General features: G+C 74.3%; 50 protein-coding genes and 1 tRNA gene (1 of these 51 cut by a window edge). 24 read left to right on the top strand and 27 right to left on the bottom strand.

Translation table 11 applies throughout. The features are described from left to right. The 3 genes in view from folP to ftsH are tightly spaced (at most 26 nt apart) and all read right to left on the bottom strand, a layout consistent with a single transcriptional unit that may run on beyond the window. On the bottom strand, nt 1–725 hold the 5' portion of the coding sequence (gene folP / locus ACZ1IK_RS02890) for a dihydropteroate synthase (protein ID WP_041104655.1). It extends 190 nt beyond the left edge of the window; the window shows 725 of its 915 coding nt (coding positions 1–725); the start codon lies at nt 723–725; its stop codon lies off the left edge, out of view. A gap of 26 nt (nt 726–751) precedes the next feature. After that, nucleotides 752–1,372, bottom strand: coding sequence for a GTP cyclohydrolase I FolE (folE, locus tag ACZ1IK_RS02885; protein ID WP_010079671.1), 621 nt, complete (start codon nt 1,370–1,372; stop codon nt 752–754). A gap of 17 nt (nt 1,373–1,389) precedes the next feature. After that, on the bottom strand, nt 1,390–3,480 hold the full coding sequence (ftsH, locus tag ACZ1IK_RS02880; RefSeq protein ID WP_041104656.1) for an ATP-dependent zinc metalloprotease FtsH: 2,091 nt from the start codon (nt 3,478–3,480) through the stop codon (nt 1,390–1,392). 395 nt (nt 3,481–3,875) lie between these two features. On the opposite strand from ftsH, the gene ACZ1IK_RS02875 reads away from it, so the two are divergent. Next, nucleotides 3,876–4,940 carry a type IV toxin-antitoxin system AbiEi family antitoxin domain-containing protein gene (locus tag ACZ1IK_RS02875; RefSeq protein ID WP_020625289.1) on the top strand — a complete coding sequence of 355 codons (1,065 nt, stop codon included), beginning with the start codon at nt 3,876–3,878 and terminating at the stop codon, nt 4,938–4,940. 45 nt (nt 4,941–4,985) lie between these two features. Here the strand turns inward: ACZ1IK_RS02875 and hpt are convergent, their stop codons facing one another. From hpt to ACZ1IK_RS02855, 4 genes are read right to left on the bottom strand one after another with little or no spacing between them, the layout of a single operon-like run. Further along, on the bottom strand, nt 4,986–5,537 hold the full coding sequence (hpt, locus tag ACZ1IK_RS02870; protein WP_020625288.1) for a hypoxanthine phosphoribosyltransferase: 552 nt from the start codon (nt 5,535–5,537) through the stop codon (nt 4,986–4,988). 49 nt (nt 5,538–5,586) lie between these two features. After that, a complete protein-coding gene (tilS, locus tag ACZ1IK_RS02865) occupies nt 5,587–6,786 on the bottom strand; it encodes a tRNA lysidine(34) synthetase TilS (protein ID WP_041104657.1) in 1,200 nt (399 codons plus the stop codon). Beyond that, on the bottom strand, nt 6,773–8,005 hold the full coding sequence (locus ACZ1IK_RS02860) for a zinc-dependent metalloprotease (RefSeq protein WP_465098312.1): 1,233 nt from the start codon (nt 8,003–8,005) through the stop codon (nt 6,773–6,775). Before ACZ1IK_RS02860 ends, tilS begins: the two co-directional genes overlap by 14 nt. Nucleotides 8,006–8,039: 34 nt before the next feature. Beyond that, on the bottom strand, nt 8,040–9,350 hold the full coding sequence (locus ACZ1IK_RS02855; RefSeq protein WP_230297375.1) for a D-alanyl-D-alanine carboxypeptidase/D-alanyl-D-alanine-endopeptidase: 1,311 nt from the start codon (nt 9,348–9,350) through the stop codon (nt 8,040–8,042). 220 nt (nt 9,351–9,570) lie between these two features. Between ACZ1IK_RS02855 and ACZ1IK_RS02850 the strand changes: the two genes are divergently transcribed. Then, nucleotides 9,571–10,158, top strand: a complete 588-nt coding sequence (locus ACZ1IK_RS02850) for an inorganic diphosphatase (protein ID WP_041104660.1) — start codon at nt 9,571–9,573, stop codon at nt 10,156–10,158. An 87-nt stretch (nt 10,159–10,245) separates the two neighbouring features. After that, the gene (locus tag ACZ1IK_RS02845; RefSeq protein ID WP_041104661.1) at nt 10,246–10,875 is read left to right on the top strand and encodes a hypothetical protein; all 630 of its coding nucleotides are present in this window, start codon (nt 10,246–10,248) and stop codon (nt 10,873–10,875) included. A 27-nt stretch (nt 10,876–10,902) separates the two neighbouring features. On the opposite strand, the gene ACZ1IK_RS02840 is transcribed toward ACZ1IK_RS02845, so the two are convergent. After that, nucleotides 10,903–11,712 carry an HAD family hydrolase gene (locus ACZ1IK_RS02840; protein ID WP_041104662.1) on the bottom strand — a complete coding sequence of 270 codons (810 nt, stop codon included), beginning with the start codon at nt 11,710–11,712 and terminating at the stop codon, nt 10,903–10,905. Nucleotides 11,713–11,838: 126 nt separating this feature from the next. Continuing rightward, complete coding sequence (serS, locus tag ACZ1IK_RS02835) at nt 11,839–13,122, bottom strand: serine--tRNA ligase (RefSeq protein ID WP_002858254.1); 1,284 nt, start codon at nt 13,120–13,122, stop codon at nt 11,839–11,841. A 43-nt stretch (nt 13,123–13,165) separates the two neighbouring features. On the opposite strand from serS, the gene ACZ1IK_RS02830 reads away from it, so the two are divergent. Beyond that, nucleotides 13,166–14,344 carry a diacylglycerol/lipid kinase family protein gene (locus ACZ1IK_RS02830; protein WP_041103508.1) on the top strand — a complete coding sequence of 393 codons (1,179 nt, stop codon included), beginning with the start codon at nt 13,166–13,168 and terminating at the stop codon, nt 14,342–14,344. Between the two features lie 313 nt (nt 14,345–14,657). Here the strand turns inward: ACZ1IK_RS02830 and pheA are convergent, their stop codons facing one another. Both pheA and ACZ1IK_RS02820 read right to left on the bottom strand, forming a co-directional pair. Beyond that, nucleotides 14,658–15,608 (bottom strand): prephenate dehydratase, encoded by a 951-nt coding sequence (gene pheA / locus ACZ1IK_RS02825; protein WP_465098311.1) that lies wholly within the window; start codon nt 15,606–15,608, stop codon nt 14,658–14,660. Further along, nucleotides 15,605–15,931 carry a rhodanese-like domain-containing protein gene (locus tag ACZ1IK_RS02820; RefSeq protein ID WP_036337169.1) on the bottom strand — a complete coding sequence of 109 codons (327 nt, stop codon included), beginning with the start codon at nt 15,929–15,931 and terminating at the stop codon, nt 15,605–15,607. The genes pheA and ACZ1IK_RS02820 overlap by 4 nt, the downstream gene beginning before the upstream one ends. Nucleotides 15,932–16,014: 83 nt before the next feature. Between ACZ1IK_RS02820 and ACZ1IK_RS02815 the strand changes: the two genes are divergently transcribed. Beyond that, nucleotides 16,015–17,523: an amidase gene (locus tag ACZ1IK_RS02815; RefSeq protein ID WP_041103507.1), complete on the top strand. Its 1,509-nt coding sequence runs from the start codon at nt 16,015–16,017 to the stop codon at nt 17,521–17,523. Nucleotides 17,524–17,532: 9 nt separating this feature from the next. Here ACZ1IK_RS02815 and ACZ1IK_RS02810 read toward each other — a convergent pair whose 3' ends face one another. From ACZ1IK_RS02810 to ACZ1IK_RS02800, 3 genes are all read right to left on the bottom strand, one after another. Further along, the gene (locus ACZ1IK_RS02810; RefSeq protein ID WP_041103506.1) at nt 17,533–18,102 is read right to left on the bottom strand and encodes a DUF4190 domain-containing protein; all 570 of its coding nucleotides are present in this window, start codon (nt 18,100–18,102) and stop codon (nt 17,533–17,535) included. Between the two features lie 98 nt (nt 18,103–18,200). Further along, nucleotides 18,201–20,324: a PIG-L family deacetylase gene (locus ACZ1IK_RS02805; RefSeq protein ID WP_041103514.1), complete on the bottom strand. Its 2,124-nt coding sequence runs from the start codon at nt 20,322–20,324 to the stop codon at nt 18,201–18,203. Then, a complete protein-coding gene (locus tag ACZ1IK_RS02800; RefSeq protein ID WP_041103505.1) occupies nt 20,321–21,439 on the bottom strand; it encodes an acyl-CoA dehydrogenase family protein in 1,119 nt (372 codons plus the stop codon). The genes ACZ1IK_RS02805 and ACZ1IK_RS02800 overlap by 4 nt, the downstream gene beginning before the upstream one ends. A gap of 161 nt (nt 21,440–21,600) precedes the next feature. On the opposite strand from ACZ1IK_RS02800, the gene ACZ1IK_RS02795 reads away from it, so the two are divergent. From ACZ1IK_RS02795 to ACZ1IK_RS02785, 3 genes are all read left to right on the top strand, one after another. After that, nucleotides 21,601–22,029, top strand: a complete 429-nt coding sequence (locus ACZ1IK_RS02795; protein ID WP_041103504.1) for a Fur family transcriptional regulator — start codon at nt 21,601–21,603, stop codon at nt 22,027–22,029. A 67-nt stretch (nt 22,030–22,096) separates the two neighbouring features. Further along, complete coding sequence (pgm, locus tag ACZ1IK_RS02790) at nt 22,097–23,815, top strand: phosphoglucomutase (alpha-D-glucose-1,6-bisphosphate-dependent) (RefSeq protein WP_041103503.1); 1,719 nt, start codon at nt 22,097–22,099, stop codon at nt 23,813–23,815. A gap of 207 nt (nt 23,816–24,022) precedes the next feature. Beyond that, nucleotides 24,023–25,528 carry an aldehyde dehydrogenase family protein gene (locus ACZ1IK_RS02785; protein WP_061867219.1) on the top strand — a complete coding sequence of 502 codons (1,506 nt, stop codon included), beginning with the start codon at nt 24,023–24,025 and terminating at the stop codon, nt 25,526–25,528. Nucleotides 25,529–25,539: 11 nt separating this feature from the next. On the opposite strand, the gene ACZ1IK_RS02780 is transcribed toward ACZ1IK_RS02785, so the two are convergent. Continuing rightward, nucleotides 25,540–26,379: a glycerophosphodiester phosphodiesterase gene (locus ACZ1IK_RS02780; protein ID WP_465098310.1), complete on the bottom strand. Its 840-nt coding sequence runs from the start codon at nt 26,377–26,379 to the stop codon at nt 25,540–25,542. Nucleotides 26,380–26,509: 130 nt separating this feature from the next. Then, nucleotides 26,510–26,968, bottom strand: coding sequence for an Lrp/AsnC family transcriptional regulator (locus ACZ1IK_RS02775; RefSeq protein WP_036316550.1), 459 nt, complete (start codon nt 26,966–26,968; stop codon nt 26,510–26,512). A gap of 123 nt (nt 26,969–27,091) precedes the next feature. On the opposite strand from ACZ1IK_RS02775, the gene ACZ1IK_RS02770 reads away from it, so the two are divergent. The 6 genes from ACZ1IK_RS02770 (at nt 27,092) to ACZ1IK_RS02745 (ending at nt 33,577) form a co-directional block, all read left to right on the top strand. After that, nucleotides 27,092–28,522, top strand: a complete 1,431-nt coding sequence (locus ACZ1IK_RS02770) for a DUF6421 family protein (RefSeq protein ID WP_041103501.1) — start codon at nt 27,092–27,094, stop codon at nt 28,520–28,522. Nucleotides 28,523–28,525: 3 nt separating this feature from the next. Continuing rightward, complete coding sequence (locus ACZ1IK_RS02765; RefSeq protein WP_036316546.1) at nt 28,526–29,203, top strand: SDR family NAD(P)-dependent oxidoreductase; 678 nt, start codon at nt 28,526–28,528, stop codon at nt 29,201–29,203. A gap of 1 nt (nt 29,204) precedes the next feature. Next, nucleotides 29,205–30,278 carry a threonine aldolase family protein gene (locus ACZ1IK_RS02760; RefSeq protein ID WP_041103500.1) on the top strand — a complete coding sequence of 358 codons (1,074 nt, stop codon included), beginning with the start codon at nt 29,205–29,207 and terminating at the stop codon, nt 30,276–30,278. A 100-nt stretch (nt 30,279–30,378) separates the two neighbouring features. Beyond that, nucleotides 30,379–31,881 (top strand): amino acid permease, encoded by a 1,503-nt coding sequence (locus ACZ1IK_RS02755; RefSeq protein ID WP_061867210.1) that lies wholly within the window; start codon nt 30,379–30,381, stop codon nt 31,879–31,881. A 22-nt stretch (nt 31,882–31,903) separates the two neighbouring features. Then, nucleotides 31,904–32,995, top strand: coding sequence for an acetyltransferase domain-containing protein (locus ACZ1IK_RS02750; RefSeq protein WP_061867209.1), 1,092 nt, complete (start codon nt 31,904–31,906; stop codon nt 32,993–32,995). Nucleotides 32,996–33,028: 33 nt separating this feature from the next. Further along, a complete protein-coding gene (locus tag ACZ1IK_RS02745) occupies nt 33,029–33,577 on the top strand; it encodes an NYN domain-containing protein (protein WP_002858225.1) in 549 nt (182 codons plus the stop codon). 22 nt (nt 33,578–33,599) lie between these two features. Here ACZ1IK_RS02745 and ACZ1IK_RS02740 read toward each other — a convergent pair whose 3' ends face one another. Next, entirely contained in the window at nt 33,600–34,448 is an 849-nt protein-coding gene (locus ACZ1IK_RS02740; protein WP_036316534.1) for an HAD family hydrolase, read from the bottom strand. 73 nt (nt 34,449–34,521) lie between these two features. Between ACZ1IK_RS02740 and ACZ1IK_RS02735 the strand changes: the two genes are divergently transcribed. Next, nucleotides 34,522–35,598 carry a malate dehydrogenase gene (locus ACZ1IK_RS02735; protein ID WP_049146380.1) on the top strand — a complete coding sequence of 359 codons (1,077 nt, stop codon included), beginning with the start codon at nt 34,522–34,524 and terminating at the stop codon, nt 35,596–35,598. A gap of 103 nt (nt 35,599–35,701) precedes the next feature. Here ACZ1IK_RS02735 and ACZ1IK_RS02730 read toward each other — a convergent pair whose 3' ends face one another. Further along, the gene (locus ACZ1IK_RS02730) at nt 35,702–36,622 is read right to left on the bottom strand and encodes a carbohydrate kinase family protein (protein ID WP_010079702.1); all 921 of its coding nucleotides are present in this window, start codon (nt 36,620–36,622) and stop codon (nt 35,702–35,704) included. A gap of 126 nt (nt 36,623–36,748) precedes the next feature. Between ACZ1IK_RS02730 and ACZ1IK_RS02725 the strand changes: the two genes are divergently transcribed. Next, complete coding sequence (locus ACZ1IK_RS02725) at nt 36,749–38,086, top strand: uracil-xanthine permease family protein (protein WP_041103496.1); 1,338 nt, start codon at nt 36,749–36,751, stop codon at nt 38,084–38,086. Between the two features lie 167 nt (nt 38,087–38,253). Here the strand turns inward: ACZ1IK_RS02725 and ACZ1IK_RS02720 are convergent, their stop codons facing one another. From ACZ1IK_RS02720 to ACZ1IK_RS02700, 5 genes are all read right to left on the bottom strand, one after another. After that, on the bottom strand, nt 38,254–39,645 hold the full coding sequence (locus ACZ1IK_RS02720; RefSeq protein WP_036316513.1) for an aspartate aminotransferase family protein: 1,392 nt from the start codon (nt 39,643–39,645) through the stop codon (nt 38,254–38,256). Nucleotides 39,646–39,697: 52 nt separating this feature from the next. Continuing rightward, on the bottom strand, nt 39,698–40,603 hold the full coding sequence (locus tag ACZ1IK_RS02715; RefSeq protein WP_041103495.1) for a hypothetical protein: 906 nt from the start codon (nt 40,601–40,603) through the stop codon (nt 39,698–39,700). 83 nt (nt 40,604–40,686) lie between these two features. Then, nucleotides 40,687–41,412: a dienelactone hydrolase family protein gene (locus tag ACZ1IK_RS02710; RefSeq protein WP_002858216.1), complete on the bottom strand. Its 726-nt coding sequence runs from the start codon at nt 41,410–41,412 to the stop codon at nt 40,687–40,689. A gap of 72 nt (nt 41,413–41,484) precedes the next feature. Further along, a complete protein-coding gene (locus ACZ1IK_RS02705; RefSeq protein ID WP_041103494.1) occupies nt 41,485–42,036 on the bottom strand; it encodes a YceI family protein in 552 nt (183 codons plus the stop codon). Between the two features lie 296 nt (nt 42,037–42,332). Next, the gene (locus tag ACZ1IK_RS02700; protein WP_041103493.1) at nt 42,333–43,613 is read right to left on the bottom strand and encodes a Glu/Leu/Phe/Val family dehydrogenase; all 1,281 of its coding nucleotides are present in this window, start codon (nt 43,611–43,613) and stop codon (nt 42,333–42,335) included. A gap of 344 nt (nt 43,614–43,957) precedes the next feature. On the opposite strand from ACZ1IK_RS02700, the gene ACZ1IK_RS02695 reads away from it, so the two are divergent. Next, the gene (locus tag ACZ1IK_RS02695) at nt 43,958–44,923 is read left to right on the top strand and encodes an HpcH/HpaI aldolase/citrate lyase family protein (RefSeq protein WP_052520044.1); all 966 of its coding nucleotides are present in this window, start codon (nt 43,958–43,960) and stop codon (nt 44,921–44,923) included. A 111-nt stretch (nt 44,924–45,034) separates the two neighbouring features. Here ACZ1IK_RS02695 and tctA read toward each other — a convergent pair whose 3' ends face one another. From tctA to ACZ1IK_RS02680, 3 genes are read right to left on the bottom strand one after another with little or no spacing between them, the layout of a single operon-like run. Then, entirely contained in the window at nt 45,035–46,540 is a 1,506-nt protein-coding gene (gene tctA, locus ACZ1IK_RS02690) for a tripartite tricarboxylate transporter permease TctA (RefSeq protein ID WP_041103492.1), read from the bottom strand. A gap of 1 nt (nt 46,541) precedes the next feature. Further along, nucleotides 46,542–47,102: a tripartite tricarboxylate transporter TctB family protein gene (locus ACZ1IK_RS02685; protein WP_041103491.1), complete on the bottom strand. Its 561-nt coding sequence runs from the start codon at nt 47,100–47,102 to the stop codon at nt 46,542–46,544. Next, a complete protein-coding gene (locus ACZ1IK_RS02680; protein WP_041103490.1) occupies nt 47,099–48,106 on the bottom strand; it encodes a tripartite tricarboxylate transporter substrate binding protein in 1,008 nt (335 codons plus the stop codon). The genes ACZ1IK_RS02685 and ACZ1IK_RS02680 overlap by 4 nt, the downstream gene beginning before the upstream one ends. 176 nt (nt 48,107–48,282) lie before the next feature. On the opposite strand from ACZ1IK_RS02680, the gene ACZ1IK_RS02675 reads away from it, so the two are divergent. Beyond that, complete coding sequence (locus tag ACZ1IK_RS02675; RefSeq protein ID WP_041103511.1) at nt 48,283–48,633, top strand: universal stress protein; 351 nt, start codon at nt 48,283–48,285, stop codon at nt 48,631–48,633. 174 nt (nt 48,634–48,807) lie between these two features. Here ACZ1IK_RS02675 and ACZ1IK_RS02670 read toward each other — a convergent pair. Beyond that, nucleotides 48,808–48,891: transfer RNA gene (locus tag ACZ1IK_RS02670), tRNA-Leu, on the bottom strand. Between the two features lie 250 nt (nt 48,892–49,141). On the opposite strand from ACZ1IK_RS02670, the gene ACZ1IK_RS02665 reads away from it, so the two are divergent. The 6 genes from ACZ1IK_RS02665 to ACZ1IK_RS02640 form a co-directional block, all read left to right on the top strand. After that, nucleotides 49,142–50,059: an FhaA domain-containing protein gene (locus tag ACZ1IK_RS02665; RefSeq protein WP_115260220.1), complete on the top strand. Its 918-nt coding sequence runs from the start codon at nt 49,142–49,144 to the stop codon at nt 50,057–50,059. Next, nucleotides 50,056–50,616: an FHA domain-containing protein FhaB/FipA gene (locus tag ACZ1IK_RS02660; RefSeq protein WP_010079714.1), complete on the top strand. Its 561-nt coding sequence runs from the start codon at nt 50,056–50,058 to the stop codon at nt 50,614–50,616. Before ACZ1IK_RS02665 ends, ACZ1IK_RS02660 begins: the two co-directional genes overlap by 4 nt. A 3-nt stretch (nt 50,617–50,619) precedes the next feature. Continuing rightward, complete coding sequence (locus ACZ1IK_RS02655; RefSeq protein WP_465098309.1) at nt 50,620–52,335, top strand: PP2C family protein-serine/threonine phosphatase; 1,716 nt, start codon at nt 50,620–50,622, stop codon at nt 52,333–52,335. Beyond that, nucleotides 52,332–53,756, top strand: coding sequence for an FtsW/RodA/SpoVE family cell cycle protein (locus ACZ1IK_RS02650; RefSeq protein WP_185194604.1), 1,425 nt, complete (start codon nt 52,332–52,334; stop codon nt 53,754–53,756). The genes ACZ1IK_RS02655 and ACZ1IK_RS02650 overlap by 4 nt, the downstream gene beginning before the upstream one ends. Continuing rightward, nucleotides 53,753–55,198, top strand: coding sequence for a peptidoglycan D,D-transpeptidase FtsI family protein (locus tag ACZ1IK_RS02645; protein ID WP_144918966.1), 1,446 nt, complete (start codon nt 53,753–53,755; stop codon nt 55,196–55,198). The genes ACZ1IK_RS02650 and ACZ1IK_RS02645 overlap by 4 nt, the downstream gene beginning before the upstream one ends. Next, a partial coding sequence (locus tag ACZ1IK_RS02640) for a serine/threonine-protein kinase (protein ID WP_465098308.1) occupies nt 55,195–56,218 on the top strand: 1,024 nt, incomplete at its 3' end. The genes ACZ1IK_RS02645 and ACZ1IK_RS02640, both read left to right, overlap by 4 nt.

The following is a 56,218-nucleotide window of genomic DNA, read 5'->3' as shown; positions in this document are numbered from 1 at the left end:
TCGTCGTCCGCCAGCAGCGTGCCCAGGAACCGCTTGCGCGAGGCGGCGACGAGCACCGGGTGGCCCATGGCGCGGAGCCACTCGAGGCCGCGCAGCAGCTCCCAGTTCTGCTCGCCGGCCTTCGCGAAGCCCAGGCCCGGGTCGACGATCAGCTGCGCGGGCTCGACGCCCGCGGCGAGGAAGCGGCCGGCCACGTCCCGCAGCTCGCACACGACGTCCGGGACGGTGTCCTCGTAGACGGCCAGCCCGTCCATGGTCTGCGGGTTCCCGCGGTTGTGCATGAGGATGTACGGCGCGCCCGACGCGGCGATCAGCGCCGGCATATCCGGCTCGTGGGCGAGGCCGGAGACGTCGTTGACGATCACCGGCCCCAGCGCCAGGGCAGCCCGGGCGGTGGCGGTGTGGCGCGTGTCCACGGAGAGGACGACGTCCTCGGCCAGCAGCGCCTCGATCACGGGCAGGATGCGCTCCTGCTCCTCGGCCGGCGGCACGGCGCGGGCCCCGGGGCGGGTGGACTCCCCGCCCACGTCCACGATGTCCGCGCCGTCCGCGACCATGCGCCGGGCGTGCTCGACGGCCGCGCGGACGGTGGCGTGCTCCCCGCCGTCCGAGAAGGAGTCAGGGGTGACGTTGAGGATGCCCATGACCAGGGTCCGGTCCGCGGGCAGCCGCCCCAGCAGGGCGCGGTTCGCCTCCCGCGCCGCCGCGTCGATGCTCTCGTCCACGTGTCCTCCTCCGCCGTCGGTGGTCCTCAGCCGTGCATGATGAGGCTCATCGCCTCCGAGCGCGTGGACGGATCCCGCAGCTGGCCGCGCACCGCCGAGGTGACGGTCTTCGCGCCCGGCTTGCGCACGCCGCGCATGGACATGCACATGTGCTCGGCCTCCACCACCACGATCGCCCCGCGCGGGGCCAGGTGCTCCATGAGCGCCTCCACCACCTGCGTGGTCAGCCGCTCCTGCACCTGCGGACGCCGCGCGTACAGCTCCACGAGACGGGCCAGCTTGGACAGCCCCGTCACGCGGCCCTCGGCGGAGGGGATGTAGCCGATGTGCGCGGCGCCGTGGAACGGCACCAGGTGGTGCTCGCACGTCGAGTAGAACGGGATGTCCTTCACGAGCACGAGCTCCTCGTGCGCGATGTCGAACGTGGTGCCGAGCACCTGGTCCGGGCTCTGGTGCAGGCCCGCGAAGAACTCCGCGTACGCCTTGGCCACCCGCGCCGGGGTGTCCGCCAGGCCCTCGCGGTCCGGGTCCTCGCCGATCGCCAGCAGGATCTCCCGCACCGCCGCCTCGATGCGGGGCCGGTCGACCGCGGTCGAGTCCGGGTCGAACGTGCCGGGGACGGCGTCGTCGGGGGTGTGGGCTGTCATGCGGGCCTCCTGCGCGGTCAAAAGGTCGGTCCCTCGCCGGGGCCCGGCGTGTTGCTCGGACCGCCGTGCGGCGGCAGGCCGGGGCCGGCCGCGTCCCCGCCCAGCGACGACGGCGGCGCACCCTCCGGACGCACCGGCACCGTGGTGCCCTCGACGCCGACGGGGGTCTGCTCCCCGCCGTCGTGGCGCGAGCGGCGCTCGGAGGGGGAGAGGACGGGCGGGATGTCCTGCGGGAGCCGGTCGTCCGAGGCCAGCCACACGCCGCGCTCGGGCCGCTTGCGGACGTCCGCGAAGATGGCGGCGATGGCCTCCTGGGTGAGCGTCTCCTTCTCGAGCAGCTCGTAGGCCAGCCGGTCCAGGACGTCCCGGTTCTCCGTGAGCACCCAGTGGGCCTCGGCGTGGGCCTGGTCCAGCAGGGTGCGGACCTCGGCGTCCACCAGGTACGCGAGCTCCTCGGAGTACTCGCGGGAGGAGCCGCCGGGGGCACCGCCCACGAAGGGCTCGGAGCTGCCGCCGCCGAGCTTGACGGCGCCCACCTTGGCGGACATGCCGTACTCGGTGACCATCTTGCGGGCCGTGTCCGTGGCCTTCTGGATGTCGTTCGCGGCGCCCGTGGACGGGTCCTTGAACACGATCTCCTCCGCCACGCGCCCGCCCATCGCGTACGCGAGCTGGTCCAGGAGCTCGTTGCGGGTGACGGAGTACTTGTCGTCCTCCGGGACCACCATCGTGTAGCCCAGGGCGCGGCCGCGGGGCAGGATCGTGATCTTGGTGACCGGGGCGGAGTTGCGCAGCCCGGCCGCGACGAGCGCGTGGCCGCCCTCGTGGTAGGCGGTGACCTTGCGCTCGTGCTCGTTCATCAGGCGGGTGCGCTTCTGCGGGCCGGCCATCACGCGGTCCACGGCCTCGTCCAGGGCGTGGTTGTCGATCACGTTGTTGTTCGAGCGCGCCGTGAGCAGCGCGGCCTCGTTGATCACGTTGGCCAGGTCCGCGCCCGTGTAGCCGGGGGTGCGCTTGGCCAGGGAGCGCAGGTCCACGTCCAGGGCGATCGGCTTGCCCTGCGCGTGCACCTCGAGGATCCTGGCGCGGCCCTCGAGGTCCGGGGCGTCCACGGGGATCTGGCGGTCGAAGCGGCCCGGGCGCAGCAGCGCCGGGTCCAGGACGTCCGGGCGGTTGGTCGCGGCGATCATGATGACGTTCGTGGAGGCGTCGAAGCCGTCCATCTCCACGAGCATCTGGTTCAGGGTCTGCTCGCGCTCGTCGTTGCCGCCGCCGATGCCTGCGCCGCGGTGCCGGCCGACGGCGTCGATCTCGTCCACGAAGATGATGGCGGGGGCGTTGGACTTGGCCTGCTCGAAGAGGTCGCGCACGCGCGAGGCGCCGACACCCACGAACATCTCCACGAAGTCCGAGCCGGAGATCGAGTAGAACGGCACGCCGGCCTCACCGGCCACGGCCTTGGCCAGGAGGGTCTTGCCCGTGCCGGGCGGGCCGTAGAGCAGCACGCCCTTGGGGATCTTGGCGCCCACCGCGCGGAAGCGGTCCGGCACGGTGAGGAACTCCTTGATCTCCTGGAGCTCCTCCACCGCCTCGTCCGCGCCCGCGACGTCCTTGAACAGCACGTCCGGGTTGTCCTTGTTGATCAGCTTGGCGCGGGACTTGCCGAACTGCATGACCTTGCCGCCGCCGCCCTGCATGCGGGACATCAGGAACCAGAACAGCAGTGCGATGAGCAGGAACGGGACCATGAAGCCGAGCAGCGAGAGGAACCAGTTGCTCCGCACCGGCTCGTCCGTGTAGCCGTCCAGGGCCGAGTCGTCCACCGCGGTGACCACGTCCGTGGCGCGCGCGCTGGCGAAGTAGAAGTAGACCTCCTTGCCGAGGTCCCGGTCGTCCTGCTTGTAGGGCTCACGCAGGGTGAGGTCCACGCGCTGGTCCCCGTCCACCACGCGGGCCTGCGCGGCCTTGTCGTCCTTCAGCAGGGCCATGCCCACGTTGGTGTCCACCATGGTGCGGCCGCTCTGTGACGTGGTCAGCGGGATCGCGACGGCGAGGACCAGCAGGCCCAGCAGGATCCAGACGTAGGGCTTGTTGAACAGCTTCTTCACGGTCCGAGTGTCTCCTGGTCTGCCGCGGGGGCCGGGCTGCCCGGGGCGGCCGCCGTGCGGCCGGGGCCGGCGAAGGGCCGACGTCGCGCCCGGGTCAAGCCCCCACGGTACCGGCCCGGCCCGGGTGGCCGCTGACTGTTCGCGTCAGGTGGACAGGGCGCGGGCGGTCGGCCGGGGTCGGCGTCGGCCAGCGCCGTCCTGACGCCCACCGGGAATGCGGGGGGTCGGAATGGCGCGTGGATCGCACCTCAGAGCGACCGCTCGCGTGACAGGAACGCTGGCGCTGCGACCGCGCCCCTGCGTCCCCGCCTGCACAGACCCCCGTGCACCCGCATCCCTCCCCAGGCCGGCGGCGGCTCAGGACGCCGCCCGCTTTACCGCGCCAGGCTGGCACCATGCGTCACCCCGCCCCGCTTCCCGCGGCCTTGCTTCACGGCCCCTTCACCGCCGCGCAGGCGAGGGCCGCCGGCATCGACCTCAACCGGCTGCGTCGCTCCGACGTCGAACGCCTCGCCCGGGGCCTCTACCGCCGGCGTGAGGTCACCCCGGCCGCCGTCGAGCGCCCCGCGGCCGGCTCCTCCCCCTACCGGTGGAGCACCCCGCTCTCGGCCACCCAACACGAGCTCCTGCTGCGACTCGCCCGGCACCGCGCCACCACGGTGGTGTCGCACCAGACCGCGGCCCGCGCCCGGGAGATCTGGCTGCCGGAGCGACTGGACGCGGGGGACGACGTCCACGTGAGCCGCCCGCGAGACCGTGGCCAGCTCTCCCTCCCCGGCGTCACCTCCCACCGAACAGCGCTCCCGCCCGCGGACGTGGAGCGCGTGCGGATCGGCGGCCTGGCCTGGTACGTCACCGCCCCGCCCCGTCTCTGGGTCGACCTCTCGGCCCTGCTCGACGACGACGAGCTCGTCATCCTCGGCGACCATCTCGTCCGCCGGGCGCAGCTGTCCGGCGGCCCGGACGCCGCCGAGCGGACCCGGGCGGCCCTGGCCCAGGCGGCCGAAGCGAGCCCGTCCGCGCACAACCGACGACGACGGCTCCGCACCGCCGCCACACTGGTCCGGGTGGGGGCGCACTCGCCGAAGGAGACGCGGCTGCGGCTCGCGCTGAGGGCCGCCGGGCTCCCCGAGCCCGCACTGCAGCTCGAGGTCTGGGACCCGGAGTTCTCCCTGCACCACCCCGCGACGGCGGACCTGGGCTATCGGCAGGCGAGAGTGGCCCTGCACTACGACGGCGGCCACCACGGCGCGGATCGCCAGATCGACCGTGACGTGCAGCGCAACGCGGCCTTCGAGCGACGGGGCTGCCGGAACATCACCGTGTCCTCCTCCGACGCTCGCCGCGGATTCACGCGCGTGATCGTGGAGGTGCGCCGTCACCTCGGGGACGCCGGCGACCTGTCACGCAAGGAGTCGGAATGGGGCGTGAATGGCACCTCAGAGCGACCGCTCACGTGACAGGTCGGTCACACCTGGCCTGGCCACTCCGGGCCGGGCCCCCGGTCAGCTGTAGACGTGCGGGGCGAGCGTGCCCACGAAGTCCAGGTTGCGGTACTTCTCCGCGTAGTCCAGGCCGTAGCCCACCACGAACTCGTTGGGGATGTCCCGCCCGACGTACTTCACGTCGATGTCCACCTTCATGGCCTCCGGCTTGCGCAGCAGGGTGCAGATCTCGACCGAGGCCGGGCCGCGGGACTCCAGGTTGGCCTTGAGCCAGGACAGCGTCAGGCCGGAGTCGATGATGTCCTCGACGATCAGGACGTGCCGGCCCGTGAGGTCCGCGTCGAGGTCCTTGAGGATGCGCACCACGCCGGAGGACTTGGTGCCGGAGCCGTAGGAGGAGACCGCCATGAAGTCCAGCTCCACGTGGGAGTGCAGGGCGCGGGTGAGGTCGGCGACCACCATCACGGCGCCCTTGAGCACGGCGACGATGAGCAGGTCCTTGTCCGCGTAGTCGCGGTCGATCTGGCGGGCCAGGTCCGTGATCGTGTCCTGCACGTCCTCGCGGGACATGAGGACGTGGCTGAGGTCGTTCTGGACATCCTGTGCGTCCATGCGCCGCTCCTGGTGAGTGCTCGTGCGGGAATGCCGGGCCGGGCCGCAGTCAGGGACCGGGCAGGCAGGGGATGAGGTCCAGTCTGGCACACGCCCGATGCGCGGCCACCCCGCCGGGCAGCTCCACCGGACCGGCCGACGTGCCCCCCGCGCGGGCGCCCGTCACGAGGGCGTCCGCCGCGAGGATCCGTTCGCGGGGCGGGGCCTGCCCTCCCGCGGCGCGGGCGGCGCGCGCGATCACGCGGTGGCGCACGGCGGCGGGCAGCGCGGCCAGGGCGTCCAGGTCCAGGGAGACGACGCGCGGGTCCCGGGCGGGCGGGTCGACACGCAGCCGGGCGACCTCGTCGCCGGCCCAGGCGTCGAGGGCCGCGGCGTCCTCGGCCGCGATGGCCGCGGTGCGCACCAGCCCGGCCCGCACACCGGGGCCGAGGCCGACGTCGGGGTCCTCGAGCGCGGGCAGCACGCGGGTGCGCACCCGCGAGCGCAGCAGCGCGGGATCGCGGTTGTGCGGGTCCTCGAACCAGGTCAGCCCGGCCCAGCGGCAGATCGTCTCGGTGTCCGCGCGGGTCAGGCCCAGCAGCGGGCGGACGACGGCGGCCCCGCCCGGCAGCGTCCCGCGCGCCGGGATCCCCGCGAGGGACCGCGTGCCGGACCCGCGTGCGAGCCCGAGGAGGACCTGCTCCGCCTGGTCGTCGGCGGTGTGGGCGGTGAGGACGACGGCGGCGCCCGCCCCCGGGACGGCGTCCCCCTGCCCCGCCTCCCGGGCGGCGGCGGCGAGGGCCTTCCGGCGGGCACGCCGGGCGTCGGCCTCGGGGCCGTCGCCGGTGCGGGCCACCTCGACCCGCGTGACGGTGACCGGGGCCAGACCGAGGATGCGGGCGACGTCGGCGGCGGCCGCCGCCACCGCGTCGCTGCCCGACTGCAGCCCGTGGTCCACCACGGCCGCGCCGATCGGGCCGAACCGCCGGCCCTCCCGGGTGCCCACGAGGACGGCGCAGGCCACGGCGAGCGCGAGGGAGTCGGCGCCGCCGGAGAGGGCGACGAGGCCGCGGGGACGACTCCCCGCCCGGCCCGGCACGACATCCGCGCGACGGGGCCCGTCGCCCGCCAGGGCCTCCCGCACCGCCGCGACGGCCCGGTGCAGGGGCTCGGGCCAGCGGGTGCGCGGCGGCCATGCGCCGACCGCGGGCAGGCCGCCGACCCCGCCCGCCGGCGTCGGCCCCGGGTCCCGCGCCTCAGGCCTGGGCACGGATGCGCGCCCCCCACGTCTCGGGGGCGTGGAGCTCGGCCTCGCTCGGCAGCAGCTCGGGGGCGTCCCAGACCACGTTGAACCCGGCCATGCCGAGCTCGGCCACGGCGGCGGCCACGAACCTCTGGCCGTCGCGGTACTGGGCCATCTTGGCGTCCATGCCCAGCAGACGGCGGAGCATGCGGTCCAGGGGCGAGCGGCGGTCGCCGCGCTCGTCGAAGCGGCGGCGGATGGTCTTGACGGAGGACACGACGGAGGAGTCGACACCGTCCATCACCACGTTCGCGTGCCCCTCGAGCAGGGACATCACGGCCATCAGCCGGGACAGGCGTTCCCGGTCCTCCTCGTCCTGGATCGCCCCGAGCAGGCCCGGCGCGGGGCGGGCCGCGGCCGCGTCCTGCGCGTCGTGTCCGTCCCGCGTCCCGATCCGGCCGGCGTCGGCCTCCCGACCCAGCGGGTTCGCCGCCGCGAGCGCGGTGCGCAGGCGCTCGGGCAGGGACTCGGCCTTGTCGAACAGGCCGACGGTGAGCGCCGTGATCTCGGCCCGCAGGTGCTCGCGCAGCCAGGGCGCGGCCGCGAACTGCACGCGGTGGGTCTGCTCGTGCAGGCACACCCAGAGGCGGAAGTCCGCCGGTTCCACGTTGATCTCCGCGCGCACCTGCGCGACGTTCGGGGCCACGAGCAGCAGGCGTCCGCCGGCGGGGCCGGCCGCCGTCCCCCCGGGGCCGGGCAGCGCGATGAACGGGTCGTACTGGCCGAGGATCCTCCCGGACATCCAGGCGAGGATCCCGCCCATCTCCAGGGCGGTGGCGTGCCGGGTGACGCGGGTGGTGGCGGCGGCGTGCTCGCGGGGCCGGGTGTCCCGCAGGTGCGCGAACGTGGGGTCCAGCAGCGTGGCGAAGGACTGGGTGGCGGCGCGCGACCAGGTGGGGCGGTCCACCACGAGCACCTGCGAGTCGCGCAGGTCCCGTGCCGCCTCGAGCCCGGTCAGGCGGTGGACGTGCGGCACGGCGGCCTCCGCGGCGGCGCGCAGGCCCTCCGCCTCGCGCGTCGCCTCCCGCGGCGTGAACCGGGGGCCGGCGGCGGCGAGGGACCGTGCGGTCCGTGCTGCGAAGGCCCAGTCCACCGGGTGGGCGACGGCGGGGCCCGGCTCGGCGGGGGCGCCCGGCTCGGCGTCCGCGGCGGTGCGGGGGCGGTCGGTCGCGTGGTCGTCGCTCATGGGCTCCATCAGACCACAGGGCCCGGGCCTCGGATCAGAGCCCGGCGACGGCGCTGACGGCCTCGTCGACCGCCGCGCGCGCGGGCTCCAGCTTCCACTGCAGATCCGAGCAGATGATGCTGAACGCGAGGACCCGCCCGGACGTCGCGGTGACGGTGCCGGTGAGGGAGACCGTCTGGTCGAGCGTGCCGGTCTTCGCGGCCACGGCCTGCCGCGCGGGGGCATCCGGGAACCGGTCGCCCAGGGTGGAGTCTTCGCCGGGCCGCGGCAGGCCCTCCAGCACGGTGGCCAGGGCGGGCGTGCGGGCCACCCCGGCCACGACGCCGGCCAGCTGGCCCGCACTGACGCGGTTGTCCGGGGACAGGCCCGAGGAGTCCACGAGCGCCATCCCGGCGGTGTCCACGCCGAGGTCCTCGGCGGTGGCCGTCAGCAGCCGCGTGGCGCCCTCGTGGGTGGCCGGCAGGTCCGTGGCGGGCGCGGCCGTGTGGGCCAGGGCCTCGACCACCTGGTTCTCCGAGTGGGCCAGCAGGTACGCGACCTGCTCCCCCACGGACGCGGACTCCACCGCCGCGACGGGGGCGGCGGCGAGGACCGTGGCGCGCGGCACCTCGGTGGCCGGGAGCGTGTCCCGCAGGCCCACCTCGAGGTCGGCGCCGGAGGCGGCCACCGCGTCGTCGAGCGCGGCCTGGAAGGTGAGCGCGGCGAACTGCGCCGGGGCCTCGATGCGGTCCTCCCCGGTGCCGGGGGCCTCACGGCCGCCGTAGGTGGCCAACGGCTGCACCGGCGCGATGTTGCCGCTCTCCGGGATGTCCGACGTCCAGCGCGGGTTCAGGGCCGTCCGGTCCGTGAAGAGCCGCAGGTCCGTGCTGACCACCACCTGCCCGGTGACGCCGTCCTCGACCAGCCCGGCCACGGTCCGCTCCGCGAGGGTGCGCAGGCCCGCGCGGCCGGAGACGTGCGTCGAGTCCGAGGCGCCCGTGCCCAGCAGCACGTCGCCGCCGCCCACGAGCACCAGCTCGGTGGCCGCGCCGTCCGCGGTGGGCTGGGCCACCACGGTGGTCTGCAGGGTCGTCTCAGGACCCAGGGCGGAGACGATGGCCGCGGCGGCGAGCACCTTGAGCGAGGACGCGGGGGCCACGGGCTCGTCCGCGTCCCGCGCGTAGAGCACCTCGCCGGTGGCGAGGTCGCGGAACTCGGCGGAGACCGTGCCCGGGGACGTCGCCAGCCCCGGCTCGACGGCGGCCGCCACCTCGGCCGCGGTGGGGCCGGCGGACGGGGACGTCGACGTCGGCGCGGCGGTCGTCGACGCGGCGGGCGCGCTCGACGGGGCCGGCGGTGCGGTCACGGGCCCGCAGGCGACCAGGACGGCCGCGAGCGCGGCCAGGAGGACGGCGGGGAGCGAGCGGCTCCGGCGGTGTTCCGTGCGTCGATCCCGACGCCCAGCGCGCCCCGTGTCCACCTGTCCCATGCGTCCATCATGACGGACGCCCCCGGTAGGCTGACGGCAGCACCGCCGGGCGGCGCCGCGCCGCCCGGACACCCCACCCTCTGTGCGAAGGAGAGTCATGGCGCACGACGTCACCATCGAGATCCCCGCGGGCTCCCGCGTGAAGTACGAGTTCGACCACGAGACCGGCCGCCTGCGCCTGGACCGCGTGCTCTTCACCTCCATGCAGTACCCCACGCACTACGGCTACTTCGAGAACACCCTCGGCGAGGACGGCGACCCGCTGGACGCCCTCGTGTACCTGCCGGGCTTCGACCTGGTGCCGGGCTGCGTCGTCGAGGCCCGCCCGATCGGCGTGTTCAACATGACCGACGACGGCGGCGGCGACGCCAAGCTGCTGTGCGTCCCGGCGGACAAGCGCTACGACCACATCACCGAGCTCGAGCACGTGGAGGAGTCCCTCAAGCAGGAGATCGAGCACTTCTTCACCCGCTACAAGGACCTGGAGCCGGGCAAGTGGGTCAAGGCCGAGGGCTGGGAGGGCCGCGCGGCGGCCGAGGCCGAGCTCGAGGCCTCCATCCAGCGCTTCAACGCCGAGGGCGAGGAGTCCCCGACCGACGAGCCCCAGGGCCGCGAGGTGGACACCGAGGAGGCGCAGCCGGCCACCGAGGAGGGCGAGGAGACCGACGAGCCCCAGGGCCGCTGACCCCCGCACCGCCCACGCGCGACGCCGGCCGCTCACCCCTCGGGGTGGGCGGCCGGCGTCGTCTGCGGGCTGGCAGAATCGACGACCATGTTCGTGCTCACCATCAACCAGCGGGACACCCTCGACGCCGGCGACCGCGTGGACACGTTCCTGCGCGCCCTCCAGGACGTGCCGGGGCTCGGCGACGCCGTCGTGCTCCCGTTCCAGCGCGCCGTGGGCGACGAGCTGATCGGCGCCGTCGAGGACCCGCGCGTCGCCGTGGACGTGGCGCTGCGCGCCCTGCGGCAGCGCCGCTGGAACGTGGGGGTCGGCGTCGGGACGGTGACGCACGCGGACGGTGCGGCGGGCGCGCCCGCCTCCGGGGACCTGCACGACGCCGGCGGGCCCGGTCTCGCGGCGGCGCGGCGGGCCGTGGAGGCGGCGGCCGTGTCCACCGCGCGGATCCCGTTGGCCGTGCGCGGCCGGGACGAGGAGGCGGCCGCCGAGGCCGAGGCCGTGCTGCGACTCGTCGGGCAGCTCGTGTGGTCCCGGACCGACGCCGAGTGGGCGGTGCTGGACCTGCTGGTGCCCGGGGTGCGCGGCCAGCAGAAGCCGGCGGCCGCCGCGCTCGGGATCACGGCGCAGGCGGTCTCACAGGCGGTGCAGCGCTCCTACTGGAACGAGGAGCACGCCTGCCGCCCCGCCGCCGCGCGCCTGCTCACGCTGGCGGGGGGCTGACCCGGCGGCCCGGGCCGGTCGCGCCGCTCAGACCGCGGCCGGCTCCTCGAGGAGCGAGCGCAGCACCGTGGCGAGCCCGTGCTCGTCCACGTGCCCGGTGACCTCGTCCGCGGCGGCCACGACCTCCTCCACGGCCTGGCCCATGGCCACGCCGCGGCCGGCCCAGCGCAGCATCTCGATGTCGTTGCGGCCGTCGCCCACGGCCACGGTGTCCTCGGGGGCCACCTTCAGCACGGTGCGCAGCGCCTCGAGCCCGGACGCCTTGGTCACGCCCGCCGCGGCGACATCGAGCCACGCCGTCCAGCCCACGGAGTAGGTCACGCCGGACAGACCGATGCCCTCCACCGCACGGCCGAACTCCTCGGCGGAGGAGTCCGTGGAGAACACCACGAGGCGCACGGCCGTGGTGTCCATGAGCTCCTCGAACGTGACGCCCTCCGCGGCCACGCCGAAGGACATGTCCTGGAACCGCTCGGTGGAGCGGAAGGTGCCGTCCGGCAGCTCGAGCGCGTACTTGGCGCTGGGCAGGCGGTGGCGCAGCTGGGTCAGGACCGAGCGCGGGTCGAAGGTGCGCAGGTCCGTGACCTCGTAGCCCTCCTCCAGCTCGGGGTCCAGGCGCAGCGTGACACCGCCGTTGGAGCACACCATGAAGCCGGCGCCGATCCCCAGGGAGCGGGCCACGGGCAGGGTGGCCGCGCGGGAGCGGCCCGTCGCGATGACCACGTGGTGCCCGGCGTCCAGCACGGCCCGCACGGCCGCGCGCACGGGCTCATGCAGATGGCCGTCATGGTCCACGATCGTTCCGTCCACGTCCAGGCACACGAGCTTCTTCGTCATGACCCCCACCCAACCACACGGCCCGGACACGACGGCGACGCGCGGGTGAACGGCGGGGGCGCCGCAGGGGCGCCGCGGGGCAGGCGGGCGAGGCGGCCGACGCCGCCGGGGGACGACGTCGTCCGCTCAGACCAGCTCGAAGCGCTCCATCCCGCCGAGGTAGGGGCGCAGCGCGGCGGGCACGGTGACCGAGCCGTCCGCGTTCTGGTGGTTCTCCAGGATCGCCACGATCCAGCGGGTGGTGGCCAGGGTGCCGTTGAGCGTGGCCACCATGCGGGTGCCGCCCTTGGAGCCGTCCTCCGTGCGGACCCGCTCGCGGATGTTGAGGCGGCGGGCCTGGAACGTGGTGCAGTTCGAGGTGGACGTCAGCTCGCGATAGGTGCCCTGCGTGGGGACCCATGCCTCGCAGTCGAACTTGCGGGCGGCGGAGAGGCCGAGGTCGCCGGCGGCGATGTCGATCACGCGGTACGGCACCTCGATGGCGCCCAGCATCCGCTCCTCCCACGCCAGCAGGCGCTCGTGCTCCGCCTCCGCGTCCTCCTGTGCGGCGTAGATGAACATCTCCAGCTTGTTGAACTGGTGCACGCGGATGATGCCGCGGGTGTCCTTGCCCGCCGAGCCCGCCTCACGCCGGTAGCACGTGGACCAGCCGGCGTACCGGACGGGGGCGCTCACGTCCATGATCTCGTCCGCGTGGTAGCCGGCCAGGGCCACCTCGGAGGTGCCCACGAGATACAGGTCGTCGCGCTCCAGGCGGTAGATCTCGTCGTCATGCTCGACGTCGAAGCCGGTGCCCTGCATGGTCTCCGGGCGCACCAGGGTGGGCGGGATGACCGGCACGAAGCCGTTCTCCAGGGCCAGGTCCAGGCCCAGCTGCATCAGGGCGAGCTCGAGACGCGCGCCCACGCCCTTGAGGAAGCTGAACCGGGCGCCGGACACCTTCGCGCCGCGCTCCATGTCGATCGCCCCGAGCAGCTCGCCGAGCTCGAGGTGGTCGCGCGGCTCGAAGCCCTCGGCGGCGAAGTCGCGCGGGGTGCCGACCTCCTTGAGGACCACGAAGTCGTCCTCGCCGCCGGCCGGGACGCCGTCGACGATCAGGTTCGGGAAGGCGCGCTGCAGCTCCGCGAGGCGGGCCTCGGCGGCGCCGGCGGCCGACTCGGCCTCCTTCACGCGCGCGGCCAGGTCCTTCACCTCGGCCAGCAGGGCCTGCTTCTCCTCGCCCTTCGCCTGGGCGACACGCTTGCCGAAGGCCTTCTGCTCCGCGCGCAGCTGCTCGAAGCCCGCGATGGACGAGCGGCGGGCCGCGTCTGCCTCGACCACGCGGTCCACGAGGGACGCGTCCTCCCCGCGGGCCTCCTGGGAGGCGCGGTACTTCTCGGGCTGCTCGATGAGGTCCTTGACGTCGATCACGTGCGCCAGCCTAGCGGGCGGGGCCGACGCCTAGACTCGGGGCATGACTCCCGAGTGGTGGATGGCGCTGGCCGCCCTGGTGCTCCTGGCCGTGCTGGCCGTCGTCGTGGTGGTGCTGGCGGTGCGCCAGGTCCGCCTCGGCGTGCAGCACCAACGGACGCGTCTCCTGGTGGACGCCCTCGACGCGCGGGTGGGCGGCGTGCAGCGCCGGCTGGAGGAGGTGCCCGGCATCGGCACGGGCCGCCACGAGGTCGCGCTGGTGCTGAACCCCATCAAGACGCACGCGGACCGGGTGCGGCGCGAGCTCGAGCGGCTCGCGGCGGCGGAGGGCCTCGGCGAGGTGCTCGTGCTCGAGACGCAGGAGGACGACCCCGGCACCGCCATGGCGCGGCAGGCCCTCGACGCCGGTGCCCGGCTCGTGATCGCCGCGGGCGGCGACGGCACGGTCCGCACCGTGGCCGAGCAGCTGGCCGGCACCGACGTCGCCCTCGGCGTGGTGCCGCTGGGCACCGGGAACCTGCTGGCCCGCAACCTGGACCTGCCGATCAACGACGTCGAGCAATGCCTGCGGATCGCCGTGGGAGGCCGGCAGCGACGCATCGACACCGTGGACGTCCGCTTCACGCACGAGGACGGGCGCGTCACCCGGCAGACCTTCACCGTGATCGGTGGCGCCGGCTACGACGCGGACATCATGGGCGACACCAAGGATGAGCTGAAGGATCTGGCCGGCTGGCTGGCCTACAGCGAGGCCGGCATACGGCACCTGCGCGGCAAGCGGCACGAGGTGACCGTGGCCCTCGACGGCGGTCAGCCCCGCCGGTTCAAGGTGCGCACCGTGATGGTGGCCAACTGCGGGATGCTCACGGGCGGCGTCGAGCTGCTGCCCCAGGCCAAGCTCGACGACGGCCTCCTCGACGTCATGGTCCTCTCGCCCCGGCACGCGCTCGACTGGGCGCGGATCGCCGTGAAGACCGTGACCCGGTCTCGCAGCTCCATCCCCGTGATGCACACGGAGCAGGCGCAGCGCGTGAAGGTGGAGTTCGCCGAGCCGATGCCCTCCCAGCTCGACGGCGACGCCACCGGGGTCATCACCGCCCTCGACGCCCGCGTGCAGCCGGACTCGCTCGTCGTGATGCTCGTGGCCGAGGACGACGCCTCCGTCCGCGACGACGGCGTCTCCGCCGCCGCCCCCGTCCCGGAACCGGCCCCGCACATCTGACCCCCCGTCCCCGCTTTCGTTCGGGAAACGGCGGCTTCCCCACCGTTTTCGTTCGGGAAACGGCGGCTTCCCCAGCACTTTCGTTCGGGAAACGGCGGCTTCCCCAGCGCTTTCGTTCGGGAAACGGGCGCCGGGGCGACGCGCGGACGGGAAGCGCGACGACGGCCCGTCGTCGTGGTGATCGTCCCGTTTCGGCCACGAAAGGGGCCTAGGAACCTCCCGTTTCGTCAACGAAAGTCCCTCGGGGGCCGCCGTTTCCCGAACGAAAGTGGCCCGGGGGCCGCCGTTTCCCGAACGAAAGTGCTGCACCGCCTCAGCGGGAGCGGAGGGACTCCACCCAGGCGCGGCCGGAGCGATACGCGGCGTCGGTGAACTCGGCCGGCACCCTCGTGGGCACGGGCTCGGCCTGGGCGTAGGAGCCCAGGAACCGCAGGTCGGGGTACTCCCGGTACAGGGCCGCGAGCGCATCCCCCACGCGGGCCTCCGCCAGGTGCCCCTCGAGGTCGAGGGAGAAGAAGTACCGCCCGATGCCCTCGCCGGTCGGCCGGGACTCGATGCGGGAGAGGTTCACCCCGCGCGTGGTGAACTCGGCCAGGATCTGTCCGAGGGCGCCGGGCCGGTCCTCCGGCAGCGGCACCACGAGCGTGGTCTTGTCCGCCCCCGTGGGCGCGGGCAGGGCCGTGGGCCGGGAGAGCAGCACGAAGCGCGTCACGGCGCCCGGCACGTCCTCGATCCGCTCGGCGAGCACCGGCAGCCCGGTCTGCTCGGCCACGAGCGGGGCACACACGGCGGCGTCGAAGTCGCCCTCGGCCACCAGAGAGGCCCCGGCCGCCGTCGACGGGGCGGGCGTGAACTCCACGCCCGGCAGCGCCGTCTCGGCCCAGCCGCGCACCTGCGCCCAGGCGTGGGGGTGCGTGGTCACGCGCCGCACGTCCTCCATCGCGACGCCGGGCCGGCCCACGAGCACGAAGCTGATGGGCACGTGCACCTCCGCGAGGATCTGCAGCGTCTCCCCGAGGGCGATCTCGTCCACGGTGGCGGAGACGCCGCCCTCCACCGAGTTCTCGATGGGCACGACGGCGCGGTCCACCTCCCCCCTGCGCAGCGCCGCCACGGCGCTCAGCACGGAGCCCGCAGACACGAACTCGGCCTCGGCCGGGTCCGCCACCTTGCGCAGGGCGGCCTCGGTGAAGGTGCCGGCCGGGCCGAGGAAGGCGTAGCGCAGGCGCGACGGCGTCGCGTCAGCGGAGTCCGTCCCCGTCACTTGACGGTGGGCTCGGCGTCGCCGTCGGCCTCCATCGGCTTGCCGGCCTCGAGCCACGCGCCGGAGCCGCCGGCCACGTTGATGGCCGAGTAGCCGCGGCCGGTCATGAACTCGGCGGCGCGGGCGGAGCGGCCGCCGGTGCGGCAGATCAGGTAGTAGTCCGTGTCCGGGTCCAGCTCCTCGAGTCGCTCCGGCAGCTGGCCCAGCGGGATGTGCTGGGCGCCGGCGGCGCGGCCCAGGGCCCACTCGTCGTCCTCGCGGACGTCCAGGATGGCCGCATCGGCGGGGATCTCGTTCACATCGACGGTCTCGAAGGCGCTCATGGCTTCAGCGTAGCCACCCGCCCGGACGTCCCAGGAAGGCCCCGCCGTCCATGACCCGGCCCACGCCCGTTAGGCTCGGCCGCATGCAGACCTCCGACGCCGCACCCGCCGCCGACGACGACCGCACCCCCTCCGCCCCCGGCCCGGCCCGGCTCCTGGACCGCTCGGCCGTGCGCCTGCGGGAGGACCTCGCCGCCGGGGCGCTGAGCGCCCGGGAGGTCACGGAGGCGGCCCTCGCCGCGGCCCAGGCCCACGCGGACCTCGGCGCGTTCGCCCTCCTCGACGCCGAGGGCGCCCGGACCCGTGCCGCCGAGCTGGACGCGGCCCACCCGCGCGTCGGGCCCCGGGCCGTGCCCGGTCCGCACACCTCCGCCGCCCCGGACGACGACGGCGCCCCCGCCTCCCTGCACGGCCTTCCGCTGGCGTACAAGGACCTGATCGATGTGCGCGGGATGCCCACGCGGTTCGGCTCCGCCCTGCTGGCCGACGCGCCGCCGGCCGCGCAGGACGACCCGCTCGCGCTCCGCCTGCGCGCGGCCGGCACCGTCACCCTCGGCAAGACGACCGTGCCCGAGTTCGGCCTGGACTCCTACTCGGAGAACCTCGTCACGGCGCCGGCCCGCAACCCCCTGGACCCCACCCGCACCGCGGGAGGCTCCTCGGGCGGGGCCGCGGCCGCCGTCGCCGCGGGGATCCTGCCGTTCGCCCCGGGCTCGGATGGGGGCGGGTCCATCCGGATCCCCGCCGCCGCGTGCGGGCTCGTGGGCCTCAAGCCCGGCCGCGGGGAGCTGCCGATGGACGAGCACGCGGACACGGTCCGCAACCTCACGGTGTCGGGCCCGCTGGCCCACACGGTCGAGGACGCCGCCCTGCTCTACGACGTGCTGCTCTCCCCCGAGGGTCTGCCCGGCCGGGTGCTGCCGGACCTGCGCCGCACCGTGGAGACCGCCCGGGCCGGGGGCGCCGTCGACGCCCGCCGGATCGGCGTCACCACGGCCTCGCCCTTCGCCTCCGACCTCGAGATCTCCCTGGCCCGGCCCGCCGTCACCGCCCTGACGAAGGCCGCCGCCGCCCTGGACGCGGGCGGCCACGCGGTCGAGGACCTCTCCCCCTACTACGGCGAGGACTACCACCGGGACTTCCGCACGGTGTGGACCGCCGGCCTGCTCCGGGCGCCGCTGCCGGAGGACGCCGAGGCCCACGTGGGCGCGGTGGCCGCGCACTTCCTGCGCACGGCCCGGGCCGCAGGGCGCGCCGAGCTCGACGACGCCGCCCACCGGCTCGAGGAGTGGGCGCGCGGGGTGCGGGCGCAGTTCGCCGCCGTCGACGTGGTGATGACCCCGGTGCTGGCCACCGCGCCCCCGCCGGTCGGCCACTTCCTGGCGATGGAGCCCGAGGACAACTACGAGGCGCAGTGCGCGTTCACGCCCTACACCTCGATGGTCAACGTGCTCGGCCTGCCCGCGGTCGCGGTGCCCGTGCTCCGGGACGAGCGGGGCCTGAACTGGTCCGTCCAGCTCATCGGCCGGCCCGGCACGTCCGCGCCCCTGCTCGCCCTGGCCGCGCACCTCGAGCTGCTGCTGGCCGGCTGAGCCGGCCGGTCAGGTCGAGGTGTAGTCGCCCAGGGAGATCCCGGCGATCACCAGGATCACGAGGAACACGACGGCGAGCAGCAGCAGGGCGAGGGACACGTAGTTCATCACGAGGCCGGCGATCGCCATGCCGCGGCCGTGGGGCTCGCGCCTGAGGCCGATGTGGCCGAGGACCACGCCCACGATCGGCGGGAGGAGGAACGTGAACCCGCCCACCACGGAGATGATGCCGAGGATCATGGACGCCACCGAGCGGCCGACGCCGTCGGTCTGGCCGGGCTGCAGCGGGGCTCCGAAGCCGTGGCCGGGCGTGCCCTGCCCGTAGCCGTAGGCGGGGACGGTGTTCGCGTCCTGGCCGTAGCCGTACGGCTGCCCGTAGGCGGGGCGGGTCTGCCCCTCCTGCTCGGCGTACGAGGGGGCCCGGTCCCAGGCGGCGCGGTCGGCGTCGCCGGCCGGGGCGTCGGGCCAGCCGGCGGCGGAGGAGCCGGTGCCGGAGGAGCCCGCACCGGCCTCGGACCCGTACCAGCTCGGCCGGGCGGCCTCACGGCGCGGGTCGTGGGAGGCGTGGGGGTCGGTCATGACGGTCCTTCCGGTTCGGGGCGTCGCGGTCCGGTGCCGAGTCTTGGCGGTGCCCCCCGGACCCGGCCCGGCCCCGTACCCCTGCTCCCCGGCCGGCCTCACCCGGGCCGGCCCACCGCCTTGAGGTACCCGGAGAACCCGCCGGGGGTCCGCCCCTCCAGGCGGGACGAGGTGAGCACGCGGGTGGTGTCGGTGGCGATCACGCGCACCCGGCGGCCGTCACCGCCGTCGCGCTCCCCCGCCAGGGCCCGCACGGCCTCGGCCAGGCCGACGTCCTCGTGCTCGGCCACCGGCGGGAACCCGCCCACGGCCTCATACAGCGACCACGGCAGCCCCAGGTTCGCCCCGTGCACGTGCGCGTGCCCCTCCTCGTGCCGGTAGCCGCGGAGCCAGGCCTGCCGCAGCGGCCCCTGGCGCACGTCCACCGTGCCCAGCACGAGCGCCTCGTCGCGGCCGGCGGCCACGGTCTGCGCCAGCAGCCAGTCGGCGGGGACGCGGCTGTCCGCGTCGGTGGAGGCGAGCCAGAGGCGCTCGGCGGGCACGTCGGGGAACAGCGCGCGGGCCCGGCGGGCGCCCTCGACGCGGGCCCGCCCGACGCCGGCCTGCCCGGCGGTCGGCTCCCCCAGTTCGAGGACGTGGATGCGCGGGTCGGCGGCGCGGGCCTCGAGGGCGGCGGCCACCGTGGCGTCGTCGCAGCGGTCCGCGGCGACCACGACCGCGGCCGTGCCCTGCGCGTGGTGCTCCTCCCAGCGGTCCAGGGCGGCGGTGAGGGCCGCGAGCGCGGCCGGCAGCCGCTCCTGCTCGTCCTTGGCGGGCACCACGACGACGGCGTGGGTCGCGGCGGCGGCCCGCACGTGGAGGCTGAGCCGGAAATCGTCCTCCACGAGCTCGGTGCGCAGCCGCCAGCGCGGGTCGGCGGCGACGCGCGCGTGCACGGCGTCCCCGTCCAGCGGCCAGCCCTCGATGGGGTGGCGCCAGTGGCACAGCAGCAGCTCGCCGCCGGGGGCGAGCGCGGCGTCGGCGTCGTCGATCAGCGCGTCGAGCTCCTCGGGCTGCAGGAAGTAGCCGATCTCGGAGGCGATCACGAGGTCCGCGCCGGCGACGTCGGCCGGCCAGTCCGCGGGCAGCACGGCTCGGCGCACCTCGGCGTGCGGCGTGCCGGCCAGCCGGGCGGCGGCGCGCTCGACGGCGGTGGAGGACGCCTCGAGGCCGACCACGCGGTCCGCGCGCGCGGCCACGTCCGCGGTGAGCACGCCGATGGACGCGCCCGCCTCCACCACGGTCCCGTAGCGGGGCCGGGGCAGGGCGGCGAGGGTGAGCGCCCGCTTGCGGGCCTCGTACGACGAGCTGAGGTAGCGCCACGGGTCCTCCTGGGCCCGGTAGAGCCGGTCGAAGACGGCGGCGGCCCGGTGGGCGTCGGCGTCGTCGGGGCCGGAGACGCGGTGGGCCTCGAACGGGCGCTCGTGGTGGGCGAGCACGGCGGGGCCGAGGATCGCCTCGTCGCCGGGCGCGGCGGAGAGGGGCCGGACCTGGGAGGCGTGCGCGTCGAGGGCGGCACGGCGGGCGGCACGGTCGTCGTCGGTGAGCGGCAGCCGCCGGTAGCGGCGGGCGGGCAGGTCGGCCGGGTCGGCCCAGTGCCAGAACCAGATGGGGAAGGCGTAGAGCGGCAGGTCGCACTCGCCCGCGACCGCGCCGACGGCCCGGCCTACGGCCTCGTGGTCCGCGTGGCCGTCGCCCGGGTCGTGGGAGGCGAGCACGGCGGGGCCGGGGTGGGCGTCGAGGGCCGCGGCGACGGCGTCGCGCACGGCGTCCTCGTGCTCGGCCACGCCGGAGTCGGGCAGGGCCAGGGACGCCCAGGTCAGCCGGTCCCGCGCCGGGGAGCCGGGGCCTGCGGAGGCGGGCAGGCCGGCGGCGAGGGCGTCGAGGGCGTGCTCCATCTCGTCCCGGCGCAGCCGGACCAGGTCCGCGGGCGTGTGCGTGGGCGAGTGCGGGTGGGAGGCCTCGCCGGCGGTGGCGACCAGCACGTGCACGCGTGCCCCGCCGCGCAGGGCGGAGCGGATCAGGCCGGTGGCGGCGAGGGTCTCGTCGTCCGGGTGCGCCACGGCCACGAGCAGCAGCGTCTGCGCGTCCCAGACGGGCAGGCGCAGCTCCGGCAGCTCGCCGACGCCGCCCTCGGCCCAGGCCGCCTCGGACGTGCCGTCGTCGGTGTGGGAGAAGCTCACCACGTCCAGCCGCCGTCGGTCTCGCCGGTCAGGAGCGCGGCGCCCAGCCGGGCGTCGTCGCGGTGTCCGTGGTGCTGGCGCAGGTAGACCTGCAGGTCGGCGACGGCGCGGGCGTGCGCGGCGCTGCCGGTGAGCGGGCCGGGGCCGGTGGCCTGCCCGACGACGTCCATCACCTCGGTGCACAGCTGCGCCACGGTGCCGCGGATCCGGTCGGCCTCGACCATGCCGCGGCCGTGGTCCAGGCGGCCGGCGTCCACGTCGTCGGCGGCACGGGCGAGCAGGGCGGCCATCGCATGGAGCAGCCGGTCGACGCGGCCGAGCGCCGCCTGGCCGATCTGGTCCGGGCCCGGTCCGCGGCCCTCGGCCTCGGCGGCCGCGCGGGCGGCGGTGGCGTTCCGCAGGGTGCGGGCGATGCCGACGGCGCCGCCGAACCACACCGCCGCCACGCCGATGCCGCCCCACGCGAAGCCGGGCCGGCGCAGGTACCACTCGGCGCCGCCGACGGCACTGCCGGGGACGGCGTCGAAGGCCAGGCCCACCGTGCGGATCGGGGCGAGGCCGAGCGCGGGCCAGGCCGAGTCGGTCTCGGCCACACCGGGGTGGGACAGGTCCACGAGCACAGCACGGCGGGTGCCGTCCGCCTCCCGGCCGGTCACGACGGCGGCCGCGCACCGGTCCGCGAGCGAGCACCACGGCTTCTCACCGTCGAGCAGCCAGGCGGTGTCGGGGCCGTCCGGGACGGGGCGCAGGGCGGGGGTGCGACCGCCGGACTCGGAGGCGTAGACGCCGAGCAGCCCGGCCGGGGCGGGGACGCCTGCCTGGGACAGGATCGAGAGCGCGTCCAGATGGGGCTCGAGCACGCGGGCGGCCGAGAGGTCCTGCGCGGCGACGGAGGCGAGCAGCTCCCACTGCTCCCGGGTGCGCCCCGCGCCGGTCAGCGGCAGGTCGAGCGGGGCGGCGTCTTCGCCGGACGCGGCACCGGACGACGCACGGAGCAGCCCGACCATCGCGTCGACGTCGCCGCCGCAGGCCGCGGCGGCCGCGAGGAGGGCCTGCTCGGCCGGGCGGTCCACGGCTCCACCCGGGACGAGACGGACGGGCTCGGGCTGGGCCATGGGTGGGGACCTCCTCGTCGACGGCGCCCGGGCCGGTGCGCCCCGGGGTCGAGGATTCACCGTAGTCAGCACGGGCACGGCGGGGAATGGCCGGTGCGCCGGGGGCGAAGCAGCCCGCTCTTTCTTGACATGTTCCAGAGAACCGGATGGGATCGACTGGCATGGAGACCACGACGCGGGACGAGGACGAGCGCACGCTGCTGCGCGGCGTCGGCCTGCGCGTGACCCGGCCCCGCCTGGCGGTGCTGACCGCCCTCGCCGACCACCCCCACGCGGACGCGTCCACCGTGCTGACCGCCGTGCGTCGGGCCCTGCCCGGCACCTCGCACCAGGCCGTCTACGACTGCCTCCACGCGCTCACCGAGGCCGGGCTCGTGCGCTCCCTGCAGCCCGCCGGCTCCCCGGCCCGCTACGAGATCTGCACGGGCGACAACCACCACCACCTCGTGTGCCGCGGCTGCGGCACGGTCGTCGACGTGCCGTGCCGCACCGGCTCCGCCCCGTGCCTCGACGCCCCCGAGGACCACGGCTTCGCGGTCGACGAGGCCGAGGTCTACTACTGGGGGCTGTGCTCCGGCTGCCGGGAGTGACCGCCGCCGTCGTCCCGCTGGGCCGCGCGTCTTCCCCCGTCCGCCCGCCCGTGCCAAGGTGTGGCACATGACCGAGAACACCGCCGCCCTGCCCGCCGCCGAGCGTCCCGGCACCCCCGCCCTGCCGCAGGACCTCATCGACGTCGACGCCCTCCTGGAGGCGTACCGCACCGGTCACCCGGACGTGACGGACCCGACGCAGAAGGTCGTGTTCGGCACCTCCGGCCACCGCGGCTCCGCGTTCACGACCTCGTTCAACGACGACCACATCGCCGCCATCACGCAGGCCGTGGTCGAGTACCGCACACACCACGGGATCACGGGGCCGGTCCTCGTCGGCAAGGACACCCACGCCCTGTCCGGGCCCGCGCAGGACACCGCCGTCGAGGTGCTGCTCGGCAACGACGTCGAGGTGCTCGTCGACTCCCGCGGCGGCTACACGCCCACCCCCGCCGTCTCCCACGCGATCCTGCACCTGAACGCCGGGCGCGAGCTGTCGCCGTCGGGCTTCGCGGTGGACGGGGACAACGCCGGCCTCGTGGACGGCCTCGTGATCACCCCCTCGCACAACCCGCCCGCGGACGGCGGCTTCAAGTACAACCCGCCCCACGGCGGCCCCGCGGACACCGAGGCGACCACGTGGATCGCCGACCGCGCCAACGAGCTGCTCGCCGCCGGGCTGGCGGGCGTGCACCGGGTGGCGAGCGCCGACGTCGCTGGCCACGCGAAGCTGGGCGGCTTCGACTTCCTGGACCGGTACGTGTCCGATCTGCCGCAGGTGATCGACGTGGAGGCGATCCGCGAGGCGGGCGTGCGCATCGGCGCCGACCCCATGGGCGGGGCCTCCGTGGCCTACTGGGACGAGATCGCCGACCGCCACGGGCTGGATCTGACCGTGGTGAACCCGGAGGTGGACCCGCGGTTCGGGTTCATGACCCTGGACTGGGACGGCAAGATCCGCATGGACTGCTCGTCGCCGAACGCGATGGCCTCGCTGATCGAGCGGATGACCCCGGACGCGGACGGGCACGCGCCCTTCGACGTCGCCACCGGCAACGACGCCGACGCGGACCGGCACGGGATCGTCACCCCCGACGGCGGGCTGATGAACCCGAACCACTACCTCGCCGTGGCCATCGACTACCTGTACCGCCACCGCGAGCAGTGGCCCCAGAGCGCGGGCGTGGGCAAGACCCTGGTGAGCTCCTCGATGATCGACCGCGTGGCCGGGGACCTGGGCCGCGAGCTCGTGGAGGTGCCGGTGGGCTTCAAGTGGTTCGTGCCGGGCCTGCTGACGGGCACCGGCGTGTTCGGCGGCGAGGAGTCCGCGGGCGCGTCCTTCGTGCAGTTCGACGGCAGCCCGTGGTCCACGGACAAGGACGGGCTGCTGCTGTGCCTGCTGGCCGCGGAGATCATCGCCGTGACGGGCCAGTCCCCGTCCGAGCGGTACCGCGACCTCGTGGCCCTGCACGGCGACCCGGCGTACGCGCGCATCGACGCCCCCGCGACCGCCGAGCAGAAGGCGAAGCTGAAGACCCTCTCCCCCGACGACGTCCCCGTGACCGAGCTGGCCGGCGAGACCATCCTCGCGACGCTGACCAACGCCCCGGGCAACGACGCCCCGATCGGCGGGCTCAAGGTGGTCACGCAGCACGCGTGGTTCGCGGCGCGGCCCTCCGGCACCGAGGACGTCTACAAGATCTACGCGGAGTCCTTCCGCGGCCCCGAGCACCTGACGCAGGTGCAGGCGGAGGCGCAGCGGTTGGTGGACGCGGTCATCGGCTGACCCCCGCCCCATCTCCCCTCCCCCCGTCCGCTTTCGTTCGGGAAACGGCGGCGTGTCGCACCGCTTTCGTTCGGGAAACAGCGGGGCGCGTGCGCCGTTTCCCGAACGAAAACGCCGTGGCGCCCGTCGGGGCGGCACCAGCGGCCGGAGGACGACGACGGCGCCCCGCCCTGCCGCCGCACAGGGCCGCTCGGTAGCGTGGCCGGCATGAGCACGCAGCCCCCCGGCCTGACCACCGACTCCCCCGACTCCCCCGCCGACGATCCGGTCCGCGAGCCGTTGCCCACCGAGGCCCTGCCGATCGCGCCGGCCGGGCCCCGACCCGAGGAGCCGCGGGCCGCCGTCGAGCGGCTGCGCGCCGCCGCCCGCTCCCGCGCCGCCCACCCGCGCGCGGTGCGGGTGCGCCAGCTCAAGGGCCTGAAGCGGATGCTGACCGAGCACGCGGACCGGTTCGTCGCGGCGCTCGGCACGGACCTGGGCAAGCCGGCCACCGAGGCGCTGATCACGGAGATCGTCTCGGTGCGCTCCGAGGTGGACCACGCGCTGCTGCACCTGACCGACTGGATGGAGCCGCGGCCCGTGAAGCTGCCGCTGGCCCTGCGGCCCGCGAGCGCGGAGGTCAGGCCGCGGCCCAAGGGTCTCGTGCTGGTCATCGGCGCGTGGAACTACCCGGTGCAGCTCGCGCTCGCCCCGGTCGTGGGTGCGCTGGCGGCCGGCAACACGGTGGTGCTCAGCCCGTCGGAGAAGGCCCCGGCCACGGCGGCGGCGCTGCGGGAGCTGGTGCCGCAGTACCTGGACTCCGCGCTGGTCTCCGTGGTGGCGGGCGGCAAGGAGTGCAACACCGCGCTGCTGGCGGAGCCGTGGGACCACATCCTCTACACCGGCGGGGAGCGCGTGGGCCGGATCGTCTACGAGGCGGCGGCGAAGACCCTCTCCCCCGTGACGCTCGAGCTGGGCGGCAAGTCGCCGGCGGTGGTGACGCCGTCGCGGAACACGGGAGCGATGGCCCGCCGCATCGCGTGGGCGAAGTTCACCAACGCGGGCCAGACGTGCGTGGCCCCGGACTACGTGCTGGCCGTCGGCGAGGCCGCGCTGCGCCAGGTGACCGCCGAGCTCCCCGCAACCCTGCGCGAGTTCTACGGCGACGACCCCCGCGCGTCGAAGGACTACGGCCGGCTCATCTCCGCCGAGCACGCGGAGCGGCTGCGGGAGATGCTCCAGACGGACCTCGACGCCGGCGCCGAGCTGCTCGTCGGCGGCGACGTGGATGTGGCAGGACGGTACATGGCGCCGACCGTGGTGACGGGCGTGCGGCCCGACGGCGCGCTCATGCAGGAGGAGCTGTTCGGCCCGATCCTGCCCGTGCTGACCGTGGACACCTTCCAGGACGCCCTGGACTTCATCGCGGAGCGCCCGCACCCGCTGGCCGCCTACCTCTTCACGGACCGGCCGAGCTACCACCGCGCGTTCGACGACCAGGTGCAGGCCGGCGGCCTCGGCTACGACGTCGGCCTGCTGCACGCCGGCATCGCGACGCTGCCGTTCGGCGGGATCGGCGCGTCCGGGATGGGCGCGTACCACGGCATCCACGGGTTCGAGACGTTCTCCCACCTGCGCCCGTCCATCACGAAGTCGGACCAGGTGGACACGCTCAAGACCGCGTACCCGCCGTACGGGCGGATGAAGCGGGCGCTGCTGCCGAAGATGCTCTGAGGGGGCGGGGATCAGCGCTGCGGCCAGAAGCCGCGTCGGGCGTAGACCTCGGCGAGGACGTCGGCGCGGTCGGTCATGATCCCGTCGACACCGAGGTCGAGCAGGCGCTCGATCTCCGCGGGCTCGTCCACGACCCACACGTGCACCGGCAGGCCCGCCGCGTGGCACCGCCGCACGAAGTCGGCGGTGGCCACGGGCACGCGGCCGTGCCGGACGGGCACCTGCACGCAGTCGACGTCGAGGGCGTACCGGCGCAGCCAGCGGGTCAGTCCCAGCGGGCCCAGCGTCACGAGCGCCGCGATGGCGGCCGCCCCGCCCGACGTCGCCACCCGCTCCGGCCCGTACGCCCGCTCGGGGTGGCCGAGGCGGGCGAGAGCGCGTCGGAAGAGGCGGCGCCGCGAGTCGTGGAACGAGGCGACGAGCACGCGGTCCCAGGCGCCGTGCTCGGCGAGGATGCGGGCCAGGGCCGGGGCCGACGCGCGGTCCTTGAGGTCCACGTTGAGGCGCGCCTCGGGGAGCGCCGTGAGCAGCTCGGTGAAGCGCAGCAGCGGCTCCCCGCCGACCGTGACGTCCGCCAGCCGCTCCCACGTGTGGTCGCGCAGCCGGCCGCGGCCCGTGCTGACGCGGTCCAGAGTCTCGTCGTGGAACACGACGAGCTCGCCGTCCGCCGTGGTGCGCACGTCCAGCTCGAGGTAGGTGAACCCGGCGGCGTGGGCGTCAATGAACGCGGCCAGGGAGTTCTCCCGGTCGACGGCGGCGCCCCGGTGGGCGAACCCCAGCGGGTGGCCGCGACGGGCGGGGACGGAGTCGGTGAGGTAGGCGGGGGCGGGACGGGGCGAGGTCGGACGCACGGGATCACCGTAGCGGGACGGGCGGTGGGGTGCCCGATGCCGCAGCCGGGAACGCGAGAGGTCGGAATGAGCGTCAGATCCGCCCTCATTCCGACCTCTCGCGTGACAGGAGGGGCCGAAGCGCCCGCCCTCAGTCCTCCGCCGGCAGCTCCAGCATGGGGCGGTGCTCGTAGAAGGTCTGCAGCACCACGGTGGTCCGGGTGGACACCGACGCCGTCTGGCGGATCTCCGTCACGAGGGCCTCGAGCTCGCGTGGCGAGCCCACGCGCACGAAGAGCATGTACGCGGCGTCGCCGGCCACGGAGTGGCACGCCTCGATCGCCGCGATGGACTCGAGGAGCTCGGGGGCGTCGTCGGGCTGGCGCGGGTCCAGCGGGCTGATCTCGATGAACGCGGAGAGCGGCCTGCCCACGGCCTCGGGGTCGAGCAGCGCACGGTAGCCCGTGATGACGCCCGTGCTCTCGAGCCGGCGCAGGCGCGCCTGCACGGCGGAGGTCGAGAGGCCGACCCGCTCGGAGAGCTGGGCGAGCGTGGCGCGCGGGTCATGGGAGACGGCGGCCGCAAGCCGCGCGTCGACAGGGTCGTCCATGCGCCGCACGCTATCAGCCGGCCCCGGCCGCCGGGTTGACAGCCCCATGCCCTCATGGAAACCTTCCGGCAAGTGATCCGCATCACCGGATATTTTCCGGCGATTCGACCTCAGGAGGGTTCCATGTCCACCACTCTGCAGCCCGCCCGGACCGACGTCGTCGTTCCGGAGACCCCGGCCGACGCGCGCACCGTCGAGACCCACCCGGCCTGGCTCCGCCTCAAGGCCGCCGCCACCGCCCTGCAGCCCCTGCAGGTCAAGGACGGCTCCATCCCGGACCCCGCGGACCACGCCGCCGCGCGCGAGCACGTGGAGACCATCGTCGCCGCCGTCGAGGAGCTCGCCCCGCTCTTCCCACACGACGCCGCCTACCTCGCCGCCCTGCCCCGCGACTTCGCCCGCTGGGCCGACGGCGGCTTCGGCGTCCCGGACTTCCTGGACTCCCTCGTCGCCTTCCAGCCGCAGGAGCACCGCGTCGACGGCGTCCGGCACCTCGTGGTCTTCCCGATGTACACGCAGAACGGCTCCCCCGACCGGCACGTGGAGGCCCTCGTCGTCGAGACCATCTGGCCCGAGTTCATCGCCGAGCTCGAGGCCGGCGACTACGGCAACCGCCTCTTCGTCTCCCTGCGCCTGATCGACTTCACCCCCGGCTACGACACGAACTCGGCCGTCCTCTTCCCCGAGACCGTGGCCATGCGCGAGATCCCCACCTTCACGTGGGGCGCCATCTTCCAGGACCGCGAGGCCGCCCGCTTCCGCCGGGTCGTCACCGCCGCCGCCGAGATCACCCAGCTCGAGCTCCCGGCCGAGCTCGCCGAACTGCTCTCCTGCCAGGAGCTCGCCGAGGGCACCTTCGTGATGTGGGACCTCATCCACGACCGCACGCACATGCGCGGCGATCTGCCCTTCGACCCGTTCATGATCAAGCAGCGCATGCCCTTCTTCCTCTACACGCTCGAGGAGATGCGCTGCGACATGACCGCCTTCCGCGAGTGCGTGGCGATCGAGCGCCGCCTCACGGCGCGCGCCGCCGCCGGTGAGCAGCTCACCGCGCTCGAGGAGCAGACCCGCCGCCACGCCGGGCTCGTGCAGCACGCCGTCCTCTTCGACCGCGTCTTCCGCTTCGCCCTCACCGGCTCCCGCGTCCGCAACTACGACGGCCTCGGCGGCCAGCTGCTCTTCGCCTGGCTGCACCGCAAGGACGTGATCCAGTGGCGCGACGTCGAGCTCAGCGTGGACTGGGACCGGCTCGCCAACGCCGTCGTCGAGCTGGGCGACGCCATCGACACGCTCTACTGGGAGTCCATCGACCGCCCCAAGACCGTGCACTGGCTCCAGGCCTACGAGCTCGTCGCCTCCGTGGTCACCCCGCACCCGGCCTCCGTGTGGGCGCAGGGCCTGCCGCGCGAGGTGCTCGCCGGCCCGCCCAAGGGCTACACCGACCTCGTGCTCGACGACGAGTTCCCGCTGTCCATGTTCTTCGAGGCCCTCGAGAAGAAGATGTGCGGCGTCATCGAGTCCACCGCCGGGATCCGCGGCACGGACGCCTGACCCGTGGCCGCCCTGACCGACCGCGCCGTCCTGATCGCGGGCGCCACGAGCGCCTCGGGCCGGGCCGCCGCCCGCACCCTCCTCGACGCCGGCGCGCACGTCGTCGCGACCGGGCGCGACGCCGCGAAGCTCGCCCCCCTCGCCGAACTCGGCGCCGAGACCGCGGCCCTGGACCTCACGGACGAGACCGCCGTCCGCGGCCTCGTCGAGGACCTGCACGCCCGCGGCACCCGGATCGACGGCCTGCTCCACCTGGTGGGCGGCTGGCGCGGCGGCGGGGGCCTCGCCGGCCAGACCGAGGAGGACTACCGCGCCCTCGAGGCCTCGTTCACGGCGCTGCGGCACGTGAGCCGGGCCCTCGACGACGACCTGCGGGCCTCGTCCGCCGGTCGCCTCGCGATCGTCTCGTCCACGGCGGTGACCCGGCCGCTCGCCGGCGGCGCGAACTACGCCGCGGTGAAGGCGGCGAGCGAGGCATGGACCCGCGCGGTCGCGCAGGGCTGGGCCAAGGCCGCCCGGGACGCGGAGGCGCCGCTGCGCTCGGCGGCCGTCGTGTTCCGCGTGAAGTCCCTCGCCGGGCTCGAGGAACGGCTGGCCGAGGAGTACGCGCGACTGTGGAAGGCTGAGGCGGGCGCGCTGAACGACGCCGTCCTCACGCTCCAGGAGAAGGGAACGGACTGACATGCAGAGGATCCACGATCCGCAGGAGCGGGGCTTCGCCTCGGACAACTACTCCGGCGTCCACCCGGAGGTGCTCGCGGCGATCGCCGAGGCCAACGGGGGCCACCAGGTCGCCTACGGCGAGGACGTGTACACGGCCCGCCTCCAGGAGGTCGTGGCCCAGCACTTCGGCAAGGACGCCACCGCGTGGCCGATGTTCAACGGGACCGGGGCGAACGTCGTCGGGCTCCAGGCCATGCTGCCCCGCTGGGGCGCGGTGATCTGCGCGGACACCGCGCACATCCACGTGGACGAGGGCGGCGCGCCCGAGAAGTCCGCCGGCATCAAGCTGCTGCCCGTGGCCACCGACGACGGCAAGCTCACCCCCGAGCTGATCGCCGCCGAGGCCTGGGGCTGGGGTGACGAGCACCGCGCCCAGCCCCTGGTCGTCTACCTCACCCAGTCCACCGAGCTCGGCACGGTCTACACCCCGGACGAGGTCAAGGCCATCACGGACTACGCCCACGAGCACGGGATGCGCGTCTACATGGACGGCGCCCGCATCGCCAATGCCGCGGCCTCCCTGGGCCTGCCGCTGCGCGCCTTCACCACCGACGTCGGCGTGGACGTGCTCTCCCTCGGCGGCACCAAGAACGGGGCGCTGCTGGCCGAGGCCGTCGTCGTGCTCGACCCGGACGCCGCGGACGGCCTCGTGTACCTGCGCAAGAACCAGATGCAGCTGGCCTCGAAGATGCGCTTCGTCTCGGCGCAGCTGCTCGCCCTGTTCGACGGCGACCTGTACCTGCGCTCCGCCCGCCACGCCAACGCCATGGCCGCCCGGCTGCGCGCCGTCATCGAGGCGGGGGTCGCCGACGGCTCGCTGGCCGGCGTCGAGTTCACGCAGGCCACGGACGCCAACGCCGTGTTCGCCGTCCTGCCCGAGGGCGTGGCCGACCGGCTGCGCGCCCGCTTCCGGTTCTACGACTGGGACGCGGCGCGCCGCGAGGTGCGCTGGGTGTGCGGCTTCGACACGACCGAGGAGGACGTGGACGCGTTCACGGCGGCGCTGCGCGCCGAACTCGTCCCCGCCGTCTGACGGACGCGCCCGGCCGGGATACCCTTCTACCACCGTGCAGCAGGGTGGGACGCCGCGGCCTTCGACGCGCGTCCGACCGCTCCTCCACCGAAAGGCCACCGTGGACACCAGCGCACCCCGGACGTCCCCGTCGACGCCGCGCGCCTCCGCCGCCCACGCCACCCATGAGGGCGGCTCCCTGCAACGCACCCTCAAGTCCCGGCACCTGACGATGATCGCGATGGGCGGCGCCATCGGCACGGGCCTGTTCGTGGCCTCGGGCAACACCATCGCGACCGCCGGCCCCGGTGGCGCCCTCGTGGCCTATGTGGCCATCGGCTTCATGGTGTTCCTGCTGATGCAGTCGCTCGGCGAGATGTCCACGTACCTGCCGGTCTCCGGCGCGTTCGAGGAGTACTCGACCCGCTTCGTGAGCCCCTCGTTCGGCTTCGCCATCGGCTGGAACTACTGGTACAACTGGGCGATCACGGTGGCCGCCGAGCTCGTCGCGGCGGCCCTGATCATGCGGTACTGGCTCCCGGACGTGCCCTCGTGGATCTGGTCCGCGATCTTCCTCGCGCTGCTCTTCGGCCTCAACGCCCTCTCCACGCGCGCCTACGGCGAGAGCGAGTTCTGGTTCTCGCTCATCAAGGTCGCCACGGTGGTGATCTTCCTGGTGCTCGGCGTCCTGATGATCGTCGGCATCCTCGGCGGCTCCTCCCCCGGCTTCCACAACTGGACGGACGGCGAGGCCCCCTTCGTGGGCGGCGGCGCCGGCATCCTGGCGATCTTCATGGTGGCCGGCTTCTCCTTCCAGGGCACCGAGCTGGTCGGCGTGGCCGCGGGCGAGGCCGAGGACCCGGAGAAGAACGTGCCCAAGGCGATCCGCACCGTGTTCGTGCGCATCCTGCTCTTCTACGTCGGCGCGATCACCGTCGTCGGCTTCCTCATCCCCTACACCAGCCCCCACCTGCTGGGCAGCGACGTCGAGGACATCTCGATCTCCCCGTTCACGCTCGTCTTCGAGAACGCGGGCGTGCTCGCCGCCGCCTCCGTGATGAACGCCGTGATCCTCACGGCCATCCTCTCCGCGGGCAACTCGGGCCTGTACGCCTCCACCCGCATGCTCTGGGCCCTGGCCGACTCCGGCAAGGCCCCGCGCTTCCTGGCGAAGGTGAACCGGCGCGGCGTGCCCATGAACGCCCTCTACGCCACCACCGCGGTGGGCGCGGCGTGCTTCCTGACCACGTTCATCGGGGACGGCGCCGCCTACGTGTGGCTCGTCTCCGCCTCGGGCCTGGCCGGGTTCATCGTGTGGATGGGCATCGCCTGGAGCCACTACCGGTTCCGGCGGGCCTACGTCGCGCAGGGCCACGACCCGAAGGACCTGCCCTACCGCGCCTTCCTGTTCCCCCTGGGCCCGATCGTCGCGCTGGTCATGTGCGCCGTCGTGATCCTCGGCCAGAACTACCAGGCGTTCATGGGCGACGTGGACCTCGTGGCCGTGGCCAGCGCGTACATCGGCCTGCCCCTGTTCCTCGCGCTGTGGCTCGGCCACAAGCTCGTCACCGGCTCGAAGCCGGTCCGCTACGAGGACGCCGACCTCACCCGCGTCCTGGACTGAGTCCCCCACCTCGGAGGTCGCCGTGCCCGCCCCCTCCTCCCACGCTCCCGCCGCCACCCACACCGCCCGGGGCCGCCTGGTCTGGGTGGACGTCGCGCGCGGCCTGGCCCTGGTCGCGATGATGGTCGCCCACACGGCGCCCGCCGGCGGCCCGGGTGGGGTGCTCCACCTCTCCGAGCACCTCACCGCGCCCCTGTTCGCGGCGCTCGTGGGCGTGGGCGCGCGCCTCGAGGCGGAGTGGCTGGGCCGTGGCCGGGCCGTGCCCCGCGCGCTTGTGCGGGCGGCCGCCCTGTGCGGGGCGGCGTGGCTGACCGGGCTCTTCGGGGCGGCCGTCGTGAACGTGCTGGCGCACCTGGCTGTGCTCACGGTGCTCATGGCACTGCTGGCCGCCCTCCCCCTCGCCGCGCACCTCGTGCTCGCCGTCCTGGCCGGCGGAGGCGGCCTCCTGCTCGCCGCCACACCGACGGCCGACGTCGTCGACCGGCTCGTCCCCGCCGCGCAGGCGCTCGGGCTGAGCCGCGCGACGCTGACCCCGTGGGTCTCCGCGTTCCTCACGGACGGCCCGTACCGCCTCCCCCTGTTCCTCGCGTGGGCGCTGCTGGGGGCGGTGCTGGTCGCCACCGTCCACGGCACGACGACGGCGGCCCCGGCCCGGAGCGCACGGCTCACGGGACTCGCCTGGGCGGCCGGGGGGATCGCGCTGGCCGGCGTCGTGCTCGCCCTGTCCCGGACACGGACCGGCGCCGCCCCCGTGCCCTACACGGCGACCCCGGCGGAGGCCCTGCTGGACACGGGCCTCGTGCTGATCGTGCTCGGCGGGTGCGCGGCCCTGGCGCCGCGGTGGGCCGGGCTGCTGGCCGTGCCCGGCGCGATGACGCTGTCCGTGTACGTGGCGCACCTGTGGTACCTCGGCTGGGTGCGGGGGCTCGGACCCGGGCCGTGGCGCAGCGCCACGGGCACGGACGACACGTGGTTCAACCTGGCCGTGCTGGTGGCCGGCGCGCTGCTGCTGCCGCTGCTGTGGCGGGCCGTCGTGCGTATCGGCCCGTTCCGCGCGGGGCCGCTGGAGGGCGTCGTCCGCCTGCTGACGGCCCCGTTCGACCGCGCGCGCTGACCGACGTCCACCCCAGCGGGTAGCCTCGAGAGCGTGAGCGAGCGAACCACCTACCTGCTGATCGACGGCGAGAACATCGACGCCACCCTCGGCACGTCCATCCTGCAGCGGCGCCCCCAGCCCGACGAGCGGCCACGCTGGAAGCGCCTGCTCGGCTACCTCGAGGACCGCTGGGACCAGCCGGTCAAGGGCCTGTTCTTCCTCGCCATCGACGGTGAGATCCCCATCCCGTTCGTCCAGGCGCTCACCGCCCTCGGCTTCCAGCCGATCATGCTGCGGGGCGAGGGCAAGGTCGTGGACATCGGCATCCAGCGCACCGCGGAGGCGCTGCTGGGCCGGGAGGACGACGTCGTCCTCGTCAGCCACGACGCCGACTTCGCCCCCCAGCTCACCGACCTCGCGGCCACGCCGGGCCGACGCACCGGGATCATGGGCTTCGAGGAGTTCCTCTCCCACGAGCTGCGCCGCATCCCCGGGGTCGAGTTCTTCGACCTGGAGCACGCGGTGGGCGCGTTCGACTCGTCCCTGCCGCGCCTGCGCGTGATCGACGTCGAGGCGTTCGACCCGTACGAGTTCCTCTGACCCGCCGGGGGTGGCCCGCGGCTCAGTCCGTGGGCAGCTCCAGCAGGCGTTCGACGGTGGCGGCCACCCCGTCGTCGTCGCACGCCCCGACCACGCCGTCCGCCGCGGCCAGCAGCGACGGATGGCCCGAGGCCACGGCCAGGCCGAGACCAGCCCACTGGAGCATCTCCAGGTCGTTGGGCATGTCCCCGAACGCGACGACGTCGACCGGCGCGACCCCCCGGCTCGCGGCGAACTCGGCGAGGGTCGCGGCCTTGTGCACGCCCGGGGCGGACATCTCCACGAGCGCGATGCCGGGCGCGGAGTGCGTGGCACTCACGAGCTCGTCCAGCTCGGCGCGGGCCGCGGCGAGGAAGGCGTCCGGGGCCAGGGTGTCCGAGCGGGCCAGCAGCTTCACCACGCCCAGCCGACCCGGCAGCGCGGCCTCGAGCGTGGCCGCCGCGTGGACCTCGGCCCGGAACTCGGCGCGCTCGGAGAACGCGTGCTCCCAGAAGAAGCCCTCGAGGGTCTCGGCGCCGAAGGACACGGTGCGGTCCAGGGCGCGCAGCCGGTCCGTGGCTGTCCACACGGCCTCGACGGGCATGGGGTGGGCGATCAGGACGTCGTCCGTGGCGGTGTCCACGAGGACGGCGCCGTTGGAGCAGATCACCGGGCCGACGGGGCCGAGCTGCGCGCTCAGCGGGCCGAGCCAGCGGAGGGGACGGCCGGTCACGAACACCACCTCGACGCCGGCGTCGTGGGCGTCCCGCAGCGCCGCGATGGTGCGCGGGCTCAGGCGCCCCGACCGCGTGTGCCGGTACCCGATGATGGTGCCGTCCAGGTCCGTCGCGATCATCCGCGGACGGCGCGAGGGCAGGGGCAGGGCGGGCATGCGCTCAGTCTAGGCCGGGGCCGTGCGGCGGGCCGGGGTGTCCTCCGCGGGCGAGCGGGGGCACGATGGGGGCGTGGACACCGCACAGCAGACCACCGCACAGGACACCGCCCCGGACCCCGCGTCGACGACGCCCCGCACGGTCACCGTCACCGGCGCCGCCGGCAACATCGGCTACGCGCTGCTCTTCCGCATCGCCGCCGGCGGGATGCTCGGCCCGGACACCCCGGTCCGGCTGCGCCTGCTCGAGATCCCGGCCGCCCTGGGCGCCGCGGAGGGCACCGCCATGGAGCTCGCCGACGCGGCCTTCCCGCTGCTGGCCGACGTGGAGGTCACGGACGACCCGGCCCGCGCCTTCGACGGGGTCCAGCACGCGCTGCTCGTCGGCGCGCGGCCGCGCACGAAGGGCATGGAGCGCGGCGACCTGCTCGAGGCGAACGGCGGGATCTTCGGGCCTCAGGGCCGGGCGATCAACGACCACGCGGCGCAGGACGTGCGGGTCGTCGTCGTCGGGAACCCGGCCAACACCAACGCGCTGATCGCCGCCGCCCACGCCCCGGACGTGCCGGCCGCGCGCTTCACGGCGCTGACCCGGCTGGACCACAACCGGGCCGTGGCGCAGTTGGCCGCGCGGGCCGGCGTCGCGGTGACGGACGTGTCCGGCGTGACGATCTGGGGCAACCACTCCGCCACCCAGTTCCCGGACCTCACCCACGCCCGCGTGCGGGTGGACGGGACGTGGCGGCCGGCGCTCGAGGTGGTGGACCCGGTGTGGGCGAGCGAGGAGTTCGTGCCGCGCGTGGCGAGGCGGGGCGCGGAGATCATCGAGGTGCGCGGGGCGAGCTCGGCGGCGTCGGCGGCGTCCGCGGCGATCGATCACATGCGCGACTGGACCCTCGGCACCGGTGTGGACGCGGACGGTGCGCCGCGCCGGACGTCGGCCGCGGTGGTCTCGGACGGCTCCTACGGGGTGCCGGAGGGGCTGATCAGCTCGTTCCCCGTGACCTCCGACGGCGGCACCGCGTGGCGGATCGTGCCGGGGCTGGAGCCGGACGAGTCCGTGCTGCCGGGTGAGGGCGGGCGGCTGGCCGCGACCGTCGCCGAGCTGGAGGCCGAGCGCGACGCCGTGCGAGGGCTGGGCCTGCTCTGAGGCGGCCGGGATCGTCTGCGTCTCTGACCCTTCTGGGGGCGTCCCCGCCCGCCGGAAGGGTCGGATGCGCAACAGATTCGTGCGGGGACGGGAGGGCGTGGGGTCAGTCCGCCAGCTCGGCCCGCGTGGGCGGGTCCGCCCCCGGGCGGGAGGCCGTGATCGCCGACGCGCGGGAGGCGTAGATCAGCACCGACTCGACGTCGGCCGGGTCCATCGCGTGCAGGCGGCCGCGGTTCGCGGCGCCGAGCAGGGAGCGGTCGTCGAGGGCGGCGAGCAGGGCGGCGGTGAACGAGTCGCCGGCGCCCACGGTGTCCGCGACGTCCACGGGCACGATCGGGCGCTCCACCACGCCGTGCGCGGTGACGGCCACGATGTCCTCGGCGCCGCGGGTCATCACCACGAACGCCGGGCCCATCTGCTGCCACGCCTGCAGCGACTCGCGCAGCGGGCGGTCCGGGTACAGCCACGCGATGTCCTCGTCCGAGGCGTGCACCACGTCCGCCAGCCGCACGGACTCCTCCGCGCGGGCGCGGGCGAACGCCCGGTCCGGCACGATCGTGGGCCGCACGTTGGGGTCGTAGCTGATGGTCGTGACCGCGGAGATCCGCTCGAGCAGGGCCATCACCTCGGCGTCGCCGGGGGCGAGCATGGTGGCGATGGAGCCGGCATGCATGTGGTGCAGCGGGCCGCCGGCGGCGTCGTCGAAGTCCCGGGCGAGCGCGGCGGCGGGCGGCAGCGTCCAGTCCAGCTCGAACTCATAGCTGGCGGCGCCCGTGGGGTCCAGGCGGGCGGTGGCCACGGAGGTGGCGGCGGCATCCGGCTCGAGCAGGCAGCGCACGCCGTTCTCCCGCAGGTGCGAGGCGATCATGTCCCCGTGCGCATCGCGGCCGAGGCGGCCGGCGAACAGGACGGGCCGCTCCAGCCGACTCAGGCCCACGGCCACGTTCAGGGGGCTGCCCCCGACGTGCACGCGGGGGGTCGCGGTGTCCGAGACCACGACGTCGACGAGCGCCTCTCCGATCACACCACAGTACTGAGCCACGCGCCCCACGGTACCCTAATCACCGGCGCGGAACCGGGGCTGTGCTCAGGCTTCCAGGCCCCCGAGAAACGCCCGACACCCCCATCCCCGACCCCTCGGCAGGCGGCCATGTCCCCCACCCCCACCCGGCCCTCGCGCGGCCCCGGCTGGCGCCTCCACGGCGACGGCCGCACCATCACCCCGGGCACCGTCGTCGCCCCGGACGAGCGGCTGAGCTGGCCCCGGACCGTGGGCATCGGCGTGCAGCACGTGATGGCCATGTTCGGCGCCACCGTGCTCGTGCCCGCCCTGACCGGCATGCCCGCGACGACGGCGCTGCTCTTCTCCGGCCTGGGCACCCTGCTCTTCCTGGTCATCACGGGCAACCGCCTGCCCTCGTACCTGGGCAGCTCGTTCGCGTTCATCGCACCCCTGACGGCCGCCGCCGCGATCGGCGGCACGGGGGCCGCGCTCGGCGGCATCCTGGTGACGGGCCTGCTGCTCACGGTGATCGGCGCGATCGTGCACCGCGCCGGCACCGGGTGGATCCACGCGCTCATGCCGCCGGCGGTGATGGGCACGATCGTGGCCCTGATCGGCCTCAACCTCGCCGGCGCCACGACGACGGCCATGCAGGAGGTGCCGGTCACCACGTTCGGCACGGCCCTGGCGGTGGTGCTCACGGCCGTGACGTTCCGGGGGCTCCTGGGCCGCCTGTCCATCCTCGTGGGCATCGTGGTGGGCTACGTGCTGGCCCTCGCGCAGGGCCAGGTGGACTTCGCCGCCGTCGGGGAGGCCGCCTGGATCGGGCTGCCGCCCTTCCACGGCCCGGAGCTGCGCTGGGACCTGCTGCCCCTGTTCCTGCCCGTCGTGCTCGTGCTGGTCGCGGAGAACATCGGCCATGTCAGGACCGTCGGGCTGATGACCAAGCGCGACCTGGACCCGCTCACCGGCCGTGCCCTGATCGCGGACGGCCTGTCCACCATGCTCTCCGGCGCGGGCGGCGGCGTCGGCACCACCACGTATGCGGAGAACATCGGCGTGATGGCCAGCTCGCGCGTCTACTCGACGGCGGCGTACTGGGTGGCCGGCCTGACCGCGATCGCCCTCGCGTTCCTGCCGAAGTTCGGGGCCGCCGTCGCCACCATCCCGGCCGGGGTGGCCGGCGGCGCGGGCATCATCCTCTACGGGATGATCGGCATGATGGGCGTGCGCATCTGGGTGCAGAACCGCGTGGACTTCTCCAACACCGTGAACCTCATGACGGCGGGTGCGGGCCTGATCATCGCGATCGCCGACCCCCAGCTCGTGGTCGGCGGGCTCGTGTTCGGCGGCATCACGCTCGGCACGGTCGCCGCCCTGGTGGTGTACCACCTCATGACGGCGATCGCCCGCGCCCGCGGCACCGAGCCGGTGCCCGAGGACGAGGAGGAGTTCGAGGCCTCGGAGGCCGGCCGGCTCGGCTGACCCCGGCCCCGGGCGCCCCGCCTCGCGCATCCCCGCGCCACGCGCACTTTCGGTCGTGAGATAGGGCCAATCTCACGACCGAAAGCGCTGAGAACCCCCCTTTCACGTTCGAAAACGCGGGGTGGGCGGACTGGGGCGGGGCCGGCGGGGCTGGGGGGCGGGTCCCGTCAGCCGGCCGCGACCTCCTCGTCGGCGAGGGCGAGGACCTGGTCGAGCACGTCGAGGCCGAAGCGCAGGTCCTCGTCCGAGATGTTCAGCGGCGGGCACAGGTGGAACCGGTTCTCGGCCATGAACAGCAGCAGCCCGCGGTCCTTGGCCTCGGCCATCATCCGCCCCATCACGGGCGCGACCTGACCGAGCGGGGCCAGCCGCTCCCGGGTCTGCCGGTCCTTCACCAGCTCGACGGCCCAGAACGCGCCGGCGCCGCGCACGTCGCCCACGCTCGGGTGGGCCGCGGCGATCTCGGCCAGGCGCGGCCCGATGACCTCCTCGCCGATGCGCTTCGCGTGGGCGACCATGCCCTCCTCCTCCATCGCGGTGATCGCGGCGACGGCGGCCGCGCACGCGAGGGGGTGGCCCGAGTAGGTCAGGCCGCCGGGGTAGGGCGTGGTCGCGAAGCTCTCGTAGACGTCGTCGCTCATGGCGACGCCGCCCAACGGCACATACCCGGAGTTGACCCCCTTGGCGAACGTGACGATGTCCGGGGTGACGCCCGTCAGCTGGTGGCCGAACCACTCGCCCACGCGGCCGAAGCCGACCATGACCTCGTCGATGATCAGCAGGATCCCGTGCTCACGGCACAGCTCCTTGACGCCGGCCATGTAGCCGGGCGGCGGCAGGAAGATGCCCGCGGTGCCGGGGACGGCCTCGAGGATCACGGCGGCCACGGTGGAGGGGCCCTCGAGCTCGATCACGTCGCGCAGGTGGGCCAGCGCGCGCTCGGCCTCCTGCTCGTCGCTCTCCGAGCCGAACGCGGAGCGGTACGTGTACGCGGGCTGGAAGTGCACGACGCCGTCGGACGCCGAGTCCGAGCCCACGCGCCGCAGGGAGCCGGTCAGGTTCGCCGTCAGGCGCGTGGCGCCGTGGTACGAGAGGTACGCGGAGAGCACCTTGTGCCGGCCCGTGTGCAGGCGTGCCATCCGCACCGCGTGCTCGTTGGCCTCCGCGCCCGCGTTCGTGAAGAACACGTGGTTGATGGACTCCGGCAGCCGCTCCGTGATCAGCCGGGCCGCCTCGGACCGGGCGTCGTTGACGTGCTGCGGGGCCACGGTGGCGAGCGTCTCGGCCTGCTCCCGGATCGCGGCCACGATCTTCGGGTGGCGGTGGCCGACGTTCGTGAAGACGAGCTGCCCGCTGAAGTCGACCATGGGCCGACCCTCGCCGTCCCACACCCACGACCCCTCGGCGTCGAGGATGGTCATGGGTGTGAGGTCGCGCTGCGCGCTCCACGAGTGGAACACGTGCGCGCGGTCGAGCTCGTGGGCGCGGCGGCCGCGCTCGATGGCCTCGTCGCTGATCCGGGGGTCCCGGCGGCCGACGTGCTGCTGATGCTCGGACATGCGCCCTCCTTGAGTGTGATGCGGCTCATTCCGAGCATAGGCGCGCCCGCCCTCAGCGCGAGCTGGCGCCCCGCCGCCCGCGCGCCACCCCCACGAACGCCTGCACGAGCTCCGAGTCGGCCGCCTTGAGCCAGGCCAGGGCGACGTCCCAGCCGGGGTGGCGGGCGTCGTCGCCGCCGTGGCCCGCGGGATCCGCCCCGTCGACGACGGCGGCGCCCGCCTCCGCCTCGGACCGCGCCTGCTCGTCCGCGAGCGCGGACCGCGTGGCGGCGGCCTCGCGGTCGGCGCGGGACAGGCCCACCGTGTCGTCGAGGGTGGAGGCCAGCGGCAGCACGATCACGTCCTTGCGGCCGAACATGCGGACCACGGACATCGGCAGCACGACGTGGCCGGCGCCGGACGCGGCGATCTCCAGGGCCATCCGCTCGCCCGCGCCGGGCAGCTCGGCGGCGTCCATCGGCTCCGCGCTGGGGACCGGGGCGAAGCGGGCGGGATCCAGCTCCTCGTCCGGGTCGAGCTCGGCGGGCGGCACCGGGCCGTCCGCGTCCACGTCCCACGCGGCGAGCAGGTGGTCCCTGCCCACGCACACCACCGGCAGCTCGGAGTACACGCCCACGAGGTGCACGTGCCGCGGGTCGACGCCGCCGGCGCGCAGGAACTCCTCGGCGGACACGTCGCGTCGGCGCCGCACGTAGCCCAGCTGCGGCAGGAAGTGGCGGGGCTGACCGGCGTCGTCGTGGGCGAGGTGGGCCAGCTGGGCCGCGTCGTCGTGGTTGACGAGCTGCACCGTGCGCTGGCGCGTGGTGAACCGCTCCACCCACGTGGACGGCGTGGCCCCGGGGATGGTGGCCAGGAAGAGGGTCTCGGGCGGGACGGGCAGGTCGGCCGGCGGCGCGGGCGCGGGACGACGCCGGCCCTCACCCCCGGCACGGCCCGCGGGCTTCACGCCCTTGGCCACGCCACGCCCGCCGGAGCGGGTGGATCGGGCGGGGCCGCCCCTGCTCGCGCGGGACTTCCCGCCCCGGCCGCCACGGGAGCCGCTCAGCGGACCTTCTCCTTCAGGAAGGAGACCGCGCGATCCCAGGCGAGGGCCGCGGCCTCGGGCCGGTGGTTGCCCTGGGGGTTCTCGTCGTTGTGGAAGGCGTGCGGGGCGTCGTAGTAGAAGTACTCGACGTCGGCCCCGGACTCCTCACGGATCTGCTGCTCCTGCCGCCGCGCGTCCTCGACGGGGAAGGAGTCGTCCTGTTCGGCGTAGTGGCCCTGGACGGCGGCGGTGACGCCGGAGAAGTCGCCGGGCACGCCCTGGCCCACGCCGTAGAAGGGCACGGCGGCGGAGACCTTGTCGCCCTGCTGTGCCGCGAGGGCGAGTACGAAGCCGCCGCCCATGCAGAAGCCGATCGCCCCCACGGTCTGCGAGGTCACCTCGTCCCGGGCGAGGAGCCAGTCGACGGCGCCGGCCAGCTGGCGGGCGCCCTCCTCGGCGGGCAGGTTCTGCATCATCTCGCCGGCCTCGTCACCGTCGTGGGCGATCCAGCCGCCGTAGAGGTCCGGGGCGAGCGCGACGAAGCCGAGGTCGGCGAGGCGGTCGCACACGTCCTTGATGTGGTCCACCAGGCCCCACCACTCCTGGATCACGATCACGCCGGGGCCCTTCCCGGAGGCGGGCAGCGCGAGGTAGCCGTGGCCCGTCCGGTCGCCGTCCTGGCCGGCGTCCTTCGTGGGCAGGTCGAACGTGACGTTCTGGTGCGGGGTCTTCGAAGCCATCATGGGCCCCACCCTATGAGGAGACCGGGCCCCTCATCGAGGGACCCGGTCTCGACGCGCGAGGTCGACTCAGGCTCAGGCCTGGGCGTCGGCCTCGGACAGCACGAAGGCGGCGCCGATCTCGAGCTTCACCTTGTCCGAGACCAGGACGCCGCCGGCCTCGGTGGCGGCGTTCCAGGTCAGACCGAAGTCCTTGCGGGAGATCTCGCCGGTGGCCTCGAAGCCCACGCGGGTCGCGCCGAAGGGATCCTTGTCCTGGCCGCCGAACTCGGCCTCGAGCTCCACGGTCCGGGTGACGCCGTGCAGCGTCAGCTCGCCGACCAGGGTGAACTCCTCGGGCTCGCCGCGGACCTCGGTGGAGCGGAAGGTCATGGTGGGGAACTGCTCCACGTCGAAGAAGTCGGCGGAGCGCAGGTGGGCGTCGCGACCCTCGTTCTTGGTGCTGATGGAGGCGACGTCGACGGTCACCTCGACGGAGGACTGGGTGAACTCCTCGGCGATGACGAGCTGGCCCTCCACGGCGTGGAAGGTGCCGCGGACCTTGGAGATGCCGGCGTGGCGGACGACGAAGTCGACGTCCGAGTGCGCGGCGTCCAGGTTCCAGGTGCCGGGGGTGATGGCGCGCATGGGGTGCTCCTTTTCAGCGGGTCTGTCTGGTGTGTCCGGGGTGGGCCGCCACGGCGGGCGGCGCCTCGGCCTCCGAACTTGTTTCAAATTCAAACATCATCCGGGCGGGTTGTCCACGCCTGATCGTCAAAATTCGAAATAGAGACGGACGTCACGGGCCGTGGGGGCACATCAGGCCGAGCCCACCCACGCCGACGGCCCGGAACCTCCGGGGGTTCCGGGCCGTCGGCGCGGGGTCAGGCGGCGGGGCCGCGCTCGGGCGGCCGGACGGGGTCAGGCGGCGGGGCCGCCCCCCGTCACGGGTAGAGGCCGCGGGTGCGGTGGGCCTCGGCCACGCGCTGCACGGCGGTCAGGGTGGCGGCCTCGCGCAGGCTCACGCGGCGGCTCTCGGAGGTGGCCAGCACGGCCTGCCACGCGGCGACCATGCGCTGCTTCAGGCGCTCGTCCACCTCCTCGCGGCTCCACCAGTAGGCCTGGTTCGCCTGGACCCACTCGAAGTAGGAGACGATCACGCCGCCGGCGTTGGCCAGGATGTCCGGGACGACCAGGACGCCCTTCTCGGAGAGGATGCGGTCGGCCTCGCCCGTGGTGGGGCCGTTGGCGCCCTCCACGACCAGCCGGGCGCGCACGCGCGGGGCGTTCTCCTCGGTCAGCACGGACTGCACGGCGGCCGGGACCACGAGGTCCACGTCCATCTCGAGCAGTTCGTCCGCGTCCATGGGCTCGGTGCCGGGGGTGTCCTTCACGGAGCCGGTGTCCCAGAGCTGCTTCTGCAGGGCGTCGTAGTGCAGGCCCTCGTCGTCGCGCACGGCGCCGTACTGGTCGGACACGGCCACGACCTTCACGCCGGCCGCCTCGAGCAGCTCGACCGTGCCGGCGCCGACCTTGCCGAAGCCCTGGACCGCCGCCGTCGCCTGCGACGGCTCGATGCCGAGGTGCTCGAGCGCGGCGAGCGCCACGTGGACCACGCCCGCCGAGGTGGCGGAGGCGCGGCCCAGCGAGCCGCCGAGCGCGACGGGCTTGCCGGTGACCACGCCGAGCGTGGTGTGGCCGACGTTCACCGAGTAGGTGTCCATCATCCAGGCCATGGTCTGCTCGTCCGTGCCCACGTCCGGGGCGGGGATGTCCACCTCGGGGCCGATGATCGGCTGGATCTCGGAGGTGTAGCGGCGGGTGACGCGCTCGAGCTCGGCCTTCGAGTACTGGCGCGGGTCGATGGTCACCCCGCCCTTGGCGCCGCCGTAGGGCACGTCCAGCAGGGCGCACTTCCAGGTCATCCACATGGCCAGTGCGCGGACCTCGTCCAGGTCCACGTCCAGGCTGAAGCGCACGCCGCCCTTGGCCGGGCCGCGGGAGAAGTTGTGCTGCACGCGGTAGCCGCGGAGCACCTCGGTGGAGCCGTCGTCGCGGCGCAGGGGGATGGAGACGGCCATCTCGCGGCGGGGGGCGGCGAGCATCTGGTGCAGGCCCTCGTCGTAGCCGAGCGTCTTCACGGCGGCGGAGAGCTGGGCCAGGGCGTTGTCGAGCGGGGAGGACGGGGCCGTCACGGCCTCGTCCTCGGCGGGGATCCTCGTCATTGAGCGTCCTCGTGGTCCGGTGGGAAGGGATGTGTCGCGGCCCGACCGACGCGCGGAGTGCCGCGCCCCATTGCGCGGCCGACGTCGTCCGGACCCCGATGAACGCTACGCGCTCCCCGGTCACCCGTCACCCCCGCTGAGCCGAGATCCGCGACCGCCCGGGTGACGCCGGACACAGCGGCGTGTACTGTGCTGTGGACGCGCCGCACACCCGCGGCGCCCTTCGGCGTCGAACCGACGCCGCTCGCTCAGGGCCCACCTGGTCCGGCCCCCGGCCGTCCGCCGCGCGAGGCACCCCGCCCGCGACGTCGGCCCGACGCCCCAGCCCCGTGAAGGAGCCCCTCATGACCGTGACCCTGCCCGCCGCGATCACCCCCTCCCCCGCGTTCCAGCCCGTGCCCGGCCAGCGCATCGACCCGGAGCTCGCCCGCTCCTGGCTGCTGGTCAACGCCGCCCAGCCCGAACGGTTCCAGCCCGCCGAGGACTCGGCCGCGGACATCGTCATCCTCGACATCGAGGACGCCGTGGCCCCCAAGGACAAGGACCAGGCCCGCGGGGACGCCGTCGCCTGGCTGACCTCCGGGCACACCGGCTGGGTGCGGCTCAACGGCTACGGCTCGCGGTGGTGGGAGCAGGACGTCGAGGCGCTCGCCGCGGCCCTGCCCGCGCACCTGGGCGGGCCGGTCGCCGAGGGCGGCCTGGCCGGCGTCGTGCTGGCGATGGTGGAGTCCACGGACCACGTGAACGAGACCGCCCGGCGGCTGCCCGGGGTGCCCGTCGTGGCGCTCGTGGAGACGGCGCGCGGGCTGCAGCGGATCGACTCGATCGCCGCCGCGAAGGGCACGTTCCGGCTGGCCTTCGGGATCGGCGACTTCCGCCGTGACACCGGCCTGGGCGAGTCGCCGATGGCGCTGGCGTACACGCGGTCCCAGTTCACGATCGCGGCGAAGGCCACGGGGCTGCCGGGCGCGATCGACGGGCCCACCGTGGGCTCCACCGGCGTGAAGCTCGCCGAGGCGACGGCGGTGACCGCGGAGTTCGGCATGACCGGCAAGCTGTGCCTCGCGCCGGAGCAGTGCGCGGCCGTGAACGAGGGGCTCAGCCCGTCCCAGGAGGAGCTGGCGTGGGCCCACGAGTTCCTCGCGGACTTCGAGGCCGACGGCGGCGAGATCCGCAACGGCTCCGACCTGCCCCGCAAGGCGCGCGCGGAGAAGATCCTCGGGCTGGCCACCGCGTTCGGGGTGCGCTCCACGCGGTACCCGGACCAGGACAACGCGATCACGGCGCCGTCGGACACGTACCACTACTGAGCGGGGCCGCCGCCCACCAGAAACGCGGGTTGAGTTGTCACGGGTGCGGAGGCCGCACACCGGTGACAACTCAACCCGCGTTGCCTCGGGGGGTGCGGATCCCGCCTCCGCTCACACGTCCTGGCGCGTCCGGCGCACGACGGCGGCCCGCACGGAGAACGCCAGCACGATCGCCAGGATCCCGTAGATCACCCACGTGATGGGGGTGGAGACGAGCACGGCCGGGTCGCCCACCGAGCTGAGCAGGGCGTCGCGCAGGCTGGTCTCCGCGAGCGGGCCGAGCACCATGCCGATCATCAGCGGCGCCAGCGGGTAGCCGTACCGCCGCATCAGGAAGCCCAGCACGCCGATCCCCAGGAGCATCAGCAGGTCGAACACCGCGCCCGTGGTGGCGTAGATGCCCAGCCCGCAGAACAGCGTGATCCCCGCGTAGAGGTAGTGCTTCGGGATCAGCAGGAGCTTGGCCCACAGCTGCGCGAACGGCAGGTTGATCGCCAGCAGCACGATCATCGCGATGAAGAAGCTCGCCAGCAGCGCCCACACGAGGTCCGGGCTGCGGTCGAACAGCAGGGGGCCGGGCTGCAGCCCGTACTGGCGGAACGCCGCCAGCATGATGGCCGCCGTCGCGGAGACGGGCAGGCCGAGCGTAAGCAGGGCGCCCATCGCCATGCCGGTGGTCGAGTTGCCCGCCGCCTCGGGGGCCGCCAGCCCGCGGATCGCGCCGCGGCCGAACTGCGGATGCGCTCGGCGTCGGTCCAGGCGCCGCTCGACCGAGTACGCCAGGAACGTCGGCACCTCGGAGCCACCCACCGGCACGATGCCGAACGGCAGGCCGATCGCCGTGCCGCGCAGCCACGCAGGGGCGGCCTCGCGGAACTCGGCGCCCGAGAGCCACGGCCGGCCGGTGCGGCGGATGCGCAGGTCCTCGTGCTCGCGGCGCACCCGGGAGGCCACGTGGAACACCTCGCCGAGCGCGAGGATCGCCACCGTGACGGTCACCAGCGGGATGCCGTCGAACAGCTGCGGCGAGCCCATCGTGAAGCGCTCGGTGCCGGTCACCGCATCGATCCCGACGACGGCGATGCCCAGTCCCAGCACCAGGGAGGCCAGGCCGCGCAGCACCGAGTCGGCGACCACCGAGGAGGTGGCCACGAACGCGAAGAGCGCGAGCGCGAAGTACTCCGCGGGCCCGAAGCTCGTGGAGAACTCCGCCAGGACGGGGGCGAGGAACACGACGCACACCGAGGCCACCATGCCGCCGATGAAGGCGCCGAGCGCCGCCGTCGCCAGGGCCTGGGCCGCCCGGCCGTCCTGGGCCATGCGGTGGCCCTCGAACGTGGAGGCGATGGCCGAGGCCTGGCCGGGGGTGTTCATGAGGATGGCCATGGTGGAGTCGCCGAAGAGGCCGCCGAAGTACACGCCGGAGAACATGATGAACGCGGCGGTGGGCTCGAGGGCGAAGGTCATGGGCAGCAGCAGGGCCACGGCCATCGAGGAGCCCAGTCCAGGCATCACGCCGACCGCGGTGCCGAGCAGACAGCCCAGCACCACCCAGAGCAGGTTCATGGGGGTGAGGGCTCCGGCGAAGCCCTCCATGAGGAGTCCGAGGGTCTCCATGTCAGAAGCCACCTCCCAGGATGCCCGAGGGCAGGGTCAGGCCCAGGGCCACCGCGAAGCCGAGGTAGGCCAGCGAGGAGACGAACAGGGCGACGAGGATGTCGAACACGGGGTGCGGGGCGCCGAACGCCCGCGTGATGCACCAGAACAGCAGCGCCCCGGCGAGGATCCACCCGAGCCAGGGCAGCAGGACGGCGAACGCGAGGAAGCCGAGGAAGCACCAGGCCAGCGCGCCGAAGTCCGAGTGGAACAGGGTCAGCGGGCCGGCCACCTGGCCGACCTCGCCGTCCGCGTCGGCCTGCCCCTCGGGGGCCTGGCGCACGCGCACGACCTCCACCGCGAGCGCGGCGGCGATCACGAGACCTGTGACCGCGAGGATCAGCGGGAAGAAGTCCGGGCCGGGGAAGTCGGCGCCGTCGGTGTCCATGGTCAGGGACCCCAGCAGCAGGTAGAGGCTGAACGCGGCCAGCACGGCCGGCATGACGAGTCCGGAGAGCCCGGCGGCGCGTCCCCAGCGGGAGGGGGCGTCGGCGGCGGGGGAGACGGTGGATGCCTGGCTCACTTGACCTCCTCCGTCAGCGTGCCGATGCGCTCCTTCTCGGCGGCGATGAACTCCTCGAGTTCGGTGCCGGAGAGGGGCACGGGGTTCCAGTAGTTGCGCTGCACCGCCTCCTTCCACTCGGGGGTGTCGACCGCCTCGGCGATGAGGGCCTCGAGCTCGGTGCGCTCCTCCGCGGAGATGCCCGGCGGCGCGAACAGGGCGCGCCAGTTGGTGAGCGTGACGTCGTAGCCCTGGGAGCGCAGGGTCGGGATCTCCTCGACGCCGGCCAGCGGCTCGGCCGCCACCACGCCGAGGGCGCGCAGTCGGCCGGCCTGGACCTGCGGGTAGATGTCCGCGAAGCCGCCGGCGGAGGCCTGGGCGGTGCCGTTGAGCAGGGCCTGGATGGCCTCGCCGCCGCCGTCGGACGGGATGTAGGTGGTGTCCGCGACCGGCACGCCGGCCGTGCGGGCGATGTCCGCCATGACGAGCTGGTCGAAGGAGCCGCCGCCGGTCCACGCCACGTGGGCGGGGTCGGCGCGCCAGGCGGTCACCAGGTCGTCCATGGTCTGATACGGCGAGTCCGCCGGGACCACCACGAGGCTGTACTCCTCGACGACGCGGCTGACCGCGGTGACCTGGGAGAGCTCGGGGCCGGTGCCACGGGCCGCGTGGGCGGCGATCTGGCCGGTGCCGCCCACCATGAGGTTGTTCGCGTCCTCGAGCGTGGTCAGCTGACCGAGGGCGATGTTGCCACCGGCGCCGGGAATGTTGACCACCTGGACGTTGTTCACGAGCCCGTTGACGCGCATGGCCTGCTGCAGCTCGCGCTGGAACGAGTCCCAGCCGCCGCCGGCGGCCGCGGGGGCGATGAGGGTCAGATTGGTGCGGATGTCGTTGCCTCCCGAGGCCGAGCGGATGGAGAAGGCGGAGGCCGCGAGCACGGTGAGCACCGCGATCACACTGAAGACGATCCGGCCGATCCCCGTGCGTCGGCGCGGGGGGCCGTCGGGGGAGGTGGAGGACATGGCGGTTCCTAACAGAGACACCCCGCCGCCAGGGAGTGGCGCCGGGGACAGGTGCGAGTGGTGGAGGTCACGGTAGCAGTGGGGCGGGGCGGCGTGCACTCTGCGTCCGCAGAGTGACCGACGACAACCGGTCCGGGTGGTGACGGGGGCCGCGTCCATGACGCACAGTGGTCCCCATGACGATCATCAGCACCGGAACCAGCACCCCCGAGAGCGCCGCGGCCTGGCGGGCCGCCCTGGCCGAGGCAGCCCTGCGCGGAGAGGACGTGGTCTGGTTCTCCCTCGACGGGACCGAGCCGGACGAGGCGGAGGCGCGCGAGGCCGGCGTCGTCGCGTCCGTGGCGCACGCCCAGGAGCGCGGCCGGGACGCCGTCGGCGACCTGCTCGAGCACGCCGAGCGCGTGGGCGCGAGCCGGATCGTGGTGGGCGTGAAGCACCGCTCCCCCGTGGGCAAGCTGCTGCTGGGATCGGCCGCGCAGCAGATCATCCTCGAGGCGCGCGTCCCGGTGGTGTGCGTCAAGCCGTGAGGGCCGGCGTCGGGCGGGCGGCCCCGCGCCCGGCCCACCCCGCGGCGTTTGGGGGCGGTTTCGGGCGGTATTCGGCGTGGATACCGCCCGAAACCGCCCCCAACGGGTGAGTGGGACCAGCCTGGGAACGCCGAAGGCCCCGGAACCGTGTGGTTCCGGGGCCTTCGTCCTCGGTGCGCGAGGGGGGACTTGAACCCCCACGTCCTTGCGAACACTGGCACCTGAAGCCAGCGCGTCTACCAATTCCGCCACTCGCGCGAGCGGCTTCCTGATCTCGGCTCCGGACATCCGGCGACCGTCACAGGCAGCGAGGAATACTCTAACCCCCGGCCGCCCGGGCGTGCAAATCGACCCCGACGCCCACCCCCGCGTCCCCGCCACGCCCGTGGCTCGCCCCCTCCGGCACCTCTCCCACCCGCGCTCCACCCCGCAGAATCCCGCTGTTCTCGGCGGTCTCCCAGCCCGGCCCGTAGTATCGGGACGGACAACTGTGGAAAGGGGCCCCGTCGTGGGACTTCTGGACAACCTCGAACGCGGCCTGGAGCGGGCCGTGCGCTCGGCCTTCTCGGCCGGCGGTCCGCGGGCGGTCAAGCCGGTGGAGATCGCCTCGGCCCTGCGACAGGCGATGGACGACGAGTCGATCGCGCTGTCCGAGGGCCACACGGTCGCGCCCAACAGCTACGTGGTCCACTTCTCCCCCGCCGACTTCGAGCGCGCCCGCTCGTGGGGGTCCACCCTCGCCAGCGAGCTGTGCGATGAGGTCATCCGCCACGCCGACTCCCAGGGCTATGCACTGCCCGGCACGGTCCGGGTCGCCTTCCACCCGGACGCGGACGTGCGCGGCGGGGACCTGCGCGTGGTCACCCGCCTGGACGACGGCTCGCTCACCGCCCCGGCCCCCCACGACGACGGCGCCTCGCCCGCCACCGCCCACGGCCCGGGAGCCACCGCCCCGGCGCCGGACCGACTGGTCGAGGACCCGCTGGCGGCCGCGCCCCGCGAGCCCTCCCCCGCCCCGCGCGTCGGGCCCCGTCCGGCGCCCCGCCGGGCCGCCGCCCCGGCCGCGCCCGCCGCCCCCTCCCACGCCGACCAGCCGACCGTCGTGATGGGCCGCCCCGTGACCGAGCCCGCCGGCCCGGCACTCGAGCTGGACGGCCGCATGCTCCCCCTGGACGGGGACGACCTGATCCTCGGCCGCTCGGCCGAGCGTGCCGACCTCGTGATCCCGGACTCCTCGGTGTCCCGCGAGCACCTGCGCCTGCTCACCGTCGGCTCCACGGTCACGCTCCTGGACCTGGGCAGCCGCAACGGCGTGCTCGTCAACGGCCGCCGCGTGGACGGCTCCGTCACCCTGCGCGACGGGGACGTGGTGACCGTCGGCCAGACCGAGCTGCTGTTCTTCGGCGGGACGGGGGGCCGCGCATGAGCGAGCTCGCCGTCGCCGTGCTCCGCATGGGCCTGCTGCTGGCCCTGTGGGTGCTGATCATCTCCATCGTCATGGCGCAGGGCCGCGACCTCGTGGTCGGCCGGCGGAACAAGACGCGCCTCCAGCAGGCCCAGCGCGACGCCGGCCTGGTCACCGCGGTGCCCGCGGCCGGGGCCGCCGGGGCGGGCTCGTCCGCGGTCGACCGCCCCGCGCCCGCGTCGACGCCGTCCCCCGCCGCGTCCGCGCCGACGACGCCGGCCCCGCGGCTGTCCCGGACTCTGCGGGTGGTCGAGGGCCCGAAGGCCGGGCAGACCATCGCCCTGGAGGGCCGTCCCCTGCTGATGGGCCGCGCCCAGGACGCCGACCTGGTGCTCGTGGACGACTACGCCTCCGGCCGCCACGCCCGGCTGTTCCCCCAGGGCACCCGCTGGTTCCTCGAGGACCTCGGCTCCACGAACGGCACCTACGTCAACGGCGCCCCCGTCACCCGCGCGGTGCCCGTGGGCCCCGGCACGGCCATCCGCATCGGCAAGACCGTCATGGAGCTCGAGGCCTGACCCATGACCCTCGTCCTCCGCTACGCCGCCCGCTCCGACGTCGGCCGCGTCCGTGCCAAGAACGACGACTCCGCCTACGTGGGCCGTCATCTGGTCGTGCTCGCGGACGGCATGGGCGGGCACGTGGGCGGCGACGTGGCAAGCGCGTCCACGGTGCTGGACCTGGCCCCGCTGGATGCGGTGGGCTACGAGGACCCGGCCACGGTGCTGCCGGACGAGATCCAGAACGCCAACCTGATCCTCAACGAGCTGGTGCACGCCAACCCCAAGCTCGCCGGCATGGGCACCACGTGCACCGCCGCCCTGCTCGCGGGGACCACGCTGCACATCGCGCACATCGGCGACTCCCGTGCCTACCGGCTCGCGAACGGCGAGTTCTCCCAGGTCACCACGGACCACACGTTCGTGCAGAAGCTCGTGGACGAGGGGCGTCTCGAGGCCGGGGAGGCCCCGTTCCATCCGAACAAGAACGTGCTCATGCGCGTGCTCGGCGACGTGGACGCCTCCCCCGAGCTGGACGTGTTCGAGGTGCCCGTCGCCCCCGGAGAGCGCTGGCTGTTCTGCTCGGACGGCCTCACGGACGTGGTCTCCCCCGAGAAGATCCACGAGGTGCTGCGGGACTCGGAGGCTCTCAACCAGGCCGTCGACACCCTCGTGGACCTGACCCTCAAGGGCGGCGCCCCGGACAACGTCACCGTGGTGGCGTTCGAGATCGCGGAGGGCACGGCGGAGGAGCTGGCCCCCGTCCCGGACGTCCACCTGTCCGAGCAGGCCCTCGCCGCGGCCCACCCGCCCGAGGTCGGCCCGGTCTCCGGCCTGCTGCTGCGCGAGGACCTGGACGCACGACCCCACCTGCTCGTCGGCGCGGCCTCCAACGCTGTGAGGACCGATCGCATCCCCGTGGTCACCCGCAGCTCCACGCGCCGCCGCGCCGCTGCCCTGCTCGGCGAGACGCCCGTGCCGGAGAACCGTCCCCGGCGCACCGCGGCCGTCCTCACGGACGGGCCGGATCCCGACGTCGCCGCGCGCCCGGACCCGTCCGCCCCGCCCGCCGCGCCGCGCGGCACCGCGGCCGCCGTCGGCTCCTCCTCCGCCGCCACACCGGCCGCCACCGCTGCCGACCAGCCGTCCGACGAGGCCGCCGAGGCGTCGGCCACGGCCCCCACCCCGGCCCCGGCGACCTCCGGGCCCGCCGGCGGCTCCGAGGCCAGGGCCGCGCGTCGGCGGCGTGGGAAGGACGACCGCCCGGTGCAGTACCGTCGCGGCTGGTTCATCCCCGTATTCACCACGCTGCTCGCCCTCACCCTCGCGGCCGTGGCCGTGTGGGGCTACCTGTGGACCCAGACGCAGTACTACGTGGGGGCCAACGACGGCCGGATCGCCGTGTTCAAGGGCGTCTCCCAGCGGCTGGGCCCGCTCGAGCTGTCCCACGTGGACCGCCAGACCGACCTCCCGGTGGACGCGCTGCCCGCGTACGCACGCGACCGCGTGAACGCCGGCATGGCCGCCCGGGACGTGGACCACGCGGAGCAGATCGTCGCCGAGCTGCGCGACTCGCTGCACCCGAACGCCCCCGCCCCCGCCGGTGAGCCCTCCGAGCGGGCCCGGCCGAGCACGACGCCGTCGTCGTCCTCCGCCCGCCCCTCGGACGCGTCCGGCTCCGCCGCGCCGACGAGCCCGGCGTCGTCCCCGAGCGCGACGGGAGGTGAGGCCCCGTGACCGAGGTGATCTCCCCCGCACGCCCGCGCCGGAACATCGAACTGGTCCTGCTGCTGGCCGCCCTGGCCATCGCCCTGGGGGCGGACCTGCTGGGCATGATCGGCACGGACGCCCCGCTGGACTCCACCGCCTGGGTGCCGCTGGGCATCTTCGGGGCCGCCACCCTGGTGCTGCACGTGGTCCTGCGGCTGCGCGCCCCCTACGCGGACCCGTTCATGCTCCCGATCACCGCCCTGCTCAACGGGCTGGGCCTGGCCATGATCCACCGGCTGAGCCAGGACGCCGCGATGGCCAATCCCACCTCGCAGCTCGCGTGGTCCGTCCTGGCCATCGTGGTGGCCTCCGCCCTGGTGTTCCTGGTGCGCGACCACCGGGTGCTGCGGCGCTGGCCCTACCTGTTCCTCGCCGCGTCCGGCGTGCTGCTGCTCCTGCCGCTCGTGCCCGGGCTGGGCCTGAGCATGTACGGGGCGCGGATCTGGATCGACGTCGGCTTCGGCACCTTCCAGCCCGGTGAGATCGCCAAGATCACGCTGGCCATCTTCTTCGCCGGCTACCTCTCCGCGAACCGCGACCTGATCCTGCTGGCCGGCCGCCGCGTCGGCCCGGTGACCTTCCCCCGCGCCCGGGACCTCGGCCCGTTGCTGGCCGGCTGGCTCCTGGCGCTCGGCGTGCTCGTGTTCCAGCGCGACCTGGGCTCGGCCCTGCTGTTCTTCGGCATGTTCATGGCGATGCTCTACATCGCCACGTCCCGCGCCTCCTGGATCCTCCTCGGCCTGGGCCTGATCGCCTTCGGCGCGGCGCTGGCGTTCCTGTTCATGCCGCACGTGACCGCCCGGTTCGAGATCTGGCTGAGGGCCTTCGACCCCGAGATCTACCATCGCGACTTCGGCGGCTCCTACCAGGTGGTCCAGGGCCTGTTCGCGATGGCCTCGGGCGGGCTGATGGGCACCGGCCTGGGCGCGGGCAACCCCACCCAGGTGCCGCTGTCCTTCTCGGACATGATCCTCACGGCCATCGGCGAGGAGCTCGGCTTCGTGGGCCTGGCCGCCGTGCTCGTCCTGTACCTCCTGCTCGTCACCCGCATGATGCGCGCCGCCCTCGGCGTGCGCGACGCATTCGGCAAGGTGCTCGCCTCCGGCCTGGCCTTCACCATGGCGTGGCAGGTGTTCGTGGTGATGGGCGGCGTGACCCTCGTGCTGCCGCTCACCGGCCTCACGACGCCGTTCCTCGCCGCCGGCGGCTCCTCGCTGCTGGCCAACTGGATCATCGTGGGGCTCGTGCTGCGCATCTCGAACGCCGCCCGCCGGCCCGTGGTCGTGGACGGGATGGTCAACGCGTCCGGGCCCGGCGCCGGCCACCTCGACCCCGGCACGGCGCTCCCGGCGGCCGCCGTGCCCCCGGGAGGAGGTGAGGAGCGGTGAACGAGGCGATCCGACGCACGTGGACCGTCATGGCGGCCATGCTCCTCGTGCTCGCGCTGGCTGCGTCCGTCATCCAGGTGCTGGCCGCTGACCAGCTCAAGACGCACGCCCTGAACTCTCGGCAGATGTTCCTGGAGTTCGGCGCCCCGCGCGGGCCGATCCTCGTGGACGGCGAGCCGATCGCCGAGTCTGTCCCCTCCGGCGACGCGTACCACTACCAGCGCGTCTACCACGAGACCGAGCTGTACGCCCCGCTCACGGGCTTCTATTCGCTCACCTACGGCACCGACGGGCTGGAGGCGGCCATGAACGAGCAGCTCTCCGGCACCCCCACGTCCCAGTTCGTGGACCGCGCCATGGAGATCATCACGGGTGCCACACCCGAGGGCGACCAGGTGGAGCTGACGATCGACCCCGAGCTGCAGCGTCTGGCGTACGACGCGCTCCCGGACGGCGTGCGCGCCTCCGCCGTGGTCACGGACCCGACGACGGGCGAGATCCTGGCCATGGTGTCGAAGCCGGGCTTCGACTCCAACGCGCTCTCCTCACACAGCCCGGCCGAGGCGCAGTCGGCCATGGCCGCGATCGACCAGATCCCCGGCGCCAGCGCATACCGCAACCGCGCCGCGGAGCAGCTCGTGTCCCCCGGCTCCACGTTCAAGCTGATCGACGCGGTGGCCATGCTCGAGTCCGGTGACTACACCCCGGACGGGACGGTGGACATCCCCGCCGCGTGGACGCTGCCCGGCACGACCACGGAGCTGCCCAACTACGACGGCTCACCGTGCAACACCGTGGGGCGTCAGACCCTCACGTGGGCGCTGGCGCAGTCCTGCAACACGCCGTTCGCCATGGCCGCCGTCGAGCTGGGCCAGGACCGGATCCGGGAGGTCGCCGAGCGGTTCGGCTTCAACGACTCCTTCGACTACCCGCTGCCCGTGACCGGCTCCGTGTTCCCCTCCGACCTGGACGACGCCGCGCTGGCGCAGTCCTCGATCGGCCAGCGGGACGTGCAGGCCACCGCGCTGCAGATGGCCATGGTGGCCGCCGGCATCGCGAACGACGGCGTGGTCATGGAGCCGCAGCTGATCAAGGCGGTCCGCCGTTCGGACCTCACCACGGTGCAGGAGTTCAGCCCCCGTGAGCGCGGCCGGGCGACGACCCCCGAGGTGGCCGGGCAGGTCTCGGACATGATGGTCTCGGCGGTGGAGGACGGCATCCTGGGATCCGTGCAGTCGGACACGGTGCGGATCGCGGCGAAGTCGGGCACGGCCGAGGTCGGGGACACGGGCAACGTGCACTCCTGGATCACCGGCTTCGACGCGAGCGAGAACCCCCGGGCGGCCGTGACGATCGTGGTGGAGGACGAGCCGCCGGGGGTTGGACATCAGACAATCGTCAGTGGCATGAAGGCAATCATGGAAGCGGTGGTCACGGAATGAGGCCGACATCGGGCATCACCCTCGGGGGCAGGTACCAGCTGACCGATCGCATCGCGATCGGCGGCATGGGCGAGGTGTGGAAGGCCCGGGACAAGGTCCTGGGCCGGATCACCGCCGTGAAGATCCTCAAGGAGGAGTACACGGGTGACCCCAACTTCCTGCGCCGCTTCCGGGCGGAGGCTCAGCACACCGCGCTGCTGAACCACCCCGGCGTCGCCAACGTCTACGACTACGGCGAGGAGAAGGGCTCCGCCTACCTCGTCATGGAGCTCGTGCCGGGCCAGCCGCTGTCCTCCATCCTCGAGAAGGAGAAGGTGCTCTCCCCCGAGCGGACCCTGCGGATCATCGCGCAGACGGCGGCCGCGCTCTCGGCGGCCCACGCCCAGGGGCTCGTGCACCGCGACGTCAAGCCCGGCAACCTCATGATCACGCCCACCGGCCGGGTGAAGGTGACGGACTTCGGCATCGCGCGCCTGGCGGACCAGGTCCCGCTCACGGCCACCGGCCAGGTGATGGGCACCGCCCAGTACCTCGCGCCCGAGCAGGCCACGGGGCAGCAGGCCACCGGCTCCTCCGACCTCTACTCGCTGGGCATCATCGGCTACGAGGCCCTCGCCGGGCATCGCCCGTTCACGGGCGAGTCCCAGATCGCGATCGCCCTCGCCCAGGTCAACGACACCCCGCCGCCCCTGCCGGACACCGTCCCGGCCCCGGTGCGCGCCCTGATCATGTGCATGCTCTCGAAGGACCCCAAGGAGCGGCCCTCGGACGCGACCGCGCTCTCGGAGGCCGCCGACGCGCTGCGTCGCAAGGACACCCGCGGCGCCGTGGAGGCCGTGCCCGGCCTGGCCATCTTCCTCGAGGAGCAGGGCGTGGCCGACCCCTCGGGCGCCGAGACCGCTCCCCTGGACTACGACGGCATGCGCACCACCCATCCCCGCGCCGAGGGCACCCGGACAGACGGCTCCCCCGCCACCGCGGCGCTGCCGGTGACCGCGGCCCAGCCCCGCACCGACGACG

Source organism: Micrococcus sp. CS26 (assembly GCF_055522295.1).
This window is presented reverse-complemented; position numbering and strand designations above follow the sequence as displayed.

Excerpts from the sequence above, each read along its gene's own strand:
- folE (WP_010079671.1), bottom strand. The coding sequence starts at position 1,372 with ATGACAGCCCACACCCCCGACGACGCCGTCCCCGGCACGTTCGACCCG.
- ACZ1IK_RS02875 (WP_020625289.1), top strand. The coding sequence starts at position 3,876 with ATGCGTCACCCCGCCCCGCTTCCCGCGGCCTTGCTTCACGGCCCCTTC.
- hpt (WP_020625288.1), bottom strand. The coding sequence starts at position 5,537 with ATGGACGCACAGGATGTCCAGAACGACCTCAGCCACGTCCTCATGTCC.
- ACZ1IK_RS02860 (WP_465098312.1), bottom strand. The coding sequence starts at position 8,005 with ATGAGCGACGACCACGCGACCGACCGCCCCCGCACCGCCGCGGACGCC.
- ACZ1IK_RS02850 (WP_041104660.1), top strand. The coding sequence starts at position 9,571 with ATGGCGCACGACGTCACCATCGAGATCCCCGCGGGCTCCCGCGTGAAG.
- ACZ1IK_RS02845 (WP_041104661.1), top strand. The coding sequence starts at position 10,246 with ATGTTCGTGCTCACCATCAACCAGCGGGACACCCTCGACGCCGGCGAC.
- ACZ1IK_RS02840 (WP_041104662.1), bottom strand. The coding sequence starts at position 11,712 with ATGACGAAGAAGCTCGTGTGCCTGGACGTGGACGGAACGATCGTGGAC.
- ACZ1IK_RS02830 (WP_041103508.1), top strand. The coding sequence starts at position 13,166 with ATGACTCCCGAGTGGTGGATGGCGCTGGCCGCCCTGGTGCTCCTGGCC.
- ACZ1IK_RS02820 (WP_036337169.1), bottom strand. The coding sequence starts at position 15,931 with ATGAGCGCCTTCGAGACCGTCGATGTGAACGAGATCCCCGCCGATGCG.
- ACZ1IK_RS02815 (WP_041103507.1), top strand. The coding sequence starts at position 16,015 with ATGCAGACCTCCGACGCCGCACCCGCCGCCGACGACGACCGCACCCCC.
- ACZ1IK_RS02810 (WP_041103506.1), bottom strand. The coding sequence starts at position 18,102 with ATGACCGACCCCCACGCCTCCCACGACCCGCGCCGTGAGGCCGCCCGG.
- ACZ1IK_RS02800 (WP_041103505.1), bottom strand. The coding sequence starts at position 21,439 with ATGGCCCAGCCCGAGCCCGTCCGTCTCGTCCCGGGTGGAGCCGTGGAC.
- ACZ1IK_RS02795 (WP_041103504.1), top strand. The coding sequence starts at position 21,601 with ATGGAGACCACGACGCGGGACGAGGACGAGCGCACGCTGCTGCGCGGC.
- pgm (WP_041103503.1), top strand. The coding sequence starts at position 22,097 with ATGACCGAGAACACCGCCGCCCTGCCCGCCGCCGAGCGTCCCGGCACC.
- ACZ1IK_RS02785 (WP_061867219.1), top strand. The coding sequence starts at position 24,023 with ATGAGCACGCAGCCCCCCGGCCTGACCACCGACTCCCCCGACTCCCCC.
- ACZ1IK_RS02775 (WP_036316550.1), bottom strand. The coding sequence starts at position 26,968 with ATGGACGACCCTGTCGACGCGCGGCTTGCGGCCGCCGTCTCCCATGAC.
- ACZ1IK_RS02770 (WP_041103501.1), top strand. The coding sequence starts at position 27,092 with ATGTCCACCACTCTGCAGCCCGCCCGGACCGACGTCGTCGTTCCGGAG.
- ACZ1IK_RS02760 (WP_041103500.1), top strand. The coding sequence starts at position 29,205 with ATGCAGAGGATCCACGATCCGCAGGAGCGGGGCTTCGCCTCGGACAAC.
- ACZ1IK_RS02740 (WP_036316534.1), bottom strand. The coding sequence starts at position 34,448 with ATGCCCGCCCTGCCCCTGCCCTCGCGCCGTCCGCGGATGATCGCGACG.
- ACZ1IK_RS02725 (WP_041103496.1), top strand. The coding sequence starts at position 36,749 with ATGTCCCCCACCCCCACCCGGCCCTCGCGCGGCCCCGGCTGGCGCCTC.
- ACZ1IK_RS02720 (WP_036316513.1), bottom strand. The coding sequence starts at position 39,645 with ATGTCCGAGCATCAGCAGCACGTCGGCCGCCGGGACCCCCGGATCAGC.
- ACZ1IK_RS02710 (WP_002858216.1), bottom strand. The coding sequence starts at position 41,412 with ATGATGGCTTCGAAGACCCCGCACCAGAACGTCACGTTCGACCTGCCC.
- ACZ1IK_RS02705 (WP_041103494.1), bottom strand. The coding sequence starts at position 42,036 with ATGCGCGCCATCACCCCCGGCACCTGGAACCTGGACGCCGCGCACTCG.
- ACZ1IK_RS02700 (WP_041103493.1), bottom strand. The coding sequence starts at position 43,613 with ATGACGAGGATCCCCGCCGAGGACGAGGCCGTGACGGCCCCGTCCTCC.
- ACZ1IK_RS02695 (WP_052520044.1), top strand. The coding sequence starts at position 43,958 with ATGACCGTGACCCTGCCCGCCGCGATCACCCCCTCCCCCGCGTTCCAG.
- tctA (WP_041103492.1), bottom strand. The coding sequence starts at position 46,540 with ATGGAGACCCTCGGACTCCTCATGGAGGGCTTCGCCGGAGCCCTCACC.
- ACZ1IK_RS02680 (WP_041103490.1), bottom strand. The coding sequence starts at position 48,106 with ATGTCCTCCACCTCCCCCGACGGCCCCCCGCGCCGACGCACGGGGATC.
- ACZ1IK_RS02675 (WP_041103511.1), top strand. The coding sequence starts at position 48,283 with ATGACGATCATCAGCACCGGAACCAGCACCCCCGAGAGCGCCGCGGCC.
- ACZ1IK_RS02660 (WP_010079714.1), top strand. The coding sequence starts at position 50,056 with ATGAGCGAGCTCGCCGTCGCCGTGCTCCGCATGGGCCTGCTGCTGGCC.
- ACZ1IK_RS02655 (WP_465098309.1), top strand. The coding sequence starts at position 50,620 with ATGACCCTCGTCCTCCGCTACGCCGCCCGCTCCGACGTCGGCCGCGTC.